This window comes from Bradyrhizobium sp. URHD0069 (assembly GCF_000701345.1).
Taxonomy (GTDB): Bacteria; Pseudomonadota; Alphaproteobacteria; order Rhizobiales; family Xanthobacteraceae; genus Bradyrhizobium.
Genome location: NZ_JNIJ01000039.1, coordinates 1 through 56685 on the forward strand (window position 1 = coordinate 1; position 56685 = coordinate 56685).

The 56685-nt window shown below is 61.7% G+C and carries 54 protein-coding genes, 1 tRNA gene and 4 pseudogenes (1 of these 59 only partly in view); 31 read left to right on the plus strand and 28 right to left on the minus strand.

Annotation, left to right across the window (positions count from 1 at the left end):
* The 3 genes and pseudogenes from N554_RS0122490 to N554_RS0122500 all read right to left on the minus strand — a co-directional run.
* Positions 1-265: pseudogene (locus N554_RS0122490) on the minus strand (IS110 family transposase); the annotation flags it as partial.
* Positions 266-447: 182 nt separating this feature from the next.
* Complete coding sequence (locus N554_RS0122495) at positions 448-1992, minus strand: cation:proton antiporter (RefSeq protein ID WP_029585539.1); 1545 nt, start codon at positions 1990-1992, stop codon at positions 448-450.
* A gap of 91 nt (positions 1993-2083) precedes the next feature.
* Positions 2084-2854 (minus strand): hypothetical protein, encoded by a 771-nt coding sequence (locus N554_RS0122500; protein ID WP_029585540.1) that lies wholly within the window; start codon positions 2852-2854, stop codon positions 2084-2086.
* 161 nt (positions 2855-3015) lie between these two features.
* Here N554_RS0122500 and N554_RS0122505 point away from each other — a divergent pair, with 161 nt between their 5' ends.
* From N554_RS0122505 to N554_RS0122525, 5 genes are all read left to right on the plus strand, one after another.
* Positions 3016-3792, plus strand: a complete 777-nt coding sequence (locus tag N554_RS0122505; RefSeq protein WP_245283678.1) for a hypothetical protein — start codon at positions 3016-3018, stop codon at positions 3790-3792.
* A gap of 225 nt (positions 3793-4017) precedes the next feature.
* Positions 4018-5928 (plus strand): propionyl-CoA synthetase, encoded by a 1911-nt coding sequence (locus N554_RS0122510; protein ID WP_029585543.1) that lies wholly within the window; start codon positions 4018-4020, stop codon positions 5926-5928.
* 125 nt (positions 5929-6053) lie between these two features.
* Positions 6054-6314, plus strand: a complete 261-nt coding sequence (locus N554_RS0122515; protein ID WP_029585544.1) for a hypothetical protein — start codon at positions 6054-6056, stop codon at positions 6312-6314.
* A gap of 15 nt (positions 6315-6329) precedes the next feature.
* Positions 6330-6536: a DUF6494 family protein gene (locus N554_RS0122520; protein ID WP_029585545.1), complete on the plus strand. Its 207-nt coding sequence runs from the start codon at positions 6330-6332 to the stop codon at positions 6534-6536.
* Between the two features lie 150 nt (positions 6537-6686).
* A complete protein-coding gene (locus tag N554_RS0122525; protein ID WP_028168250.1) occupies positions 6687-6905 on the plus strand; it encodes an alkylphosphonate utilization protein in 219 nt (72 codons plus the stop codon).
* A gap of 227 nt (positions 6906-7132) precedes the next feature.
* Here N554_RS0122525 and N554_RS0122530 read toward each other — a convergent pair whose 3' ends face one another.
* Complete coding sequence (locus tag N554_RS0122530; RefSeq protein ID WP_029585546.1) at positions 7133-7825, minus strand: DUF1013 domain-containing protein; 693 nt, start codon at positions 7823-7825, stop codon at positions 7133-7135.
* A gap of 216 nt (positions 7826-8041) precedes the next feature.
* Between N554_RS0122530 and ispH the strand changes: the two genes are divergently transcribed.
* From ispH to rnhA, 3 genes are read left to right on the plus strand one after another with little or no spacing between them, the layout of a single operon-like run.
* A complete protein-coding gene (gene ispH / locus N554_RS0122535) occupies positions 8042-9007 on the plus strand; it encodes a 4-hydroxy-3-methylbut-2-enyl diphosphate reductase (protein WP_029585547.1) in 966 nt (321 codons plus the stop codon).
* A 5-nt stretch (positions 9008-9012) separates the two neighbouring features.
* On the plus strand, positions 9013-9993 hold the full coding sequence (locus N554_RS0122540; protein ID WP_029585549.1) for a homoserine kinase: 981 nt from the start codon (positions 9013-9015) through the stop codon (positions 9991-9993).
* Positions 9990-10454: a ribonuclease HI gene (rnhA, locus tag N554_RS0122545; protein ID WP_029585550.1), complete on the plus strand. Its 465-nt coding sequence runs from the start codon at positions 9990-9992 to the stop codon at positions 10452-10454. Before N554_RS0122540 ends, rnhA begins: the two co-directional genes overlap by 4 nt.
* 177 nt (positions 10455-10631) lie before the next feature.
* On the opposite strand, the gene N554_RS0122550 is transcribed toward rnhA, so the two are convergent.
* The 5 genes from N554_RS0122550 to N554_RS0122575 form a co-directional block, all read right to left on the minus strand.
* Positions 10632-11117, minus strand: a complete 486-nt coding sequence (locus N554_RS0122550; protein WP_029585552.1) for a peroxiredoxin — start codon at positions 11115-11117, stop codon at positions 10632-10634.
* Positions 11118-11312: 195 nt separating this feature from the next.
* Complete coding sequence (locus N554_RS0122560) at positions 11313-12998, minus strand: long-chain fatty acid--CoA ligase (protein WP_029585554.1); 1686 nt, start codon at positions 12996-12998, stop codon at positions 11313-11315.
* A gap of 247 nt (positions 12999-13245) precedes the next feature.
* The gene (locus tag N554_RS0122565; protein WP_029585555.1) at positions 13246-14739 is read right to left on the minus strand and encodes a D-alanyl-D-alanine carboxypeptidase family protein; all 1494 of its coding nucleotides are present in this window, start codon (positions 14737-14739) and stop codon (positions 13246-13248) included.
* A gap of 178 nt (positions 14740-14917) precedes the next feature.
* A complete protein-coding gene (locus tag N554_RS0122570; protein ID WP_029585556.1) occupies positions 14918-16723 on the minus strand; it encodes a glucan ABC transporter ATP-binding protein/ permease in 1806 nt (601 codons plus the stop codon).
* A 90-nt stretch (positions 16724-16813) separates the two neighbouring features.
* On the minus strand, positions 16814-17872 hold the full coding sequence (locus N554_RS0122575) for an ABC transporter substrate-binding protein (RefSeq protein WP_029585557.1): 1059 nt from the start codon (positions 17870-17872) through the stop codon (positions 16814-16816).
* Positions 17873-18100: 228 nt separating this feature from the next.
* Here N554_RS0122575 and N554_RS0122580 point away from each other — a divergent pair, with 228 nt between their 5' ends.
* From N554_RS0122580 to N554_RS0122600, 5 genes are all read left to right on the plus strand, one after another.
* On the plus strand, positions 18101-18532 hold the full coding sequence (locus tag N554_RS0122580; RefSeq protein WP_029585558.1) for a hypothetical protein: 432 nt from the start codon (positions 18101-18103) through the stop codon (positions 18530-18532).
* A gap of 109 nt (positions 18533-18641) precedes the next feature.
* Positions 18642-19043, plus strand: a complete 402-nt coding sequence (gene hisE, locus N554_RS0122585; RefSeq protein ID WP_029585560.1) for a phosphoribosyl-ATP diphosphatase — start codon at positions 18642-18644, stop codon at positions 19041-19043.
* A 44-nt stretch (positions 19044-19087) separates the two neighbouring features.
* Positions 19088-19687 carry a YqaA family protein gene (locus N554_RS0122590; protein ID WP_029585561.1) on the plus strand — a complete coding sequence of 200 codons (600 nt, stop codon included), beginning with the start codon at positions 19088-19090 and terminating at the stop codon, positions 19685-19687.
* A gap of 95 nt (positions 19688-19782) precedes the next feature.
* Positions 19783-20328, plus strand: coding sequence for a hypothetical protein (locus tag N554_RS0122595; RefSeq protein WP_371259513.1), 546 nt, complete (start codon positions 19783-19785; stop codon positions 20326-20328).
* Between the two features lie 120 nt (positions 20329-20448).
* Positions 20449-21417, plus strand: a complete 969-nt coding sequence (locus N554_RS0122600) for an NAD(P)H-dependent flavin oxidoreductase (protein WP_029585563.1) — start codon at positions 20449-20451, stop codon at positions 21415-21417.
* Between the two features lie 47 nt (positions 21418-21464).
* On the opposite strand, the gene N554_RS0122605 is transcribed toward N554_RS0122600, so the two are convergent.
* Positions 21465-23009: an ABC transporter substrate-binding protein gene (locus N554_RS0122605; RefSeq protein WP_081851365.1), complete on the minus strand. Its 1545-nt coding sequence runs from the start codon at positions 23007-23009 to the stop codon at positions 21465-21467.
* An 82-nt stretch (positions 23010-23091) separates the two neighbouring features.
* Positions 23092-23691 (minus strand): hypothetical protein, encoded by a 600-nt coding sequence (locus N554_RS42170; protein WP_245283679.1) that lies wholly within the window; start codon positions 23689-23691, stop codon positions 23092-23094.
* A 599-nt stretch (positions 23692-24290) separates the two neighbouring features.
* On the opposite strand from N554_RS42170, the gene minC reads away from it, so the two are divergent.
* The 8 genes and pseudogenes from minC (at position 24291) to N554_RS0122645 (ending at position 30587) form a co-directional block, all read left to right on the plus strand.
* Complete coding sequence (gene minC, locus N554_RS0122615; RefSeq protein WP_029585567.1) at positions 24291-24992, plus strand: septum site-determining protein MinC; 702 nt, start codon at positions 24291-24293, stop codon at positions 24990-24992.
* Positions 24993-25012: 20 nt separating this feature from the next.
* A complete protein-coding gene (gene minD / locus N554_RS0122620; RefSeq protein WP_029585568.1) occupies positions 25013-25831 on the plus strand; it encodes a septum site-determining protein MinD in 819 nt (272 codons plus the stop codon).
* Positions 25831-26106, plus strand: coding sequence for a cell division topological specificity factor MinE (minE, locus tag N554_RS0122625; protein ID WP_029585569.1), 276 nt, complete (start codon positions 25831-25833; stop codon positions 26104-26106). The genes minD and minE overlap by 1 nt, the downstream gene beginning before the upstream one ends.
* A 17-nt stretch (positions 26107-26123) precedes the next feature.
* Positions 26124-26244 (plus strand): annotated as a pseudogene (locus N554_RS42175) (thioesterase family protein); the annotation flags it as partial.
* Between the two features lie 346 nt (positions 26245-26590).
* On the plus strand, positions 26591-26854 hold the full coding sequence (locus tag N554_RS0122630) for a hypothetical protein (protein WP_029585570.1): 264 nt from the start codon (positions 26591-26593) through the stop codon (positions 26852-26854).
* Between the two features lie 142 nt (positions 26855-26996).
* Positions 26997-27662 (plus strand): hypothetical protein, encoded by a 666-nt coding sequence (locus tag N554_RS0122635; RefSeq protein WP_029585571.1) that lies wholly within the window; start codon positions 26997-26999, stop codon positions 27660-27662.
* A gap of 384 nt (positions 27663-28046) precedes the next feature.
* Positions 28047-29375: a metal-dependent hydrolase family protein gene (locus N554_RS0122640; protein WP_029585572.1), complete on the plus strand. Its 1329-nt coding sequence runs from the start codon at positions 28047-28049 to the stop codon at positions 29373-29375.
* 276 nt (positions 29376-29651) lie between these two features.
* A complete protein-coding gene (locus tag N554_RS0122645) occupies positions 29652-30587 on the plus strand; it encodes an NmrA family NAD(P)-binding protein (protein ID WP_029585573.1) in 936 nt (311 codons plus the stop codon).
* Positions 30588-30795: 208 nt separating this feature from the next.
* On the opposite strand, the gene N554_RS0122650 is transcribed toward N554_RS0122645, so the two are convergent.
* Positions 30796-30880 (minus strand) — tRNA-Leu (locus tag N554_RS0122650).
* Between the two features lie 288 nt (positions 30881-31168).
* Between N554_RS0122650 and N554_RS0122655 the strand changes: the two genes are divergently transcribed.
* Positions 31169-31708: a disulfide bond formation protein B gene (locus tag N554_RS0122655; protein WP_051677639.1), complete on the plus strand. Its 540-nt coding sequence runs from the start codon at positions 31169-31171 to the stop codon at positions 31706-31708.
* Positions 31709-31752: 44 nt separating this feature from the next.
* On the opposite strand, the gene N554_RS36240 is transcribed toward N554_RS0122655, so the two are convergent.
* The gene (locus tag N554_RS36240) at positions 31753-31977 is read right to left on the minus strand and encodes a hypothetical protein (RefSeq protein ID WP_029585575.1); all 225 of its coding nucleotides are present in this window, start codon (positions 31975-31977) and stop codon (positions 31753-31755) included.
* Between the two features lie 141 nt (positions 31978-32118).
* Positions 32119-33204: an AbrB family transcriptional regulator gene (locus tag N554_RS0122665; protein WP_029585576.1), complete on the minus strand. Its 1086-nt coding sequence runs from the start codon at positions 33202-33204 to the stop codon at positions 32119-32121.
* Positions 33205-33485: 281 nt separating this feature from the next.
* On the opposite strand from N554_RS0122665, the gene N554_RS0122670 reads away from it, so the two are divergent.
* The 5 genes and pseudogenes from N554_RS0122670 (at position 33486) to N554_RS0122690 (ending at position 36762) form a co-directional block, all read left to right on the plus strand.
* Positions 33486-33965, plus strand: coding sequence for a hypothetical protein (locus tag N554_RS0122670; protein WP_029585577.1), 480 nt, complete (start codon positions 33486-33488; stop codon positions 33963-33965).
* A 185-nt stretch (positions 33966-34150) separates the two neighbouring features.
* Complete coding sequence (locus N554_RS0122675) at positions 34151-34537, plus strand: CidA/LrgA family protein (RefSeq protein ID WP_029585578.1); 387 nt, start codon at positions 34151-34153, stop codon at positions 34535-34537.
* A complete protein-coding gene (locus tag N554_RS0122680) occupies positions 34534-35256 on the plus strand; it encodes an LrgB family protein (RefSeq protein WP_029585579.1) in 723 nt (240 codons plus the stop codon). The genes N554_RS0122675 and N554_RS0122680 overlap by 4 nt, the downstream gene beginning before the upstream one ends.
* Before the next feature lie 89 nt (positions 35257-35345).
* Positions 35346-35947 (plus strand): annotated as a pseudogene (locus tag N554_RS36245) (TSUP family transporter).
* Positions 35948-36171: 224 nt separating this feature from the next.
* A complete protein-coding gene (locus N554_RS0122690) occupies positions 36172-36762 on the plus strand; it encodes a DsbA family protein (RefSeq protein ID WP_245283681.1) in 591 nt (196 codons plus the stop codon).
* 62 nt (positions 36763-36824) lie between these two features.
* Here N554_RS0122690 and N554_RS0122695 read toward each other — a convergent pair whose 3' ends face one another.
* The 7 genes from N554_RS0122695 to N554_RS0122735 all read right to left on the minus strand — a co-directional run bounded on the left by N554_RS0122695 (position 36825) and on the right by N554_RS0122735 (position 46480).
* Positions 36825-37031: a hypothetical protein gene (locus tag N554_RS0122695; protein ID WP_029585581.1), complete on the minus strand. Its 207-nt coding sequence runs from the start codon at positions 37029-37031 to the stop codon at positions 36825-36827.
* Between the two features lie 439 nt (positions 37032-37470).
* On the minus strand, positions 37471-38166 hold the full coding sequence (locus N554_RS0122700) for a hypothetical protein (RefSeq protein ID WP_029585582.1): 696 nt from the start codon (positions 38164-38166) through the stop codon (positions 37471-37473).
* A 562-nt stretch (positions 38167-38728) separates the two neighbouring features.
* Complete coding sequence (locus N554_RS0122715) at positions 38729-39028, minus strand: transposase (RefSeq protein WP_029585583.1); 300 nt, start codon at positions 39026-39028, stop codon at positions 38729-38731.
* Positions 39015-42179 (minus strand): efflux RND transporter permease subunit, encoded by a 3165-nt coding sequence (locus tag N554_RS0122720; RefSeq protein WP_029585584.1) that lies wholly within the window; start codon positions 42177-42179, stop codon positions 39015-39017. The genes N554_RS0122715 and N554_RS0122720 overlap by 14 nt, the downstream gene beginning before the upstream one ends.
* A gap of 27 nt (positions 42180-42206) precedes the next feature.
* Positions 42207-43442, minus strand: coding sequence for an efflux RND transporter periplasmic adaptor subunit (locus tag N554_RS0122725; RefSeq protein ID WP_029585586.1), 1236 nt, complete (start codon positions 43440-43442; stop codon positions 42207-42209).
* An 833-nt stretch (positions 43443-44275) separates the two neighbouring features.
* Positions 44276-45118, minus strand: a complete 843-nt coding sequence (locus tag N554_RS0122730; RefSeq protein WP_029585587.1) for a COG3904 family protein — start codon at positions 45116-45118, stop codon at positions 44276-44278.
* Positions 45119-45145: 27 nt separating this feature from the next.
* Entirely contained in the window at positions 45146-46480 is a 1335-nt protein-coding gene (locus N554_RS0122735) for a hypothetical protein (RefSeq protein ID WP_029585589.1), read from the minus strand.
* Positions 46481-46615: 135 nt separating this feature from the next.
* Between N554_RS0122735 and N554_RS43095 the strand changes: the two are divergent.
* Positions 46616-46699, plus strand: a pseudogene (locus N554_RS43095) (3-ketoacyl-ACP reductase); the annotation flags it as partial.
* Between the two features lie 70 nt (positions 46700-46769).
* On the opposite strand, the gene N554_RS0122740 reads toward N554_RS43095, so the two are convergent.
* Both N554_RS0122740 and N554_RS0122745 read right to left on the minus strand, forming a co-directional pair.
* Positions 46770-47840 carry a carboxylesterase family protein gene (locus N554_RS0122740; RefSeq protein WP_029585590.1) on the minus strand — a complete coding sequence of 357 codons (1071 nt, stop codon included), beginning with the start codon at positions 47838-47840 and terminating at the stop codon, positions 46770-46772.
* Positions 47841-47859: 19 nt separating this feature from the next.
* A complete protein-coding gene (locus N554_RS0122745) occupies positions 47860-48831 on the minus strand; it encodes a S1C family serine protease (RefSeq protein WP_029585591.1) in 972 nt (323 codons plus the stop codon).
* Between the two features lie 251 nt (positions 48832-49082).
* Between N554_RS0122745 and N554_RS0122750 the strand changes: the two genes are divergently transcribed.
* Positions 49083-49577 carry an NUDIX hydrolase gene (locus N554_RS0122750; protein ID WP_256378753.1) on the plus strand — a complete coding sequence of 165 codons (495 nt, stop codon included), beginning with the start codon at positions 49083-49085 and terminating at the stop codon, positions 49575-49577.
* Positions 49574-49996, plus strand: a complete 423-nt coding sequence (locus tag N554_RS0122755; protein WP_029585594.1) for a DUF1810 domain-containing protein — start codon at positions 49574-49576, stop codon at positions 49994-49996. Before N554_RS0122750 ends, N554_RS0122755 begins: the two co-directional genes overlap by 4 nt.
* A gap of 22 nt (positions 49997-50018) precedes the next feature.
* On the opposite strand, the gene N554_RS0122760 is transcribed toward N554_RS0122755, so the two are convergent.
* Positions 50019-50576, minus strand: a complete 558-nt coding sequence (locus tag N554_RS0122760; RefSeq protein ID WP_029585595.1) for an HNH endonuclease — start codon at positions 50574-50576, stop codon at positions 50019-50021.
* Between the two features lie 193 nt (positions 50577-50769).
* On the opposite strand from N554_RS0122760, the gene N554_RS0122765 reads away from it, so the two are divergent.
* Positions 50770-52530: a chloride channel protein gene (locus N554_RS0122765; RefSeq protein WP_029585596.1), complete on the plus strand. Its 1761-nt coding sequence runs from the start codon at positions 50770-50772 to the stop codon at positions 52528-52530.
* 36 nt (positions 52531-52566) lie between these two features.
* Here the strand turns inward: N554_RS0122765 and N554_RS0122770 are convergent, their stop codons facing one another.
* From N554_RS0122770 to N554_RS0122785, 4 genes are all read right to left on the minus strand, one after another.
* Entirely contained in the window at positions 52567-53526 is a 960-nt protein-coding gene (locus N554_RS0122770; protein ID WP_029585598.1) for a peptidyl-alpha-hydroxyglycine alpha-amidating lyase family protein, read from the minus strand.
* A gap of 144 nt (positions 53527-53670) precedes the next feature.
* Positions 53671-55479 carry a flavin-containing monooxygenase gene (locus N554_RS0122775; protein WP_036053853.1) on the minus strand — a complete coding sequence of 603 codons (1809 nt, stop codon included), beginning with the start codon at positions 55477-55479 and terminating at the stop codon, positions 53671-53673.
* Positions 55480-55582: 103 nt separating this feature from the next.
* Complete coding sequence (locus N554_RS0122780) at positions 55583-56674, minus strand: DUF2855 family protein (protein WP_029585600.1); 1092 nt, start codon at positions 56672-56674, stop codon at positions 55583-55585.
* On the minus strand, positions 56671-56685 hold the 3' end of the coding sequence (locus N554_RS0122785) for a DNA-3-methyladenine glycosylase family protein (RefSeq protein ID WP_029585602.1). The gene runs 732 nt beyond the window's last position; the window shows 15 of its 747 coding nt (coding positions 733-747); its start codon lies off the right edge, out of view; the stop codon is at positions 56671-56673. Before N554_RS0122785 ends, N554_RS0122780 begins: the two co-directional genes overlap by 4 nt.

Sequence of the window (56685 nt, forward strand, 5' to 3'; positions counted from 1 at the left end):
TCTTGTTGCGCTTGACATAGGGCTTGACGTGTTGCGGCGCCATCAGCTTCACCTCATGGCCTAGCTTGCGTAACTTCCGCGCCCAGTCATGCGCTGCGCCGCACGCCTCCATTCCAATCACCGTCGGCGGCAGCTTGGCAAAAAACACCAACACCTCGTTGCGCCGAAGCCGCTTGCGCAACCCCGGCCGCTCCGCGGCATCGACCCCATGCAGCTGAAAAATATGCTTCGACGTATCCATTCCAATGCGGATAATCTGGTCCACGGACGGCTCCCTTGTCTGAGATTTGCAACAACCTCATTCTGGCACACTGATGCCGTAGGGGGCCGTCCACCCCATCAGCCGCGGCCTCTCGTTCGAAAAAGCCAGCAGCCACTGCCGTACCCACAAACGCCGCGGCCTATGGGTCCCCGCTTTCGCGGGAACGACACCCATATTTTATGATACTACCCCTGCGCGCTCAATTCCGCCCAGTCGAATTCTTCTTCAAGCTGATGAAAGGCATCGTCGCCGATGGTTTCGGATTGGCGTAGCGTGAGGATCGCTCGCCGGGCGGCGTTGATGGCGCGCCGCCGCAACGGATCTGCCGGCAGTTCGCCGGTTGAAACGCCGCCATCGGGATTGCCTTCCGCGCGAAGCAGCAGCGCGCGGTATTCAAGCCGGAGCATTTCAGCTTCTTCGGATGGGTCGCCGTCGATTTCATCCAGCGCAGCCCGATAAGCGACGGCACGGGCGCGGGCCACCTCGGCGGCCACCGGGTTCTCGTCCTTCAGCCGCAGCGCCAGGATCAGCGGCCGCAATGTCAGACCCTGGATCACCAGCGATCCCAGCACCACGGCAAACGCCGTCAGCAGAATGAGATCGCGATACGGAAAACCTTCCGGCAGCGCATACGCCGCTGCCAGCGTGACGATGCCGCGCATGCCGCACCAGGACACGACGATGCCGCTTTCAACGGTGGGCGCGGCCGTCGAGCGTCCGGGATGAAAGATGCCTCGCGCGATCAGTAGCCGCAATGTGGTACCGTAAATGATCACCCAGGCGATGCGTGTGAAGATGACCGTTGCGAGGACGCCGGCGGCGATCGCGCAGTATTCCAGCCGTACCAGTTCGTCGAGCCGTTCCCAAATGGGACGCAACTGCATGCCGATCAGCATGAACGCCAGCACGTTGAGAACAAAAACCGCGGTGTCCCATACCGCGTAGGACGGCACGCGCAGACGCGCGGGGATTCGCGCCGGCGCGGTGCGCGCGATGGTAATCGCATAGGCGACGATGGTCAGAATGCCGGAAAGGCCGATGTGCTCGGCCACGATCCATACAGTGAAGGTGCCGGCGAATTGCACGATGATCGCGCTTGGCGCATCGGTGATCCGCTGGGTCAACTTCGTTGAAATCCTGGCAAACAGATAGCCGGCCGCCAGGCTCCCCGCTAAAGCCAGGACGATCGACGGTGCAAACTCGCTCCACCTGAAGTGCTGGACCGCGGCAGCGCCAACGGCGACGCGATAGATCAGGAGCGCGCTGGCGTCGTTGAGGAGGCTTTCACCTTCGAGAATTTTCAGGATCCGATACGGCAGGTTGACCTGCCGCAGGACGGCCGTCGCCGCGGCCGCATCAGGCGGCGCCACGATGGCCCCAAGCGCGATCGCGGCCGACCACGGCATGTCCGGCAGCAGCCAGTGGACAAGCACCGCCACCGCCGCGGTGGTGAGGCCGACCGCGACGAATACCAGCGTCGAGACCGGCAGCCAGTTATTCCTGAGGTCGCGCAGCGAAGTGTCGAAGGCGGCATCCAGCAGCACCGGCGCTACGAACAGCGCCAGCGCCAGATCAGGCTCCAGCGTCCAGGACGGGCCGGATGGCACGAAGGCCAGCAGCATGCCGCCGATGGCGAGAAAGGTCGGATAAGGCACCTTTATCCGCCGCGCCAGCGCCGACAGCAGCACTGCAGCAAGCAGCAGGCCAATAAGCCATTCGAATGTGATCAAGTCGCGGGTCCCGTCGGCCGTTTGATGTCGCCATCAGTCTAGCACCAAAACCACCGCGTCATCCGGGCGCGGCAGTGAGCCGCGCCTTTTGCTATTGAGCGAGCGCCAATATTCCACCCGCGAAGGAATGCCAGGCCGCCGTGGCGCTGATCGGCCAGTTCAGGAGCTTCACAGCTATCAGCGTGGCGCCGCCGTAGATGTACACCGGGTGCGGACGTCCGCGCGTACGCCAATCGAAAACGATCGCGACCACGAGCAGCAGGTAAGCGACGAAAGCCGGGGCGATGGTGACCTCGACCGGAGGCGGGCCGGGTGGTCCAGGCGGCGCCAGGAAGGTGAGAAACCAGCGGGCCACCGCCGCGTCCAGCAGCGATATGCCGGCCAGAAGCATCAATCGCTTGTGGGTTTCGGGCTGACGCGTGGCGGCAACGGCGAGGATGAAGACCACCGCAAAGAACAGGATGCCACTAAGCGGGACGATCACAAAAGCTATCCCCGCATCGGTTTGCCCGATCGCCGCAGAGCGCTTCATCGCGTTGACCGCGACCAGAAAGCCGAAGATCGTCATCGCGGTCGCCAGCGACACGCCGATCATTCCCATCGTGCGATGACGTGCGATCTGTCCGGAAGCGGCCAGCCAGGTCTGTAACGCAAAGTACAGGGTCCAGGCGAAAAACAGCATGCCGTGAAAATGAACCACCGGCGAAGACGAGAACGATCCCGAAGCCAGGGGTAGCCAGTAGGTCGGCGCGAAGCCGAGGAAGGCGACGGCCGTGCACGCCAGCGCCATATGAAAATAAAAATATCGCGTGTCTGACGCCGCGCTGGCGCGCACGCGATTGCCGTCGATCAAGGTTGTCATGAGTGTTGAGTCTCTGGGACCGGGTTTTGGTTCAAATAAACCATCCGGCCATATCCGTTCTGGTCAATAAACGACCATGCAATTGCTCTGCATTCCGATCCGCGGCATTACTGGCGTGTGGCGGCCTCTCCGATATCGAAGGCGATTCGCTGGGTACATCGATGAGACATAATTTCACGGCCCGGATCCGAACCGCAGCGGTCGCCTCTCTGCTGTGGACAGCGCCGCCGCAACAGGCGCTGGCCACCGGCGCCGAGCCCGCCACCGATCCGCAGGTCGACCCCGCGCCTTGCATTGCTGCGGCGGCGTCCAATGATGCCGAGAAGATCATCGCCATTTGCGGCGCGCTGGTCGACAACGAGAAGACGCTGCGGGCGGACCGCATCAAGGCGCTGATCGCGCGCGCCGGCGCCTACGACCGCAAGGAGCTGATCGACCGCGCCATCGAGGACTACGACACGGCGCTGCGGCTCGACCCGACGCTGGCCGATATCTTCAACGCCCGTGGCGAACTCTGGCGCAGGAAGGGCGATCGACCCCGCGCCCTGCAGGATTTCGGCGCCGCGATCAAGCTTAACCCGGATCATCCGGCGGCGAAGCGAAGTTACAAATCGCTCGCACGGGAGGTTGAACGCCTCGGCGCGTTTATGGCGCTCAATAACCAGCCGAACTTCAATTGTTCGACCGCCAGACGCGCAGTCGAGAAGGCAATCTGCGCCAATCCTGAACTCGCCAATCTTGACCGCGAGATCAACGCCGTGAACAGCAAAGTGGTTCGCGAAGCGGCCTCCAACAGTCTGCGGGCCGGCCGCGCCTTGCAGCGCGAACAGGACGTCTTTCTCGCCCGCCGCAACGCCGGATTCGGCCGGCCGGGCTACGACCTGCGAAGCGCAATGAGAGAGCGACTGGACCGTCTGCTGGCGATTGAATCCTATTGAACGCCGGCGCGATCCATTAGCCCAATGTTGCACTGTTTTCGCCTTGAAATGGCGGCGCTTCCCGTGACAATGCAGCCTGGCAAGCAAAGAAACTGCCGCCCGTACCGTCATGGCCGGCCTGTCCCGGCCATCCACGTCTTGCTTTCTTTGATAGGATGCAAAGAGGTGGATGCCCGGGACAAGCCCGGAACATGACGATGTGGATGGATCACGGGGAGCGACGCCATGAACATCCAGAACAACAGCCGGTATCACGAGGTCCATGCCCGCTCGCTCGCCGACCCGGAGGGCTTTTGGCGCGAGGCGGCGCGGGAGATCGACTGGATCGAGCCCGCGAAAAAGATATTCGATCCCGGCATGGGTCTGTATGGCTGCTGGTTCGCCGGCGCCGTGGTCAACACCTGCTACAACGCGCTGGACCGTCATGTCGCCGGTGGACGCGCGGATCAGGTGGCGCTGATCCACGATTCGCCGCTGGCCAATACCATCTCGAAACTGACCTACTCGGAACTGCTCAAGGAGGTGCAGACGCTCGCCGCGGTCATGCAGGATTTCGGCATCGTCAAGGGCGACCGCGTCATCCTCTATATGCCGATGGTGCCGGAAGCCGTGGTCGCGATGCTGGCCTGCGCGCGGATCGGTGCGGTGCATTCCGTGGTGTTCGGCGGCTTCGCGGCGAAAGAACTCGCGACGCGCATCGAAGACGCCAAACCAAAACTGATCTTCTCGGCAAGCTGCGGGCTCGAGCCCGGCCGCATCGTGCAGTACAAGCCGCTGCTCGACGAGGCGATCAAACTTTCAAGCGTGAAGCCGCAAGCCTGCATCATCCTGCAGCGGCCGCAGCACTCCTGCGAACTCACCGCGGGCCGCGATCACGACTGGGCGGCGTTGCGCCGCGCCGCGTACGACGCCGGCAAGACGGCTGCGTGCGTGCCGGTGCTCGCGACCGATCCGCTCTATATCCTCTATACCTCGGGCACCACAGGTAAGCCCAAAGGCGTGGTGCGCGACAATGGCGGGCATCTGGTCGCGCTGAAATGGTCGATGTTCAATCTGTACGGCGTCAAGCCCGGTGAAGTCTGGTGGTGCGGCTCCGATATCGGCTGGGTGGTCGGCCACAGCTACATCATCTACGGGCCGCTGTTTCACGGCGCGACCTCGATCATGTATGAGGGCAAGCCGATCGGCACGCCCGACGCCGGCGCGTTCTGGCGGGTGATTGCCGAGCACAAGGCTGTGGCGCTGTTCACCGCGCCGACCGCCTTCCGCGCCATTCGCAAGGAAGACCCGGACGGCAAGTTCATCCGCCGGAACGACCTTTCCAAATTCCGCACGCTGTTTCTCGCCGGCGAGCGCGCCGATCCGCCGACGGTGGAATGGGCGGAAGCTCAATTGAAGGTGCCGGTGATCGATCACTGGTGGCAGACCGAAACCGGCTGGTGCATCGCCGGCAACCCGGTGGGGTTGGGGATGCTGCCGGTGAAGCACGGCTCGCCGACGGTGCCGATGCCGGGTTATCAGGTCGACGTGGTCGATGAGGCTGCCAGGCCGCTGCCCGCGGATGTCATGGGCTCGCTCGTGATCAAGCTGCCGATGCCGCCGGGCTGCCTGCCGACACTGTGGGAGCAGGACGAGCGCTGCAAGGAAGCCTATTTCAATGAATTCCCCGGCTACTACAAAACCGCCGACGCCGGTTACAAGGACGAGGATGGCTATGTCTTTGTGATGGGCCGCACCGATGACATCATCAATGTCGCCGGTCACCGGCTCTCCACCGGCGGCATGGAAGAGATTCTCGCTTCCCATCCCGACGTCGCCGAATGCGCGGTGCTTGGCATCAAGGACGCGATCAAGGGCGAGGTGCCCTGCGGTTTCCTGGTGCTGAAGGCCGGCGTCGCGAGAAGCCATGCCGAGATCGAAACGGAGATCGTGACGCTGGTGCGCGAAAAGCTCGGCCCCGTCGCGGCGTTCAAGCTCGCCATCACCGTGGGCCGGTTGCCGAAGACGCGTTCGGGGAAAATCCTGCGCGGCACCATCAAGAAGATCGCCGACGGCGAGGCGTGGACCATGCCGGCGACCATCGAGGATCCGAAGGTGCTGGACGAAATCGGCGAGGCGCTGAAGGGACGCGTGTAAGGCTTTCTTGAATAGGCCGTATTTCTCTGGACCTCATCCTGAGGAACGGCGTAAGCCGCGTCTCGAAGGATGGTTCGAGACGCCCGCGGCGCGGGCTCCTCACCATGAGGTTCGAAAGGCAACGCATGAAATTGAAATTTGCTATCCCGCTATTGCTCGTTGTCCCGCTGCTCGCGGGCTGCCTCGAACGGGGACAGCCGACCATGGCCGATGCAAATGGCGACGACGATGCGATCTGCCGTGCCAACAATGTCGCGGTCGGCTCGCCCGAATATGTCGCCTGCCGGAAAGATCGCGATGTGGCGCGCAACAACTCCGTCGCGCGCGCCGACCGGCAGCAGCGCAATCTCGGCGAATATATGATGAATAACCCGGTCAGGCCGTAACCTCAGGAGGCGATCATGAACGAAGACGTTTTTAACAACAGCCTGCGCAAATTCCTCAAGAAGGTCGGCGTCACCTCGCAGCGCGAAATCGAGAAGGCGGTGCGCGACGCGGTGGAAGCCGGCCGTCTCAAAGGCAACGAGAAAATGGCGGCCAAGATGGTTCTTACCGTTGGCGGCGTCAGCCTCACCCACGAGATCACTGACGAGATCGAACTCGGTTAATTTCGGCCGACGGCAATCGACCTCATCCTGAGGAGCGCGCTGTTGCGCGCGTCTCGAAGGATGATGGGACGCATCCCTCATGGTTCGAGACGGGCAAAGATGCGCGCCTCTGCGATGAGGTAATCATCGCAGAGGCGCAGGAACAGAATTATGGACATCAAGGTCAGGGACTCGAACGGCGCGCTGCTCGCCGAGGGCGACAGCGTGACGCTGATCAAGGACCTGAAGCTGAAGGGCTCGTCCACCGTGCTCAAGCGCGGCACCGTGATCAAGAATATCCACCTGACCGACAACGAAGACGAGATCGAAGGCCGCACCGACAAGGTCAAGGGCCTGGTGCTGAGGACAGAGTTTTTGAAGAAGGCGTGAGGGGAACGCCGCAATTGACGGCGAACCACGCAACGTGGCCCGCCGAGCGCGCTCAGCCGGTAACCGTCATCATCCGCGAAAGCGGATGATCCCGTATTCCAGAGACGTCAGTGATTAAATCGAGAGGTCGCGGCGCACTGGATGCCCCGCCGGAGCCTGTCATCGGGCTCGCCGAAGGCGAGACCCGGTGGCGGGGCATGACGACCACAGCGGCAGCCGACCAGCTCCTACTCCTCGTCCTGCTTCTTCCCGCCGATGGTCTTCAGCTTGGCGAACACGGCGTCGACGTTGAGATCGTCGCGCTGCTTCTCGGTGGGCTCGAATTCCGGCTCCTTGCGGGTGGTCTCGGAGGCCGGCAGCAAGGTCGCGCCGCCATATGCGGCGTCGGTCGGCTTCTCCTTGGCCGCGCGCTGCACCTCGAAATCGAGCTCGATCTGCGAGCACAGACCGAGCGTCACCGGGTCCATCGGGGTCAGGGTAGAGGCATTCCAGTGGGTACGATCACGCACGCTGGCGATGGTGGTCTTGGTGGTGCCGACCAGGCGCATGATCTGCGCGTCCTTCAATTCGGGATGGTTGCGCACCAGCCACAGGATCGCGCTCGGCCGCTCATGGCGGCGCGATACCGGCGTATAGCGCGGGCCCTTCTTCTTGGCCTGCGGCGGCAGCGTCACCTTGCTCTCGCCGAGCTTGAGGCGATAGTTCGGGTCCTTTTCGCCCTTTTCGATCTCGTCGCGGGTCAATTGGCCGGTCGAAATCGGGTCCATGCCCTTGATGCCCTGGGCGGCGTCGCCATCGGCGATGGCGCGGACCTCCAGCGGGTGCATTTTGGTGAAATCGGCCACCTGGTCGAAGGTCAGCGCGGTATTGTCAACCAGCCACACGGCAGTCGCTTTTGGCATCAGCGGTGCATTGCTCATGGCAAATCTCCTTAGCGCTTCGCCCACCTCTTTTGGAGACGAAGCCGTGGTCATCAGCGATGACGGGAATTATACCCCTATATAGGCCGTCCCGGCCTTGCCGCGCAATGGTTTGCTGACCGGCCTTGACAGCGCCCAAAAGCCGTCCCAAGTCGTTATTTGAATTGACCGTTCCCCGCCCGCCGGCTGGGGGTGATTCGGTCCGAGATCGCCCCTATGTCAGCCAAACCACCCCTGAAAATCGTGCTTTGTTCGCCCCGGGGCTTCTGCGCCGGCGTGGTGCGGGCGATCGACACCGTGGAACGCGCGCTCACGATCTATGGCGCCCCGGTCTATGTCCGTCACGAGATCGTCCACAACCGCTACGTGGTCGACAGCCTCAAGACCAAAGGCGCGATTTTCGTCGAGGAACTGGCTGAAATCCCCGACAACACCAACGCACCGGTGGTGTTTTCAGCCCACGGGGTTCCGAAATCGGTGCCGGCGGATGCCCGCGCCCGTAATTTCTTTTCGTTGGATGCCACCTGTCCGCTGGTCACCAAGGTGCACCGAGAGGCGGCGATCCATTTCAAGCGCGGCCGCGAAATCCTCTTGATCGGGCATTCCCATCATCCCGAAGTGGTCGGCACGCTCGGGCAATTGCCGGCCGGCGCCGTGACGCTGATCGAGACCGCGGACGACGCCAAGACCTTCACGCCGAAGAACCCCGACAATCTCGCCTTCGTCACGCAGACCACGCTGTCGATCGACGACACCGCCGAAATCGTCGCGATGCTGAAGGAGCGGTTTCCCAACATCTCCGGCCCGCACAAGGAAGACATCTGCTACGCCACCACCAACCGCCAACTGGCGGTGAAGAAGGTGGCGCCGGTGGTCGACGCCCTGATCGTGGTCGGCGCGCCGAATTCGTCGAATTCGCAGCGGCTGCGCGAGGTCGCCGAACGCGAGGGCTGCCCGATCGCGGTGCTGGCGCAGCGCGCCGGCGATCTCGACTGGTCACGGTTTGAGGGCATCAAGAGCCTCGGCATCACCGCCGGTGCGTCGGCGCCGGAAGTGATCGTCGAGGAGATCATGGGTGCGTTCGCCGAACGCTACGAATTGCATGTGGAGACGGTCTCGGCCGCGGAAGAGAACGAATTCTTTCCGTTGCCGCGTTCGCTGCGGCCCGACGCAGCCGAGTAGCTGCGATGGCGGTTTACACCGACGTCGCCGCCGACGAGCTTGCGGAATTTTTGAGCCATTACGACATCGGCGAATTGTTGTCCTACAAGGGCATCGCCGAGGGCGTCGAGAACTCCAACTTCCTGCTGCACACAACGGCCGGTTCGTTCTTCCTCACGCTGTATGAAAAGCGCGTGGCGGTCGGCGACCTTCCGTTCTTCCTCGGGCTGATGGGACATCTCGCCGGTCACGGCATCGTCTGCCCGCAGCCGGTGAAAACGCGTGGCGGCGAAACGCTCGGCAGGCTCGCCGGCCGGCCCGCGGCGATCATCGATTTCCTCGAAGGCGTGTGGCCGCGCAAGCCCAACGCCGCGCATTGCGCCGCGGTCGGCCAGGCGCTGGCAAAACTGCATCTGGCGGGCCGCGATTTTCCGATGAAGCGCGCCAACGCGCTCTCGGTATCGGGTTGGCGTCCGCTGTTCGATCAGGCGGCGCCGCGCGCCGATACGCTTCAGCACGGCTTGCGGCAGCTAATGAGCGATGAACTCGATCATCTCGAAAAAACCTGGCCTAAGAATCTCCCTGAAGGCGTGATTCATGCCGACGCGTTTCCAGACAATGTGCTGTTTCTCGGCGAGAGGCTCTCGGGCCTGATCGATTTCTATTTCGCCTGCAACGATATCCTCGCTTACGACATTGCGATCTGCCTCAACGCCTGGTGTTTCGAGGTCGATCATTCCTTCAATGTCACCAAGGCACGCGCATTCCTCAACGCCTACGGCCGTGAGCGGAAATTGTCCGACGCCGAGCAGGACGCCCTGCCGTTGTTGGCGCGCGGCGCTGCGCTGCGAATTCTGCTGACGCGTCTAGTCGACTGGTTCAACGTTCCGCCGGGCGCAATGGTAAAACCCAAGGACCCGCTCGAATATTTCCGCAAGCTGCGCTTCCAGCAGAGCGTTGCCAGCATGCGCGACTACGGCGTCGCAGCCTCGGGGCTGGTGGCGTGAGTTCGCCTCCGTCGGTTATCATTCACACCGATGGCGCGTGCTCGGGCAATCCCGGGCCGGGCGGCTGGGGCGCCATCCTGAAATTCGGCGACTTCGAAAAGGAATTGAAGGGCGGCGAGGCACGTACCACCAACAACCGCATGGAACTGATGGCGGCGATCTCCGCCCTGGAAGCTCTGAAGAAACCCTGCACGGTCGATCTCTACACCGACAGCCAGTACGTCCGTCAGGGCATCACCGGCTGGATCCATGGCTGGAAGAAGAACGGCTGGCGTACCTCGGACAAGAAGCCGGTCAAGAACGTCGATCTGTGGCAGCGCCTCGATGCCGCCCTGAAGACGCACGATGTACGCTGGCACTGGGTCAAGGGCCATGCCGGCCACGACGTCAACGAACGCGCCGATCAGCTGGCGCGCGATGGCGTTGCCATGGCGCGGTTGAAGACTAGGCTGAGAGATTAGTCGCCGCTTTGCCCTCTCCCCTTGTGGGGGAGGGTGGCGCCTCACGGAGTGAGGCGACGGGTGAGGTGTTCTCACCGCGGATAAAGACCCCTCATCCGGCGCGGATTTCGTCCGCGCCACCTTCTCCCACAAGGGGAGAAGGGAAGCAAAAGCCGGCCGACGACGAAGAAGCGGCGCTTACAGTTGCGCCAGCAGCGTCTCGCCGCCGGAAACCTCGACCTTGCCGGGCGCCGGCTCGAGATTGAGCTGCTTGACCACGCCGTCATCCACCAGCATCGAATAGCGCTTGGAGCGGATGCCAAGGCCGTTGCCGGAAGCGTCGAGCTCCATGCCGATCGCCTTGGTGAATTCGGCGTTGCCGTCGGCGAGGAATACGGCTTCGTCGCGCTGGTCGGTGTCGCGCTTCCAGGCGTTCATGACAAAGGCGTCGTTGACGGAGATGATCGCGATCGTGTTCACGCCCTTGTCCTTGATGGCGTAGGCGTTGAGAAAAATGCTCGGCAGATGCATCTTGTGGCAGGTGCCGGTGTAGGCGCCGGGCACCGCGAACAGCGCGACCTTCTTGCCCTTGAAGATGTCGTCGGTGGTCCTGACCTGCAGACCTTCTGCCGTCAACACGCGAAGCTTGGCATCGGGCAGCTTGTCGCCAACTTTGATGGTCATCGTCAATTCTCCCTGGATGTGCGGGGATGTCTTAAAGCATTTTCCGGGGGGATGGAAAGCGGTTCACAGCGGTTTGCTGGAGGCAAGGCCGGGACCTTTCAACGTCATTGCGAGGAGCGAAGCGACGAAGCAATCCAGCTTGCTGATGTAAAGCTGGATTGCTTCGCTTCGCTCGCAATGACGGTGGAGTCGATCCTATGCCGCCGCGGCCTTCTTTTCGTCGCGCAATTCGCGGCGCAGGATCTTCCCGACATTGGTCTTCGGCAGGGAGGTCCTGAACTCGATCAGCTTCGGGACCTTGTAGTTGGTCAGTTGGGTGCCGCAGAATTTGATGATGTCTTCGGCGGTGACGAGGGGATCCTTCTTCACCACAAACGCCTTGACCGCTTCGCCCGAACGCGCGTCCTCGACGCCGATCACGGCGCATTCCAGCACGCCGGGGTGGCTGGCGATCACTTCCTCGACCTCGTTGGGATAGACGTTAAAGCCCGACACCAAGATCATATCCTTCTTGCGGTCGACGATCTTGGTGTAGCCGTCCGGCGTCATCACGCCGATATCGCCGGTGCGGAAGTAGCCATCCGCGGTCATCACATTTGCGGTCTCTTCAGGCCGGTTCCAGTAACCGGCCATCACCTGCGGGCCTTTGGCGCAGATTTCGCCGGGCTGGCCGAGCGGCACTTCGTTGCCGTTGTCGTCGCGGATCGAGATATAGGTCGACGGCACGGGAATGCCGATCGAGCCGGAGAACTTGTCGGTATCCGCGGGGTTGCAGGTCAGCGTCGGCGAGGTTTCCGACAGGCCATAACCCTCGGACAGCGCACAGCCGGTCGTCTTTAGCCAGGCCTCCGCGACGGATTTCTGCGTGGCCATGCCGCCGCCGTTGGAGATTTTCAGCTTGGAGAAATCGACCTTGTCGAAGCCGGGCGTGTTCAACAGGCCATTGTAGAGCGTGTTGACCGCCGGAAAAAAGTTGACCTGGTATTTCATCAGCTCCTTGACGAAGCCGGCCATGTCGCGCGGGTTGGGAATCAACAGATTGGTGCTGCCGGCGCGCACCCCCAGCAGAAAGCAGGCCGTCAGCGCGAAGATGTGATAGAGCGGCAGCGCGCAAACGATGATCATCGGGTCGACATGCGGCGGCCTTTTCAGCGCCGGCTGCACCCAGGCGTCGTTCTGCAGCACGTTGGCGAGAATGTTGCGATGGAGCAGCGTCGCTCCCTTGGAGAGGCCGGTGGTGCCGCCGGTATATTGCAGGAAGGCGACATCGTCGGGCGCGATCTTCGGCTTGTTGAACTGCATGCTACGGCCGGCCGCCAGCGCCTCGTTGAAGCTCACGGCGCCCGGAATTGAATAGGCCGGCACCATCTTCTTCACCCGCCGCACCACCAGATTGACGATCACGCCTTTCAATCCAAGCAGATCGCCCATGCTGCCGATGATGACGTGCTTGATCGCGGTCCGGGCGATCACCTGCTGTACGGTGGTCGCAAAGTTTTCGAGAACGATGATCGCCTCGGCGCCGGAGTCCTTGAGTTGATGTTCAAGCTCGCGCGGCGTGTAGAGCGGATTGACGTTCACCACCGCGTAGCCGGCGCGCAGCACGGCGGAGGTCGATACCGGATATTGCAACACATTTGGCATCATCAGCGCGACGCGTGCGCCTTTTTGCAGGCCCTTGCTCTGCAAATAGGCTGCGAGTGCCACCGACATCTCGTCGAGATCACGATAGGTTATCGACTTGTCCATGCAGATGAAGGCTTTGCGGTCGCTGAATTTCGCAAAGCTTTCTTCCAGCAGTTCCACAAGTGATGTGTACTGGGCCACATCGATATCGGCGGGCACGCCGGCCGGGTATTGCTTGAGCCAGATGCGCTCCATGGTATTTCCCCTCTCGGTTTAGAGCCTGATCGGTTCTGATCAGAACCGCGGCTCTAACTTTTGTTTTGACGCGTTTTCTTCACGCGAACCGGTACCCACTTCGCTCAAAAACGCTATGGTCCCCGTTTCTTGGGACGGGACGCCTTGTTTTGGACAGTATTGAGCAATGCGGCGGCTTATGGCAAGCGGCAGCGCGAAATGACGCATCGTCGGCTAATTAAGGGCCGTCGGTCCGGCCGGCCGAGGCTTAAGGGCGTGGAGCGGCGACGGTCTTTTGATCCGCCGGCTTGGTCTCGGTCGTGCTCTTGGGTTTGGGCGAAGGCTTTGCCGCAGCCGGCTTGGCGGCAGGCTTGTCGCCCGCGGCCACCGGCTTTTCGCCAGCTTTTGGCTTTGTATCCGGCTTCGCATCCGGTTTGGCATTCGCGTGTCTGACGGCGGCCGGTTTGGCAACCGATTTCGGCTCGGACTTGGCATCCTTGCCGGTATCCTTCCCAGTATCCTTGGCTTCGGTCTTCGGCTCAGTCGCGGCATCAGGCTTTTTCCCGGCAACCCGCGACTTCTTTTTTTCACGACGTTGGATCGTCTGCTTTTCGGCGTCCGCAGCCACCACGGCAATCAACGCGGGGCCGGTCTTGGACGGACCGGTATAGACGGGGATCGGCTCCGAGGGCGTGGCCGCCGCCGCCAGCAATTCCGACGGCTTCGCCATCGGCGGCTGGAGCCCGGCGGTGAAAAACGTCATCACGGCGGCTTCGCCGCTGCTGGAGCCGCTGGCGCCGGCGTTGCTTGCGACGGTGTCCTCATCCTCGTCGGTTGCAGGCCGTTTGCGTTTTTTGCCGCACATCTCGTCGCGCAGGTTCGGTGGCGAGGCATCGATCGGCACCAGATTGTCGACGGTACCCAGCGAAGGGCGCAACCACGTCAGCGTATTGTTGGCAAAGCCGCGCTCAAGCAATTGCGCGGCCCGCACCGCGCGCATCTGGCCCGATGAAGCGCCGAGCACCACCGCGATCAGCCGTTTGCCATTGCGTGTGGCCGACGCCACCAGATTGTAACCGGACGCGCAGATGAAGCCGGTCTTGAAGCCATCGGCGCCCGGGTAGCGTCCGATCAGCTTGTTGAAATTCTGCGTGACCTTGCGGCCGTAACGGATCGAGGGAATGTGCACGAAGTATTCGTATTCCGACAGATCGCGGATGATGGCGCGGGCAAGGATCGCGAGATCGCGCGCCGACGTGATCTGGCCTTCCGCGGGCAGGCCGTTCGGGTTGACGTAGCTCGTCTGCGTCATGCCGAGCCGCTGCGCTGCCTGGTTCATTTGAGCCGAAAAACCATCGATCGAACCGCCGACGCCCTCGGCCAGCACCACGGCCATGTCGTTGGCCGACTTCACCATCATCATCTTGAGCGCGTTATCGACGGTGACTTGAGTCCCCGGCCGGAAACCCATCTTCGATGGCGACTGCGCGGCCGCGGTCGGCGATACCGTCAACAACGTATCGAGCGAGAGGCGCCCATCCTTGACGGTCTTGAGCGTGAGATAGGCCGTCATCAGCTTGGTCACCGATGCCGGATACCACGGGTAGGTCGCGTTCTCCGCCTGCAGCACCTTTCCGGTATCGGCCTCGACGACCAGCAGCGCTTCCGCATGCACAACGCGCGGCACAAGAACGCTGAGCGCTGCGACAAGAACAATCCAGCTCAACGATGGCTTGCGAAGCAACGGGCGAAGAAAATGCACTATGCGATTCCGGTGTTTGAGACCGCCTCTGATAGAGGAGGTCCGGCATGTGACGTTCGGGTTTCAATCGTCTCCGGCGCCGCGGCTACGGCGCCTGCAAACCTATACCGGCTTGCCGGTTTGGAACAGAGGCCGGCTGATCAAATCCTCGACCAAATAGGCGCAATTTCGGCGAGACTTAAACCCCAATAGCGCCGCTGCTTGTTTTCTGCGCATGAACGCCGGCCCGCGCACTCTCCTGAACCATGAATTGAGCCCTTGCAAGTTCCGCAAAACGGCCGCCTTTCGCCACCAGTTCATCGAAAGTTCCGCTTTCGATCACGCGTCCGCCGTCGAACACCAGGATGCGCGTGGCGTTGCGGATGGTGGAGAGCCGGTGAGCGATCACGAACGTCGTGCGTCCCTTCATCACTTCGTCCAGCGCTGCGTTGACCCTGGCTTCGGTGACGGCATCGAGCGCGCTGGTCGCCTCGTCGAGGATCAGGATTGGCGGATCCTTCAAGAGCGCCCGCGCGATCGACAGTCGCTGCCGCTCGCCGCCCGATAGCATGCGCCCGCGCTCGCCGGCATTGGTTTCGAATCCCTGCTCGCTGCGTTCGATGAATTCCAGCGCCTGCGCGCGAGCCGCCGCGGTCCGCATCTCCTCATCGGTGGCGTCCGGCTTGCCGACGCGCAGATTGTCGGCGATCGAACGATTGAACAGCAGGGCCTCCTGAAACACCACGCCGATATTCCGCCGCAGCGCCGTCAACGTCAGGCCGCGAACGTCCATGCCGTCGATCTTGATGATGCCCGACTGCGGATCGAACGCGCGATGCAGCAAGGCGATCGCGGTCGATTTGCCGGCGCCGGTCGGGCCGACCAGAGCAATGGTCTGGCCGGGCAGCGCGGTGAAGGACAGGTCTTCGACCGCCGGGCGCTTGCCGTCATAAGAAAACGAGACGTCGTTGAATTCGACCAGGCCGGAGAGCCGCCCGGTATCGATCGCATCGGGCCGGTCGCGCACCGCGGGCACGGCGTCCAGCACGTTGAAGAATTCCTGCAGCCGCGGCGCCTCCATGAATACGCTATTGATGAAGCTGACGACCTGTTCGAGTTTCTGGATCAGCATGGTGGCGAAGCTCACGAACATCACGATTTCGCCGATGGTGGTGAGTCCCCGTTCGTGCAGCGCGATGCCGACGGCAAAGATCGCCAGCACCGTGATGGTGGTCGACGCGCGGGTGATGACCGTGACCAGCGCCCACCACGACAGTACCGGCATCTGCACCGCCAATAGCCTATCGGCGACGAAGCGCAGTCCCTGCACTTCGGCCTGGATACGCACAAAACTTTGCACCAGCGCCACATTGCCGAGCGCGTCGGAGGCGCGCGCGGAGAGGTCGCTGTAATGCGCCTCGACCTCGTTCTGCATGCCGTAGGTCTTGCGCACCACCAGCGTGGTCAGCACCGTGAACACCACGCACAGGACGAACAGCAGGATCGCGAGCCGCCAGTTCAAGTAAAACGCCAGCGGCAGCAACACCACCAGCGACATGATCGCTGCGAAATGCTCGCGGAAAAATCCGAGCCACAGCCGCCACAACGAATCGGTGCCGTTCAGCATCACCTTCATCAGGCGGCCGGAATGGGTGCCGGTATGAAAGGTCAGCGGCAATTGCATGATGTGCTCGAAATAATTCGTCAGCACCGCCTGGCGCTGGCGATGCGCCAGCCGATCGGCGTGCAGCGCGACCGCGGCGCTACACCCGATGGTGAACAGGCCGAACGCCGCCCAGGCCGCCAGCAGCGGCCAGGCCGGCGACCATCCATGCGGATCGGTGGACGGCTTATTGGAGAGCACATCGACGATGCGGCCGAACAGCACCGGTTCGGCGAATTGCGCGCCGGCCAGCAGCAGATTGGCGGCGGCGAGTATCCAGCCGAGTCGCGCCTCTTTGCCGAGTAGCTCAAGGACGCGCGCATAAAGCCGAAGCAGGGACATGCTGTTACGGACTCAAAACAGGGGAGGAAGATTCGACCTGTATTCTAATCAGGGATCGTTGGGGAGATACAGCGTCCGCTGACGTTTTGCTCAATTGATCAGGCGGCCGTCCCGTGGAGGCAGGAACGAATCGTCGAAAATATCGGCCGCGAACGGCCGTTTCTGAAACTTGAAATCCTCAGCGATTTGATCGATCGAGCGGTCGAAGCGAGCGGGATCGATGCCGCCAAGGCCGTTGCGCTGCACTTCGCCGGTGACGATGTTGTCGCGAATCAAGGTGCGCAGGCGCTCCAGCTCGAGGTCGCGCGATCCGTCGTCCATCCGCTTGACGACCTCATCCACGGCTCGCCCGGGGTCCTTGATCGCTAGATGCGTGCCGGCGATCACCGCGCGCAGGAAGCCTTTCACCGCCTCGGGCTTGGTGGCCGCGAAGGACGGATTGACGATCACCGCGAATCCGTAGGCCTCGCAGCCATAATCCGCGTATCGAAGCACCGCGAGGTCATTTGCCGGAATGCCGCGATCTCTCAAGTTGACCGCCGATAGATATGAAAATCCGGTCACGGCATCAACCTGACCGGCCGACAGGATCGGTTCGCGCACAGCGGCGCTGATGGTGTTCTGCTTCACGCTCGCGATCTTGATACCATTTTGCCGCGCCAGCGCCGGCCATAACCGAATCGAAAGGTCGCCCTCGGCGACGCCGAGAGTTTTGCCTTGAATATCGGAGAGCGCGTGGATGCCCCGGCTTTTGCGGGCAACGATCGCATAGGGTGATTGGTTGAATAGCACGAACACCGCTTTGACGGGCGGCACGCCTGACTTGTCGCGAAAACGGATCAGCTCGTTGATATCGACCAGCGCGAAATCGCTGTCACCGGCGGCGATGCGCGCGATCGCGTCCTTTGATCCGCTGGCGACATTGCTCGTAACCGCGAGACCCTCGGCGCTAAAGAAACCGGCGACCGAGGCCAGCACGAAGGGGGCCACGCTCGCATCGATCGGGCGATCGGAGGAAAATTGGACCGCGATCGGTTGCCGAATCTCGCCCGCGGCCCGGACCTCTCCCGCGCCAAGGCAGGCAAATCCGAGCAGGCTTATCAGCGAAGCCAAAATGCAGCGGAGACCAATTGTCAGACTTGCGTGCATTGGGTTACGCCGGGACCGGACCGCAGTTGCCGCGCCGGGTATGTCTGTTTGATGACAGCCGAAGCGGCGGTGACGCGCATTCTGTCGGATGAATTCTGAACGGTCGATGAGCGCCATGGTTTCGCCACCTATCGTTCAGCCTGCATTCGGATTCGGGAACCTAAGATGCACCCGGTGGTTAGCTACAGGAGGGGCCTGCGAGGCCAGGCTGCCACGGAGGACATCGAGATGTTCACGCGAAGAAGTGTGTTTTCGGCCCATGGCCGCGTCGCGGTAATGGCGACGATTGCGGCGGTGGCGCTGACGGCGGTCGAGCCATCGCCGGCTAGGGCCGAATCCGCCCCGTCAGGCAAAGGCCTGTCGGCGGCGGCAACCAGCGATGCCACGGACTTCAGCGCCCGCCGCAGGTACTACCGGGGCGGCGGCGGCGGTGCCGCTGCAGCCGCCGCTTTTGCCGGCATTGTCGGCACGGGCCTTGCGATCGCTGCGACCCAGAACCGCCGGGCCTATTATGACGACTATTATGGTTATTACGGCGGCGGACCGGCTTACTACGGCGGAGGTCCGTATTATTATGGCGGCGGACCGGCTTATTACGGCGGATATGGCTATCGGTCGGGCGTGCCTCGTTTCCACGGCCATCCGATCGCCGGCTGGTGACCGCAACCTTCCGGACCGAATTAATTCGTCGGTCACCGTGGCCGACGAATTTCTTCCTGGCGAGCCGGCCGTTAACACGCTGGCCACGGGTTTCGACTAGTTTCAGGCGATGAGTGATTCGCTCGACCGGCTTTACCAGGCGGTACTCGCGGCCAAGGATCTCGATCCGGCAATTTCGCGAACCGCACGGCTATTTCAGCGCGGGCCGGCCAAAATGGCCAAGAAACTGGCCGAGGAAGCCATCGAGGTCGTGATCGACGCGGTCAATGGCAATTCCGACGCCGTGATCCGCGAAAGCGCCGATCTGCTCTATAATCTGACCGTTTTGTGGGCGTCTGCAGGGGTGCGGCCGGAGGACGTGTGGCGGGAAATGGAGCGGCGCGAGGATCTGCTCGGAATCGCCGAGAAGCTGCCGAAATCCACCATCAAAATGTCCAGGGTTTCGCCGCCTCGGATCGCGCGGCGACCAATTGTCGCGCTCGAAGGCCGCAGCCTGCGCAAGCGGCACTAGCGGCTCCTTAATTCCTCAATCGTTGGCATAGACAAATCCTCCGCATGGTGGTTCATCGCGCCATGCTCAGACGGATTTATGATTGGTGTATTGACGCCGCGCACAAGCCATACGCGCTGTGGATCATGGGAGTGGTGTCGTTCGCGGAAAGCTCGTTCTTTCCGGTGCCACCGGATGTGATGCTGGTGCCGATGGCGCTGGCGCGTCCGGAGCGGGCGTGGCTGTACGCCTCGGTCTGCACGGCGACGTCAGTGCTGGGCGGCATTGTAGGCTACGCCATCGGCGCGCTGCTCTACGATTCCGTCGGACATTGGCTGATCGAATTGTATGGCTACGGCGACAAGGTCGAAGCCTTCCGCGCCGGCTACGCGGAATATGGCGCGTGGATCATTCTGCTGAAGGGGTTGACGCCGATCCCCTACAAGCTCGTCACCATCACCTCGGGATTCGCCAATTACAATATCTGGCTGTTCATAGTCCTGTCGGTGATTGCGCGTGGCGGGCGCTTCTTCGTGGTCGCGATACTGCTCAACCGTTACGGCGACTGGATCCGGGTGAGGATCGAGAAACATCTGGGGCTATGGGTGGCGCTGGGAGCCGGCGTGCTTGTGCTGGGTTTTGTCGTCGCATTTCGAATGTTCTGAAAGCTGAAGCCGTGAAGCGCTTTGCCCCTTCGCGGCTTCAGGTTACCCTCGACATCATGCTTGATCGGCCCGGCGACCTCATCGCGCAGTCCAGCATGCACTTCGCGACCGCGACCGCGACGATGTTGATGTTGATGATGGCCGCAGGCGCCGCGTGGCCGCAAGCGGCGCCGCCGCCATCCTCTCTCGGCGCTCAAACGCCGGCCGGGCAAGCAACACCTCAACAAGGCGAACCTGCATCGTCATCCCCGCCGGCGCGCGAAGAGAATCCCGGCCTGCTCAACGAAATGGGAAAGTTGTTCGAGAAATCTTTGTCGATCCTTCCGAGCCTGAAAAGCCCAAGTGAGGCCGTCGACGATTTCAACGCTCGCGCGAAAGCTGCGGGCGATGCCGTGTCGCGCCTGGCCAAGCCATCCTCCATGGTGGCAGGGCGCACGATATGTCCCGTCTCAACCAACGGCGCGCCGGACTGCAAGGTCGGCGCCGATAAGCTTTGCCAGGCCAAAGGCTTCAAAGAGGGAAAAAGCCTGAACACGGATTCCACGGAAACCTGTTCGGCGAAAGTGTTGATCCCCGGCCGAGCCCGAAAGCCGGACGATTGCCGGACTGACAATTACGTCACGAGTGCGCTGTGCCAGTAGCGCCCACCCGGCCGATGCACGGATAGCGTGTCGTTAACGCGATTGCTTTCTTGGTATGATGTCTGGCATCTTTAAATCAGTGCATCGCGCTTCTCCCAATAAACAAAGAGGATTTGCCGAATGTCCATGCCTGCCTTGTTCAAGGGCCGTTTGTCGATTCCCGCGATCGGTGCGCCGCTGTTCATCATTTCCGTGCCTGAGCTCGTGATCGCCCAGTGCAAGGCCGGTATCGTCGGATCGTTCCCGGCGCTGAACGCGCGCCCTCCCGCGCTGCTCGACGAGTGGCTGGTGCGGATCAAGGAGGAGCTCGCGGCGCACGACAGGGCGCATCCCGACCGGCCGTCGGCGCCGTTCGCGGTCAATCAGATTGTGCATCGATCGAACAACCGGCTCGAACAGGACCTCGCGGTTTGCGAGAAGCACAAAGTGCCTGTCATCATCACCTCGCTCGGCGCGCGCGAAGAACTCAATCAGGCCGCGCACAGCTGGGGCGGCATTGTTTTTCACGACGTGATCAACCAGAAATTTGCGCACAAGGCGATCGAGAAGGGCGCGGACGGCTTGATATTGGTATCCGCCGGTGCGGGCGGCCATGCCGGCGAGATATCGCCCTTCGCATTCGTGGCGGAGACCCGGCAATGGTTCGATGGGCCGATCGCGCTGTCGGGTGCGATCGCCAACGGCCGCGCGATCCGCGCGGTGCGGATGCTCGGCGCCGACTTCGCCTATATCGGCTCCGCGTTCATCGCCACCACGGAAGCCAATGCGGTGGAGGGCTATAAGCAGATGATCACCAGTTCGACCGCCGAAGATATCGTCTATTCGAATCTATTTACCGGCGTGCACGGCAATTACCTCAAGCCTTCGATCGTGGCTGCGGGCATGGATCCCGACAATCTACCGGAGTCCGATGTGTCGAAGATGAGCTTCGGTACCGATGCGTCGGGCGAGCGCGCCAAGCCGAAAGCCTGGAAAGAAATCTGGGGTAGCGGTCAGGGCGTCGGCAGCGTCGGCAAAATTTTGCCCGCCGCCGAGTTGATTGCGCGGTTCAAAAAAGAATACGACCAAGCTGTCGATCCGCCGCTGTGATGCGGAGCATCAAGCGAACGCCTGCGCGCAGGCGATGACCTCGATGCTTATTCAAGTTCGATTGGCTGGAACCGCCCGTTTTCATCCAGTGCCGTTCCCCATATTTTGTGCGAAGCCTGATGTTCGGCGCGGCCAAAACTGAGAGGGGTTCCAAGCCCCAGGTCGAGATTGCGCATGCTCTCCAGGTTGTCGATGAGCTTTTCGGTCTCGAGTTGCGGTCCAGCACGTTTAAGAGCCTGGATCAGGACGTTCGCCGAAACGTAGCCTTCAAGCGACACGTAATCAGGCGCCTCTCCGGGAAAATATTTGGCAAGGGCATTCTTGTATTCGAGAACCACACTCGAATAGCCGGAAACCGCCGGGACCACTTGCGTGACGATTACGCCGGTGGCATAGCGCGCTCCCAATAGCATCAACTCATCGGCAAGGGCGGTGCTGCCCACGAACGACACGTTGGTGTAAATCATCCCAGGATAGAGGTCGCGGGTCTTCTCGATGAACTTCGCGGCGGCCCGATAAGTCGACACCATGACCACCGCCTTGATCGGCGCCTTCTGTGCTTTCAATTGATTGACCGCTTCCTCCACATTCACGGTGTTTCGCTTGTAGTTGAGACGCAGAATCGCGCTGTCACTGGCGCCGAGCGCACGAAATGCCTTCGCGACACCGGCGAATCCCGAATCGCCGTATGCATCCTGCTGGGCGAAAACGGCGATCTGCCTGGGTTGCAGCCGCCGCATTTTTACCAGGTAGCGCACCGCGGCGTCGGTTTCCTCCGCGTAGCTCGCACGATAGTTGAATACATAGCGATCGGGAGGGTCATGGCGGAGCACGTTTGCGCCCGTGAAGGCGCCGAAGAACAACAGCTTTCGCTCGAGTGCGTATGGCAACGCAACGACCGCGGTGGGGGTTCCTACATTTCCAATGATGCCGAATACCTGGTCTTTCTCGTACAGCTGTTTCATGGCCTCGGCGGTTCGCGTCGGTTCATAACCGTCATCAGCCGCGATGAGCCGGAGCATCCGGCCATCGACGCCCCCAGCGTCGTTGACCCGGTTGAAAGCGGTATCGATCCCGAGCTTCATCTGGCGCCCCAGCTCCCTTGCAGCGCCGGAAAAGGGTGCCGCGATTCCGAACCGGATTTCTCGATCGCTTACGCCGCGGGTCGAGGTGCTGACGGCTGGTGCTGTGGGGGCGGTGGCAGCGGCGGCGGAAGACGGTGCAATTGCAGCGGCCAAACTTGGCGCGGCGATCGACCGTTCGAGATCAGCGAGCTGGCGGTCTGCTAGTCTGCAATCAATCCTTCCTGTTGTCACAGCGCCACGGCCCTCCGCGACACTGCGATCGAGCAGCTGTGTAAGGTCGTCACGTTCGGCCTCGTTGGACGAGGCTTCCTTGATTACAGCCGCGAATTTGTCGACGATAACCCGAATGCGAGGCCGCGCGATGTCCCCGCAGGCCAACGCTGAACCAACGATCGGTCCGACGCGGCCTGCAAGGTCGCGTACAACATCCGTCCTGTTACCAGGCGCAGCGCCTGCAGCGCTTGCAAGCAAGACACTAAATAGAAACGTCATCCAACGAGGAGTCATCGCAGACTCCGCACCAAGGACGTGTTGGACTCATGACTAGGCAGCGTCGTCGCTTCACCGCGCGTTTGATTGATCGGTTCCACTATTGAGGTGCTCCGGTTGAGCCAGGTTTTTGGCGCCATTGCATAAATTGTTGAAGCAGCGTTTCTGACTGCTCGTGCGTAATGGCCGGCGGGCTGCTCCGGGTTGACGCCAGGATTGTCTGAAACTCGGAAAGAGCGGGTTTCGAGTCGTCGTCTCTCCGAGATGGCTGATAGAGAGCGGTTCTTATCGATTGTAATATCCCGGAGAAGGATGAAGCACCGCCCTCCGGTTGCCGGGCATAATCTCGCGCAGCAGGGACCATGATGACGAAGAACAGCGCCACCAGGGCTGAAACGCCGACGGCTGCTGCGAAGCGACCACCGACGTTAATTAACGCCGTTCGCCGATCCAGTTCACGCACAAACCCCGGAGGTTCGTAAATGACCTCAGGGTCGAGCGGGCGCCGCAGAGCCTCGGGAACCGCTTCCTCACGCAAACCGTCGAAGGGAGATGAAGAGGAAACGGGCCCTCTGGGGCGCTCGGAATTTGTTTCGCTCGAAGGGGATAATCGAAACGCCGCCCTTTCCCGCAACCAGCGCGGCGCATAATACATAGGATCGTTGGGATTGAGATCGCCCTGCTCATTGTAGGTACTCATACACAAATCCTCATAATAATTGGCTGTTGGCGACCGGTCGCACGGAAAAATCCGTCAACCGATCCGAACGAATGCAAATTTGGTCGGAAAAATTTGAATCACATCGCCGGATGCCAAAGGCGCACCGTGCGTCGCAATTCGCGTCAGCCAGCGAGATACAATCTCGAAACCGCACCACCCCCTGCCTGGTCTTCTTGGAAATTGTCCGCCGTGGCAGCGGAAACAACTCCAGCTCTCGGCCGCGAGATCACCGGGATGTGATGGAACCCGGCCAAGACATTATTAAGTCCGAACCTCGACCAAATCAGGGCTAGTTTTTGTCGATCAACATCGTCGGTGCGATGTTTGATGCCTAGCCCCATCGCTGTGCACCGGGCTATGACGGGCTATTTCCGCAACGCAGTGCCGGCCACTAACTCGACAAAATAATCTCAGGGTTTCGAATTGCCGTATCGCAATGTCGAAGCCTGAGCGCACAAAATCTTCATTCAAGGAGATCCAACCGGCCGTTGCGCAGCCAAATAGCGTCTTGCGTTAATCAACCGTTAACCCAGACCGCCGATCTTTAACTATTCAATAAGAAAGGTGAGTCGACCACAATGGACGCATCTGCGGCGCCAACACGTCAGCTGGTTCGAATGCGGGGCCGCTCTTACGTTGCGTTTGTATTTAGCCCCGTCGTTCCGATCGCAGGCTGGCTTGAAGAAATAGACGAAATGCTCTCCCGGTCGCCCGGCTTTTTTGTCGGCAAGCCGGTGGTGCTGGATCTGTCTGCGGTGGACCTGAGCCAATCCGGTATCGGACACCTCGTCGCAAGCCTTGAACAACGAGATATTCGCGTCCTTGGCATCGAGGGTGTGGACGCCGCTCACCTCACCACGAGCATGCCGCCTTTGCTGACGGGCGGACGCCCTTGTGTGCTCGCGCAGGTTGAGCCGCAAAAGAAGGCTGAAGCCAAATCAACACCAAAACCAGCGTCTCTGCTGCTCGACAGCCCGGTGCGCTCCGGTCAATCGGTCTTTTTTGCTGAAGGCGATGTGACCGTGCTGGGTTCGGTCGGTTCCGGTGCCGAGATTGTCGCCGGGGGGTCTATCCACGTCTACGGAACGCTCCGCGGCCGTGCGATGGCGGGCGTCAACGGCAATGCAGCCGCGCGGATTTTTTGTCAGAAAATCGAGGCCGAGCTCCTGGCAATCGACGGCTACTACCAGACTGCTGAAGACATCAGCGACGGCCTACGCAATCGGCCCGCTCAGGCGTGGCTCGACGGCAATATCATGAAAATTACACCACTGAATTAATCGGCAAAGGAGGTAAGGAAATGGCCAAAGTCTTGGTGGTGACGTCCGGAAAAGGGGGCGTTGGAAAGACCACTTCCACAGCCGCGCTCGGCGCGGCGCTCGCGCAGATGGGCGAAAAAGTGGTTGTCATCGACTTCGACGTCGGCCTGCGCAACCTCGATCTGGTCATGGGGGCGGAACGACGGGTTGTGTTCGACCTCATCAACGTGGTGCAGGGCGTTGCAAAGCTCTCGCAAGCTCTCATTCGCGACAAGCGGTTGGAGAATTTGTGGCTGCTTCCCGCATCCCAGACCAGGGACAAGGATGCCCTGACGGACGAGGGTGTCGGAAAAATTATCGCCGATCTGCGGACCAATTTTGACTGGATCCTTTGCGACAGCCCGGCGGGCATCGAGCGGGGCGCGACCCTTGCGATGCGCTATGCGGACGAGGCTGTCATCGTCACTAATCCCGAAGTCTCCTCGGTGCGCGACTCCGACCGCATCATTGGAATGCTCGACTCAAAGACCGTGAGGGCGGAGAGGGGCGAGCGGGTAGAGAAGCATGTGCTGATCACCCGATATGACTCGGCGCGCGCAGCACGGGGGGAAATGCTCAGCATCGAGGATATCCTTGAAATCCTTGCGACGCCGCTGCTCGGCATCATTCCTGAGAGCCAGGACGTTCTGCGGGCGTCGAACGTCGGATCACCGGTCACTCTGAACAACGCCGACAGCGCCCCGGCCCGCGCCTACATGGACGCGGTGCGTCGTCTGATGGGTGAAACTGTCACCATGATGGTGCCGCCGGTCGAACGCAAAAGCTTCATGAACCGGTTACTACGACGGAGGGCTGCATGATGAATCTGCTGCGGCTGATAGGTGGCCGTGCTGCTTCCGCGCCTGTTGCACGGGAACGGTTGCAGATACTTTTGGCGCATGAACGCGGCTTGCGCGGCCAGCCTGAATTGTTGGGACTGCTGCGGGCAGAGATTCTTGCCGTGGTCTCAAAGCATGTCGTGCTTGATCCGGAAAAAGTCATCGTCAGGATGGAGCGGGGCAAACATGTATCGACGCTTGAAGTCGATATTGAAGTGCCCAACGGCTTTGAAAGATCGCTCGCGGCTGCGGTTTGATGGACGTCATCTAACGGATGGACGGCAATCGCGTCGTCACGAGTCCCGATGCCGCCGGACCATGGGATGCCCCTATGCAGCACGGCTCGGGCGCGTCCGATCAGAATTGCGCGCGTAACGATCGACCGGATGCGTCCGGGTGCGTCGCGAAGAGGCGCGCGAGAAAAACGCCCCGCGCGCTGGCGCGATATCTGGAGCGCGGGGCATTCACCTCTGGTGTGACCGAGGTGCTTTCGGTCGATCAGCTCGTGGCGCACGCGTTGCGGAGTACCGCGCCGCCGACGTCCGCATCCGATGGCTCGGTCCGGTTCGCGGCCACACTTGGTTGGGTCGGATCTCGCCAGAGGCGACGGCGCGCAATCGCGGCCGGCGGTTCCTGCCTTAACGCGCCATTAACCAATCCCGCCCCAAAAATCATCCTCAAAGGCCGTTCACCGCTGCCGGGGCGGTCGCGCCAGAAACTGCCGCTCGAAGGGGATGCGAGATGGATTTCGAGACACTCCATGCAAAAACGCCAGATGCAAAAACGCCAGCAACCCTCGATGAGATCAGGGTGCGGGTCGCCTATGCGCTCGAGCGGCATCCGCTGTGCCGGAACGTGGAATTCGACATCGTCAGCACGCCGCGCAGCAGAAAGGGCGGCAACTGGACCATCAGCCTGCGGTCGGTCGCGCCGGATGCGCTCTGGGAAGCGTCCGATATCGTTGCCGATATCCAGGAGGCCTACGATCTCTCCGTGGCCGCCTGATTTTCGTATCCCTAGTCTAGACTAGCGGCCGGTCCTGCTTTCAAATTCGCCGATGCCGCAAGGGCGGCACGGTTAGGCCACAATTACCGCCCAGTTGTTGGCAAACTGATCGTGGGCCGTCGACGGGAACGGGGAGAGCTGCTTGACGCGAACCACTACCATCATCGCGCTGCTGTGTTTGCTGGTCGTCGGCGCGGCCGCCACCAGCATTCTCAGCCGTGACAGCGTGCCGGCGGCACCGCTGGAGGAGGCTTCCCCGGTCGACAAGCCCCCTGTCGCAAACCGGGAAAGCAAGAAAGACAGGCTGGCGTTCGCTACCGCTGCGCTGGCCTCGTTCGAACCGCCGCAAACCGCTGCTCCGGCCGCGCCGATGTGGCAGGCCTTCGCATCCACCGCCCCGGCCGACATCGAGGGGCCGAAGCTGACAGCCCCGACGGCGATGCCGGCAGCACCGTTGGCGCCGCAGAAGCCCAGGCTTGCCAGTAAGCCGCAGCCGCAAAAATCCTACGCGCTGCTCAGCGACGCGCAGATCGCCGGCATCAAGGAGCGCCTCAAGCTTTCTTCCGCGCAGGAATCCTACTGGCCGGCGGTGGAAAACGCGCTGCGCGCGGTGGCCCGCAAGATTCACGCTACCCGCAATGCCGATCCGAACGCCACTGGCGTCCCAATCGATCCCGAAGCCGAGGAAGTCCAGCAGCTGAAATCGGCCGCGATGCCGCTGTTGTTCCAATTGCGCGAAGATCAAAAGCAGGAAGTCCGCAAGCTTGCCCGCATTATCGGGTTGGAGAAGGTGGCGTCGCTGATTTGAGCGAGGCCGCAAGGGCGCTCAAGTCGGACATCGCGCGAGGTCCGAAAAGTGCCGATAGTGCTGCAAAACCCCAAACGCCGTCCGACTGATTTTCCGCAACTAGCCGAATTCGCCTGTGAGTTCGTCGTAGGATGACGTGGTCCCCCACATGATCATTCGATCGCCGCGCCTACAGGCCGGAAAACGTGTGTTCAGTGACGCAAAAAGACTTTTGCAACACTGTCGGCCCGTTTGAGACATGCCGAACTGTATTAAGCGATGTCCGCTTCGAGGGTAACTCGGAAGACATTTGCTCACACTGAGTTCTTCTCAGTGTTGCGCTCCCCCTTCCAACGGTCTGGCTTAGGCCGCTATAATGCAAGCTTTCTTGCGCGGAGAGCTTCCATGTTGCTTCCCGTCGGCGGAGGATGGCTCGCGGCAGTTCTCGCGCTGGGATTTTGTACCGCCGCGAGCGCCGACGATGTGCTTTTCGAAAATGTCCGAATCTTCGACGGAAAGAGCGCAGCCCTTTCCGCTCCGTCGAATGTGCTGGTCAAGGGCAACGTCATCGAGCGTATTTCTACGGCTCAGATCGCGGTAGCAGGCGCTCTGCGCGTCGCCGGAAACGGGCGCACGCTGATGCCCGGCCTGATCGACAATCATTGGCACGCGATGCTGGCGCGCACGACCCCGGCACAGGCGTTCGGTGACGTCGGTTTCAACAATCTCGTGGCTGGCGACGAAGCGACGGACACTCTGATGCGCGGCTTCACCACCGTTCGCGACGTGGGCGGGCCGGTGTTCGGTCTCAAGCGCGCCATTGATGAGGGCATCGTCAAAGGCCCGCGTATCTATCCGTCCGGCGCCATGATCACTGTCACGAGCGGGCACGGGGATTTCCGCCAGTTAACCGATCTGCCGCGGACGATCGGCGGCATGCTCACCCGCATGGAGCAGCTCGGTGGCGCCATGGTTGCGGACAGCCCTGACGAGGTGCGCGTGCGCGCGCGCGAACAGCTCATGCAGGGCGCCTCCCAAGTCAAGTTGACAGCGGGCGGCGGAGTGTCATCACCCTTCAGTCCGATCGACGTGACCACCTTCACCGAGGCCGAACTGCGCGCCGCGGTTGAAGCAGCCGAGAATTGGGGCACGTACGTCGTCGCGCACGCCTTTACGCCGGCTGCGATCCGGGGGGCTATCGCCGCCGGCGTGAAGTGTATCGAACACGGCTTCCTGATGGACGAACCAACCGCCAAACTGATCGCCGAGAAGGGCGTTTGGCTGAGCATGCAGCCGCTCCCCGAGGACCTCAGGCTGGGCTTTCCCGTGGGTTCCGTCCAGCGAGCCAAGGCGGATGAGGTCTGGCCCGGCATAGCCAGGTCCTACGAGTTGGCGAAGAAGTACAAGATCAAGACGGCGTGGGGCACCGATGTGCTGTTCTCCCGCGCGCTGGCGCAGCAACAAGGGGCAATTCTGGCCTCGCTCGCCCGTTGGTACACCCCCGCCGAAGCGCTGGTCATGGCGACATCGACAAACGCCGAACTGCTGGCGCTGTCCGGCAAGCGCAATCCCTATCCCGGCAAGCTCGGCGTCGTGGAACAGGGCGCACTCGCGGATTTGCTGCTTGTCGACGGAAATCCGCTGGACAACATCAACCTGATTGCCGATCCCGCCAATAGCTTCAAAATCATCATGAAGGACGGCGTCATCTACAAGAACGCTTTGACCAAGTGACCAACCGCACACGCTTTCGGATTGCTATCTCGCGTCCTCGGATCTTTCGCAACGTGCCTACGTCAAGCCAGACGGTGCCATCGCAGGATCGACGTCCGTCATTGGCAGATAGTGTTGCAAAACTCCCAAAATGCCGAGCGGTCAATTTCCCGCAATAGGTGAAACGTTTTCACCCTTGAGTATCCGACCACCCTAACCACCTAAAATGCAGCCGCCTCGAGGTCCTGTAACCCCGGCGATCGTCCCGCAATCTGAACTTATCCAGAGGCAATTGAAATGACCGCGCAATCGTCCCATGCTAGTCCGATCTTGGTGACCGGCGCGGCTGGCGCCGTCGGTCCCATTGGCCGTAATCTCACCGAAATGCTGCTCGCCAAAGGGCACAAGGTGCGAGCCTTGGTGCGCCGGGAAGATGAACGCGCCGAGAACCTGCGCAAGCGCGGCGCCGAGGTCATGCAAGGCGACCTGACCGACCTCACCGCGATGCACCGCGCGATCGAAGGTTGCGCGAGTGTCTATTTCGGCATGTCGGTTTCTGCCGATTACCTGACGGCCACGGTCAACACCGCCGCCGTGGCGCGTCATCACGGCGTTGAAGCTTTCGTGAACATGTCTCAGATGACCGTTACGCAGATGAGCATCACCGAGAGCACCGACAGTCCGCAGCACAAGCTGAACTGGCTGGCGGAACAGGCTTTGTCCTGGTCGGGCCTCCCGGTCGTCACCGTGCGGCCCACGGTCTTCCTCGATGGGTTCTTCCGGCTTTTCGCTGCCCCGGGCGTGCGGGATGCCGACGAACTGGCGCTGCCAATGGGCGGCGGCAAAACCTCGCCGATCTCGGCTGTGGACGTGGCGCGCGCCGTATCCGTGATCCTCGACGATCCCGCGCCGCACATCGGCCAGATCTACAATCTGACCGGCTTTGAATCTGCCGATCTGGAGCACTACGCGCGCGTGTTCTCCGAGGCGCTCGGTCGGACGATCCGCTATCGCGACGTGCCACTCTCCGGCTGGAGCGAAAAGCTTCTGGGGGCGGGCGTGCCGGCGCACGTCGTCAAGCACCTCTCCGTGATGACGGAGCTGAACAAGCAGGGCCGCTACGACCGTATGACCGACGACCTGTTCAAGCTCACAGGCCAGAAGCCGATCAGCATGTACGACTTCGTCAAGCTGCATGCCGCTGAATTCACGCGGGATGGAACCGCGGCTTGAGCGGGCCATTCGACGGGGCCTTTTACTTTACGAGGCGTTTGTGTCAGGCCGTGACACTGCCGCGAACGAGCGTCAGCATTCGGGAAGTCCGAGTTGGGTCACAAGCCGAAGTCCTGGAAATTTCCCAAACCCACCTTTTTACAAGGTTACGGTGGGCAAGCGACGCCGCTTCATGGCCTGCCAACCGAAACTGCGAAGCAGCGTAGGTTGGTGCCCCTGGCCGGAATCGAACCAGCACTCCTTGCGGAACTCGATTTTGAGTCGAGCGCGTCTACCAATTCCGCCACAGGGGCTTTTCGGACGCTCGCCGGTCAAGCGAGGGTCGCGAAGCCGGCGGAATATAGCGGGCGCGGCCTGCCGGTCAACCCACGCGTGTCCGCTTTGACCCAAAGCCCCAGATGCCGGCTTCAAACGCCTTCGCCGGAGCTATACAGGGGACAGCAGGGCCGGATGCAACGCACGCGGGGGACCAATCGTTTCCGCCGCGTCGTGAAGGCCAACAAAACACCCCGGTGTGATGAGGCGTCGCCTCGACAGCGCCGGGCGCGCAGGATAGGAGGCTCTCACTCGAGGAGATCAACGTGAAGCTCGACACCACGGCGAACCGGTCGCATGCGCGTGCCGACGTCAGCCCCGCGCTCACGGCGGCGTTGGCGATCACCATCATTGCGGCGGCGACGCTGGCGGGTGCGTGGTTCTTTCAGCTGGTGCTGGATATCCGTCCTTGTCCGCTCTGCCTCGAACAGCGCTACGCCTATTATCTGGCGATCCCGCTCGGTGCGTTGATGGCGCTGGCCGCGGCGAAGGATGCGCCCCGCGCGCTGCTTTATGCGGGCCTCGCCATTCTCGCAGCTGCCGCGCTCGGCAATGCCGGGATTGGGGCTTATCACGCCGGCGTCGAATGGGGTCTTTGGCAGGGGCCGACCGATTGCACCGGCCCGATCGGAAACCTCGGCAGCGCCGCCAACCTGCTGGAGCGGCTCGATACCGTGAGGGTGATCCGCTGCGACAAGGTGCAGTGGCGCTTTCTCGGCCTGTCGCTGGCGGGCTACAACGTGCTGATCTCGCTTTTGATGGCAGCGGTCGCGGTGTGGGGTATCCGGCGTTCCGCCCGGAAGTGATATGAGCTCTCCACGTCAGCGAGAGCCCATATCGACATCAAGCGTCAATCGTTGGTTTTCGGTCCGCCATGATAACGGTGTTCATCGGGCTCGAGCGTCTGCATCGCCGGATCATCGAAAGCGTTGAAGGCATGTACCACTTGCCGGTCCGAGGGGTCGGTCGCTTCGGACCAATACTGCGCGTTCGGTGCGGCCGTGCGCGCAAGCGCCTGTCCTGAGATCGCGACCAGCATCATGATCGATGCGGTTAAAGCGAGTTTCTTCATCATGGTTGTGCTTCCTTGCTGTGTCAGAATCCCCGATGGCGGGGAGATGCGCATCGCGGCATAGGGATGCGAGCCTGATTCACGCACCCGTTTACAAACGTGATAAAGAAAAATTTAGGCGTCGTGCCGGTGGGCCGGCGGGACTCAATCGTCCACATCTTCCTGCGGGCGTCCGAACAGATGGACGATGCCCGGCGTCGCAATGCTCACGAACACGAAGCGCGACAAATGATGTGCGCCGACGAAGATCGGGTCGATATGCAGCGTCAGCGCCAGCGCCAGCATCGCGTCCATCGCGCCTGGCGCGAACGCCACGATGATGTCGGCGAACCGCACCTGGGTGGTCATCGCGATCACCGCGACGAATACCGCGGAAATGATGATGGCGACGGCGAACGACCCCAGCGCCGCATTGATATGGCTGAGCAGGGTTTTGATCGTCATCCGCGCAAACCGCGAGCCGATCAGCGTGCCGATGCCAACCAGCGCCACCCCTCGCACCCAGGGCGGCAGGCCGCCCTCGATCAGTCCGGTGCCGTGCAGCACGCTTGAGCCGATCATCGCGCCGAACATCCAGCTTGCCGGAAATTTTATCAGCCGCAGCAGCAGCGCCACCGCTATCGACGCCGCGATCAGCTCGGTCAATTCGAGCGGAGAGGCGACCGCCGCCGCCGCAGGGGGCGGCGCCGACGCGGCAATTCCGGTCAGCGCCAGCAGCAGCGGCAGGGCGGCGGTGAGAATGATCACGCGCATCGTCTGCACCACCGCGATCGCCGACACATCGGCGCCTTTCTCGATGGCGAGCATCGTGATCTGCGACAGCGCGCCGGGGCTTCCGGCCAGAAATGCCGAGGTCCGGTCCCAGCCGTGGAAGCGCTGCAGGTAGAGGCTGCTGCCGAATGTCGAGCAGAAGGTGGCGATCGCCAGGAGCGCAATGGTCAGCGGATAGGCGCCCATGTGCTGCAAAAGCTGCTGCGACACCAGCGAGCCCAGCGAAATCCCGAGCAGCAACAGCACCGTCTGGGTCAGGATCGGCGGCATGGTAAGCGGCCGCCCCCCGATGGCGGCAATGCCGACCGCAATCATGGCGCCGGAAATCAACCCCCCCGGAAGATTTGCCCAAAGAAACAGCGCGCCGCCGGTGGCGCCGATTACCAGCGTTTCGAGCACGTTGAGGGTTTTGGCGCGGCTGGGAACGGCAAACGCCAACGATGCAGGGATTTGGCTCACGGCGCGTTATGGCAAATCCCGGCACAACGGACAAATGCGCAGCGCACATGCAGCATTGCGCGACGGGGCACGCCGCTCCGCTGATCTGCCGTCATGCCTCGCTGATGGGGTTCAGAGGAACGAAACGTTGCGCGGCGACGGCTGAACCGCGGGTGAATAAATCCGCTGCCGGGAGGTTTCGCGATCACGATATTTTCACGCAAAGGTTGTTTGCGCCGTTGTCACCCGCCGTCGCCGCGCTAGGATGGGGCTTCAAGATCAACTCCCCAAGGAGACCAAGGATGACCATTCAAGCCAAAATATTGTACGCGGTTGCGGCGTCGGGCTTTGCGGCGCTCGCGGCGACATCGTCGGCGCAAGCCCTGACCACGCAGGAATGCAGCGCGAAATATCAGGCCGCGAAAGCCGCCGGGACGCTCGGTGGGCAAAAGTGGAATGATTTCCGCAAAGCCCAATGCGGCGCGGACGCCGCAGCGGCACCTGCTGCGGCGCCGGCTGCAGCTGCTGCCGCGTCGAAAGAGGCGCAGGCCAAGCCGAAGAAGGAAGCCGCCCCTGCCGCGGCGCCGGCGCCTGCCGGGCCTGCAGTGTTCCCATCCGCCGTGGATCCGAAATATTCCAAGGAAACCGCGGGCAAGGCCCGGATGCACACCTGCGTCGATCAATACAACGCCAACAAGGCTAGTAATGCCAATGGCGGATTGAAATGGATCCAGAAGGGCGGCGGCTATTACAGCGAGTGCACCAAGAAACTGAAAGGCTGAGCCATTCGAGACGGCGCGCGGCCGGAGGAGGCTTCCACTGGCCGCGCGCTTATTCGTCGAGCAATTCTCGGCCGACTTTGCGATCAGCTGCGCGCTTGCGCGGCACGCGTTCGAAACAAAAGGCTGTCATTGACAAGCGTGCGGCGGGATCGCCTGATACGGAAGTTTTCCGCGCGGATCGACGAATGATAGCCAGCCTGAGCCTTATTCTGCTGTGTCAACTGATTGGCGAAGTCTTCGTGCGCGGGCTCGGCCTGCCGATGCCGGGACCGGTGGTCGGCCTTTTGCTTTTACTGCTGTTGCTGTCGGCGCGCGATCGTTTCGGCGTTCTCGCGCGCGGGCCGTTGCACCACGATGGGGTGGAGAACGCCAGCCGGGGCCTGCTCGCGCATCTGTCGCTGCTGTTTGTACCGGCCGGGGTCGGCGTCGTGCAGAAGCTCGATCTGATCGCGGCGCATGGCATCGCCATCACAGCCGTGCTCGCGATCTCCGTGGTGGTGACCTTACTGGTGACGGTGACGACATTTCTGGTCGCGAGCCGCTTGTTGGCGCGCGGACGTAACGCGCCATGAGCGAAAATCCGTTCTCGCTGTGGGTCTACCTTTCGCAATCGCCGCTGCTCTGGTTGACGGTGACGTTACTCATTTATGCGGTTGCCGACGCGGTATCGCTGGCCACGCAGCGTCATCCGCTCGCCAATCCCGTGCTTCATTCCATGTGGATCATCGGCGCGTTCCTGCTACTCACGGGCACATCGTACACGACCTATTTCGGCGGCGCCCAGTTCGTGCACTTCCTGCTCGGGCCGGCGACCGTGGCGCTGGCGGTGCCGCTCTACGAAAACCGCAAGGTCGTGGCGGCGGCGATCCTGCCGATGCTGGCCGCCCTGGTGATGGGCTCCGTGACCGCGATCGTTTCGGTCGTCTTGCTGGCAGAGGCCGCGGGCCTACCGCGCGCGGTGGTTTTGTCGCTGGCGCCGAAATCGGTCACCGCCGGCGTTGCCATGGGCATCAGCGAATCGCTGCTCGCCGATCCCTCGCTGACGGCGGTCGCGGTCGTCCTCACCGGCATCATGGGCGCGATCATCGTCACACCCCTGATGAACCGGGCGGGCATTACGGATTTCCGCGCCCGCGGATTCGCGGTCGGCATCGCGGCGCACGGCATCGGCACCGCACGCGCGTTTCAGGTCGACGCGATCGCCGGCGTGTTCGCTGGCGTCGCCATGAGCCTCAACGCGCTCGTGACCTCGCTGCTGGTGCCGCTGGCGGTGACGCTGATGATGCGCTGATCCTCATCGCAGTTTTTTATGCTGTCGCCATGGAGATTTGCAGAAAATCCTTCTAGGGTCCCGCCCGTGCAAGCGAGGCGACTATATTGATGATCTCGACGATGCAGGGCGTGCTGGGACTGGCATCGGGAGCGTTGGTCGGATTTTCCCTTGGCCTGGTCGGCGGCGGCGGATCGATCCTCGCGGTACCGCTGATGGTCTATGTGGTCGGCGTGTCCGACGCCCATGTGGCGATCGGCACCAGCGCCATCGCGGTGGCGGCCAACGCAGCGGTCAATCTGTCGAATCATGCGCGCGGCGGCACCGTGCGCTGGGCCTGCGCGCTAACCTTCGCTGCTGCGGGAATCATGGCGCGTTCGCTGGATCGGTTTTGGGCAAGATGCTCGACGACCAGAAACTGCTGGCGCTGTTCGCGCTGTTCATGTTGGTGATCGCGTTACTGATGCTGAAGGCGCGATCGCGGATCGGCTTGCCCGACGTGAAGATGAACTGGACCAATATGCCCGCCATTGTCGGCCTCGGGCTCGCGACCGGGACGCTGTCCGGCTTCTTCGGCATGGGTGGCGGATTGATCGACACCCGCTTCGCCCGGCTGCTGTCGGCGCGGCGCGGCGCCCTCAACACCGTGTTCGCCGCTGTCATTATTGTGGTGGCGCTCTATATGTTGGCGCGCTATCTGGGCGTATCTTGAGCGTCAATGGCGCGCGTGTTCCGCAAAAGTTGGATACAGGTTTTGCGGATGGAATACGCAAAATATGGGTTCGGAGCATTTTCCTGTGGCTAATCGGATTCCACTTAGCCGGAAAATGCTCGTTGGCCGGGAGACCAGATATGAACGAAGCGATCGGATTGGCCCGGCTGTATCAGCGGCACAGCCGGCGCGAAACGTTTCGCCTGCTCGGCGCGGGCGCTGCGATGCTTGGCCTCGCGCCGCGATCGGCGCTGGCACAAAGCGACGAAACGGTGCTGACGGAAGCGCTGGTGCTGCGCGATCCGGATATTCCGGTGGCCGGCAATCCCGATGGCGACATCACGATCGTCGAATATTTCGACTACCAGTGTCCCTATTGCCATAAGATCGCGCCGGAGCTGCGCCAGGTCGTGCAGGACGACGGCAAGGTCCGCCTGGTGTTGAAGGACTGGCCGGTTCTCGGTGAGGTCTCGGTGATCGCGGCGCGGATGGCGCTGGCGAGCAAATACCAGAACAAATTCATTCAGGCTCATGACGCGCTGATCAGCGCCAGCTCAAAGCTGACCGAGCCGCGCATCCGCGAGCTGCTCGCCGGCGCGGGCATCGATGTCGATCGCCTCAACCGCGACCTCGCAACCAATGCCAAGGCGATCGACGCCATCATCGCGCGCAATCGCGATCAAGCGACCGCATTCGGATTCAGAGGCACGCCGTCCTTTATCGTCGGCAAGTTTCGGGTGCCGGGTATGCTGACCATGGCGCAGTTCAATCAGGCGATTGCCGACGCACGGAAAGCTGCGGCAGACAAGCAGTAGCGCAAATCGCAACAGCGCCCGCGTCAAGGACGAAGGCGCGCTTTGCAGGCTAATATCCGCGATTACTTTGATGAAAGCTTGATCCAGTCGTCGCGCGCACGGCGCTTCAGCACGTCCCAATCGGCCGCCACGCGGTCCCAGTTCACGATGGTGCGATTGGCCTGCGCGGTCTGGCCGCTGGCAACCGTCGAGGTCGACATCGAGTCATAGATGTAGACGCCGGCAACCAGCAGCAACGCGCCCAAGATCATTCCGAGAAAAACGCGCATGACAGAACCTCCGATCAAGGTAACGCAAGGGAGTTGGGATGGTTCCCGTTGGCAGCGTGCGCACCATACGTTCCGTCGTTATCCCGAGGAGCGCGCCCTCGCGTATCCTGAGAGTATGACCGGAAATGCATGCAACAAAATGAGGGATTTTGCAACAAAATGAGGGATTTTGAGACCGTCATTGCGAGCCACCGGGTCGCGCGAATGCGCGCCCGATGACAGGCTCCGCGAAGCAATCCAGAGGATTTAGTATGGCTGTTATTGGATTGCTTCGTCGCTTCGCTCCTCGCAATGACGAGAAGTGGTCTGTTCTACTAGCCGCTTTTTGAGTCAGGCTCTGAGTAGGCGACTATATACTCGACAACGGAAGGTCCGATGTGCGAGTTGCGGGAGGGACAGGGCGGCAAGGTAAATCGCGTAAGCGCGGAGATCGTTCCATTTAGTCGGGACGATCTTTCGCAGCCTGTTGCTGCTCCCTGTAAGCCTTCTTGTTCACCCGACCGTCGGCTTGAGGTTGCGACGAAGGTGCTTTTGGATTCGGGACGGTTTTGGAATTCGCCTCAGTGGGCAGTTCGCTTAGTAGCTGAAGAGCTTTTGCGGGCCATTGATGGTCTGGATTCCCGACACCGGGAGTAGGGTGAGTGTCGATCAGGAGGTTTTGCAGCATGTAAAAGTTTCTGTGTGCTGTTTCAAAATCTTCCATCGAAATGTCGGTTGCTCTATCCCGCGTTTTCCCTTGTACGATGGACCACGAAACCTTCCGGGGCTGGCCCTTCAAATCCAGAATGTTCATCATGGGTTCGCCGTGCGCCATTCTGTTGCGAAAGCTGCTGTAACCCCACGCTCTCCCAAGGGCTTTTTGAATGAACTCTAGCCGCTCTGGCGCAAGATGGCCGCCCTGATCGATGGCCGCTTGCAGCATTTCGGCGCGTGCGTTGAAGCTTCGCGCCGAGTAGAAAACAGCGCGGGCTACCTTTTCCTTCATTTGCGTGACGTGTACAAACCATAGGTACAGGCTTCGCTCTACGCCCGCCCACTGGGACATGGCAACGCCGTAGGCGTGGTGGAATTCGGCGTGAACCTGGTTGAGGTCTTCTGCTTGTTCCTTGGTAAATTCGAATTTGACGGTCGTCATGGCGAAAAAACCTGATCTGGATGAAGCAACAATTGAGATCGCGCGGCGGATGCTCTCAACGCCTCCCAAGGCGCACGGCGACATGAAGCTTGGGAAGCCGACTAATCCGACCCACGCGAAACGAAAAAACGCAAAGTGAAGAAAGCGAAGCCCAGCCGTTAGGCCGGACCTCGCCATCTCACGGTTGCTGGAGGGCAACCCAAGCTACCGTTAGCAATGGCCGGTTTTGCGGACCGACCTAGAAGCCGAAGCTGAGTTGGTTAGGCCAAGAACGCCAATGAGCACAGACATGCTCAAAGCGGCCGAACCTTCTCCGGACGTATGCATTCACATGCACACTCTTCGGCCCCGATGTGGGGTGAGCCATATCGGGTCTCCTATGATTTGGCGGGTGTAAGCCCGCTGCTCCGAACTGCACTTATGCAGTTCTCGCGGCGTGGAGCCCGGCAATGCCGGTCATGGGAGAAGCCGCTGACGGTAGCTTGGGACCTATTTTAGGTGATTCGGGTTCCGCTTCCGCCATGCACGGAAACGTTTTACGGCCTGTTTTTTGGTTTTGATCTTAGTTAGTCGGCCGGTGCGTGAGACGCTTGCCCTCAATACCCTTGGCAATCAGCGCCGCACGTTCCCCGTCCTTGACCTTGCGGGTATTCCATTTGAAATCCCACTCCGCGAGGTAGCGCGGCAGATGGGCTTCGCTAATCGAATGATGAGCGCCAACGACTGCGCGCTTCATGAGGCTGAAACAACATTCCGACGTGTTGGTGTGAGCATCGCCGCGCACGTATTCGTCCGCGCCATGGTTTACGGTTTCATGCCGGTCAAACTCTTTGCCGACGTGAAACGCTTCACTTTGGCGCATGGACGACGTCCGCGGGTTGGCTTGCTTTCCGACCAAACCTGCGAACCACGGTATAGAACGCCGGGGTAAACAGGAGACCGAACCCTGTCACGCCAAGCATGCCCGAGAAAACGGCGGTCCCTAGCGACTGCCGCATCTCGGCGCCCGCGCCGGTGGCGACGACGAGCGGGGCGACGCCGAGAATAAATGCGAGCGACGTCATAAGAATAGGCCGGAGCCTGGTCCGCGCTGCGCTGACCGCCGCGTCGCCTGGGGTGGCACCGTGCTCTTCGGCCTGTCGTGCAAATTCTACGATCAGAATCGCGTTCTTGGCCGCCAGGCCCACCAAAACAACGAAACCGATCTGTGCCAGGACGTCGATGGGTAAGCCACGTGTTACCAGGCCCGTAACCGATGCGAGCAGGCACATTGGCACAATCATGACCACTGCGAGCGGCAATTTCCAGTTCTCATACTGAGCCGCGAGCACCAGAAAGACAAACAGGGCTGCCGCGCCGAAGATGAGCAGGGACGACGTTCCAGGTTGCTGTTGCTGGAAGGCCAGTTCGGTCCATTCGAAGCCGATGCCGGGCGGCAGAACCTCACGGGCGAGTTCTTCCATCCTCTGCAGCGCCGTGCCTGTCGCCACGCCCGGTCCGGCCACTCCCATGATTTCAGCCGCGGGGAAAAGATTGTATCGCGGTACTCGGTACGGAACGTTCTCGTATTTGAACCTGGCCACGGTCCCAATGGGTACCATTTCGCCCGACGTGTTCCGCGCCTTGAGCCGTGAGATATCCTGCGGGTCTCGTCTAAAGCTTCCGTCGGCCTGCGCGATCACCTCATATGTTCTGCCGAGATAATTGAAGTCGTTGACGTACTGAGAACCGAGATAAACTTGCAGCGTCGAAAACACGTCCGTCGGGGTCAGGCCGACCTTCTGGGCTCTCTCGCGATCGATATCGGCGTAGATTGACGGGGCGCCGGTGCCGAACAGGGTAAAGACCCCTGCGAAACTTGGGTCCTTGTTGGCCGCTCCGACGAGCGTCTGCGCCGCGTGGGCGAGCGCGGCAGAGCCAAGCCCGGCGCGGTCCTGGAGCATCATCTTGAAACCGCCGGCGGTGCCGAGGCCCTGCACCGGTGGCGGCGGGATGGTCAATACATAGGCGCCCTCTATCACAGAGAGGCGTTTGCGCAGGTCCTCCAGCACGGTCGTCGCAGTGACGCCGTCGATATGATGGCTATACAGCGACGGCAATCCCGAAAAAATCGTTCCGGCGTTGGAGGCGACGGTGAAAGTCGTCGCGTCCAGGCCGGCGAAAGGCGCGACATGTTCGACGCCTGGCGTTGTCAGGATGATGTCGATCGCCTTCTTGAGGACAGCTTCCGTGCGATCCAGCGTCGCGCCGGGGGGCAGTTGCACGACGGAGATGAGATAGCCCTGGTCCTGCTCCGGAATGAACCCGGTCGGCGCCCGGGCAAACTGGAAGCCGGTGACACCGATCAGCACCGCATAAGCCAATAGCACCGCGCCGGTAGCCTGGACGAAGCGCCGCGTCAGGCGGCCATAACTCGTCGACAGCCACTCGAATCCAAAGTTGAACTTGTCGAATCCTGCCTGCACCAGGCGGCGAATGCCGGAGGGGCGGCTCTTGTGGCCCGGTTCGTGCGCCTTGAACAGAACCGCGCAGAGTGCCGGGCTCAAGGTCAGTGACACGAAACAGGAGATCAACGTCGATGCGGCGATCGTCACCGCAAACTGGCGGAAGAACAGACCGGAAATTCCCGACAGGAACGCTGACGGCACGAACACGGCGCAAAGCGTCAGCGCGATTGAAATCAGAGCTCCGCCGACCTCGTCCATGGTGACGTGGGCTGCCTTTGCAGGCGTCATCCCGCGTTCCAGATTTCGCTCGACGTTTTCGACCACGACGATGGCGTCGTCGACCACGATGCCGACCGCAAGCACCAGCCCGAACAGCGAAAGATTGTTGAGGGAGATCCCGACCGCGTACAGAACCGTGAAAGTGCCGACCAGAGACACCGGGATCGCAATCACCGGAATGATTGCGGCCCGCCAGCTCTGGAGAAACAGGAAGACCACGCCCACAACCAGAAGGATCGCAACGAAGATGGTTGTGATGACCTCGTCGACGGATTTGCCGACGAATATGGTTGGATCGTAGATGACTTTATGGGCGACGCCGGGCGGGAAATCCTTTGACAGCGTCTCCATGGTCGTCAGAACTTCGTGCTCCACGGTCAACGAATTGGCGCCGGGTTGGGCGAAGATCAGCAGCGGCAGGCCCGGCCCGCGGTCGAGGAAGGCGGTCGAGCCATAGTCGGCAGCACCAACTTCAACGCGGCCGACGTCGCGGATGCGGGTAACGCGCCCCTGAGAATCGGATTTGAGCACGATGGCGCCGAATTGCTCCGGCGTGGCGAGCCGCCCCAGCGTCTGCACGTTGAGCTGATACGCCTGCTCCGAGGCGACCGGGGGCTGGTTGAGAATGCCGGCCGAGACCTGAACATTTTGCGCTCGCAGCGCCGCTAGCACTTCGCCGGCGCTCAAATTGTGAGTCGCAACCTTGTCCGGATCGAGCCAGATACGCATCGCGTATTCGCGCGCGCCCTGAAATTGCACATCGCCGACGCCGGGCAGCCGCGCCAGCACGTCCTTTACGTGCAGCGTCGCATAGTTCGACAAGTACAGGGTGTCACGCGAACTGTCCGGCGAATAGAGGTGGACCGCCAAAAGAATGTTGGGCGTTGCCTTTCTCACCTGCACCCCAAGGCGCTGGACGTCGTCCGGCAACCGGGGGAGGGCGTCCTGAACGCGATTTTGCGTCAGCATCTGCGCGACGTTGAGGTCGGTCCCGATCCGGAACGTCACGGTTACCGTCAGCTTGCCATCACCGGTCGATTGGCTGGTCAAGTACAGCATGTTCTCGACGCCGTTGATTTGCTGTTCAAGCGGCGTTGCAACGGTCTTCGAGACCGTCTCGGCGGAAGCACCGGGGTAGGTGGTCGTGACCTGAACCGTGGGAGGCACGATTTCCGGATATTGAGCGACCGGCAGAACGACGAGCGCGCCAAGCCCGATCAAAGTGACGAAGACGCTCAGTACGGTAGCAAATATAGGCCTATCGATGAAAACGTGTGCGAAGCGCATGAAATGGTTCCTGTCTCGGCCTTAGCTTCAGCCTTGGCCGTCGGAGGTTGCGTCGTAGTGGATCGGACCATGCTGGGGCACGACTTTCGCGCCCGGAATAGCGCGCACCAGTCCGTCGATGACGACGCGGTCGTTCGGTTCAAGGCCCGATCGGATCACCCGCAGGCCGCCTCTGAGATCGCCGGTTTGTACGATCTTCGGCACCACGGTGGCGTCCGGAGAAACCGTCATGACGAGATGTTGGGACTGATCGAGCACCAGCGCCGAATCCGGCAACAGGAGAGCCGGCGTGGGTGCCGCGACGGCCACACGAAGCCGCGCGAATTGACCGGGGGCGAGAAACAGATCCGGATTTGGCACGGTAGCGCGTGCGTGGATCGTTCCGCTTGAGCGATCGAGAGCGTTATCGACGAAATCGAGCGTGCCTTGCCGTTTGAAGCTGGTCTCGTCACTCAGGCCGAATCCGATGGTGTCTGCGAGTGGGCCTCCAACGCGCGCACGTTCGCGTGAAAATGTCAGGTAGTCGGATTCACTCATGTCAAAGTCGAGATAGAGCGGATCGAGCGAAACCAGCGTTGCGAGCAGGCTGGTCGGGCTGACGGCCGCTCGGCTGCCGGCGATCAGGTCGCCGATCGAGACCTGGCGGGCGCCGATGCGTCCGGTAAAAGGCGCCGTGACGCGGCAATATTCGAGGTCAAGCTGGGCATCCCGGATGCGGGCCTTGGCGTCTTCCACCGCCGCCTCGGAGGCATGCTGCTCATTGGTGCGCTGGTCGACCGTTTCCTGGGTGGCAAATTCATCGCGCCGGAGCGATTGCGAGCGCGTGAGCTGGTTGTTCGCCAGCGCGACGCGGGCCACTGCGGTATGGAGCTGAGCGTTCGCCTGCGCAAGCTTGATTTCGTACGGACGCGGGTCGATCACGAAAAGCAGGTCGCCCTTGTGAACGATTTGCCCATCTTTGAAATGAATTTCGGTGAGGACGCCTCCGACCTGGGCGCGTAACTCCACGCGGTCGATCGCAGAGAACTGTCCAAGAAATCCGAGCCGCGAATCGACGTCGCGCCGCAAAGGTTCGCTTACCGTTACCGGTAGTGCTGCCAGTTGCGGCGGTGTTCCGTGATCACCTTTGTAGTGAGAGAATGCGAAGTAACCGAGCGCCAGAGCTGCAAGTGCCGCGCCTGTGCTCCAGAACTTCCACCGTCGTTGCGTGGTCGAGGAGCCGAGTGCCTTTTCGATCTCCGAGCGATTGCTGATTTGATCCATGGGCCGCCTATACCTCTCTGCATGAAATTTTCGCGTTCGGAGAACTCTTTCAGCCGGTTCTGATTCAACGGCCCTGGACCATTTATGGTCGATTTCGGAACACCTCAAGTTCTCCAACGCGCGTCGCTCATTTCCCAATCACGCAAAGTGGCGAATACGATCGACATTGCAGATGTAACTCGCCGAAGCCGTGGATCTTGCGAGCCATGAACGAACTGTTTCCATAACAGAAACGTACTGGTTTAATTGGCGGCGACAATTCGATGACTTGCGTCAATGGATTTCGATGACTTGCGTCAAAGGATTCTAGAAACGATATCTCGGTGATTGAAGGTAAAGTACATTTTACAGGCCCGTGATCGAGAAGCGTACCAAGCTCGCCTCCGGCGTTTTGCATGACCGCCACGATCTGGTCGAGCAGGAGCGGGGGCCGGAAACATCTCAACGCCGCGCAGCGATGCCCAGGCGCTATCAAGGAAGAGATGTGCCCCATCAGATCGTTTGACAGTACCAAGATTGGTAATTCTGATTGCACCATGCCTTGCTGCGGCGGCGGCGGTCGGGTATCCGGATCCGCGTGCGCCCACATTGCCATCGCCGTCGGCGTAACGTCAGGCGCATCACCGAGGCTGACTGTGAGTTCACTACAGGATGAAGTAGTCCCTCACATCATTGCTCGCTCGCAGCACCTACGGCTCGGAAAATTTGGGTCCAGTGGTGCAAAAAAATTTTGCAACACAGTCGGCACTTCTCGGACATGGCGCGATGTCCGAGTTGAGTCCGTAATACACTCCAAAGCAGACAACGGCGAAGCCGTTACGCAGGGATGACCATCATATTCGTGGCCTTGCTGGTGCTAGCGGCGTCGTTGCCATCGGCACCGCTCCCGCCGTCACCATATTGAGCGACTTCAGCTCTTCCGGCTTGAACACGAACAACTTGTCGTGCGGTGTCTCCATGGCGTGCACCCAGACCTGCAGGCTGACGCCCATGTCGCCGAGGTAGCGCTGACAGCGCGCCGAGATATTTTGCGCAACGCTCATCTCGTCACGCGCAGGGCCGTTGGCGGCCGAACTGATCGCCGCCACCTGGTGCACGCCGATCATGGCCTTGTCGTCGGCGCGCCGCTCGAGCCCGCCGGCGAACACCAGCGGACAGGACGACGTGCAGTATTTTCCCGCCTCGACCTCTGTTGCGAATTTCTTTTCGCGAATCAGCCGGCCCATCGCCAGCGCATCGGTGACCGAGCCGCCCGGCGAATTCAGCACCACGGTCTTGATGTAATCACCGCGCTTGCCGACCTCGGCGGCGAAGCTTTGCGAAATTCCCGGCGTGATAGTGCCGGTCGCCATCAATTTGCCGCCGCCCACCAGGTCGAACGTCATCGGCGCGGCCATCGCGCCGCCCGGCTGCGGCAACGGCACCAGCCGCTTGTCGCTACCCGGCAACAAGGGCGCAAGGATCGACGGCACCATGTTGGGAAGATTCAGGGCGGGAAAATCCTGCTTGATTTCGGCCGGTGCAGCAGAGGCATCAGGACTGACGATCCACCCATTCCTGCCGGCGAGGTCGGCAGCGAGCGCTGCGATGGTGGCTATGAGGACAATGCGGAAAATCCACCGCAAAATAGCTTCGTCGGCCCTGTCCACCAGCCAGGCGTGAAAACGTTGCTGCATGGTGAAGGATTGCGACACGGCGATCTGCTATTTGGTGTGTCGCGCCGACGACAGCGAGGTGAAGACCTTTTCGTTTGTCGCTGCCGCGGGCTCGGGTAGCGGTTCTCCGTCAACCTTCGCCTCGGCCGGCACAAAGCGCTGCGCTTCTCCGACCTCGCGCGCCATCTGCAACGCCGCGACCAGTTCGCCCGCGGACATATCGGACACGCTGAAAGCGGGAAGGCCCTCGCGCCTGATCGTAGCGTGAACCACACACAGGATCAGCACCAGCACAGCCGGCATCAGATCGATTGAAATCGCGCCCGCCCAACTCGGGATGAAATCGCCGGCATAACGTAAAACCGCTTCCGCGGGCGACAAGGTCTGGAACCTGATTGGTTCGACCCGCGGCATCGCCAGAATTTTATCCGCGGCGTCAGAGAGCGAAGTCGCCTGTGCGCCGATCGAGCTCTCCACCTTGCCGACAACGGCGGTCTGGCGATCCGCAAGGTCGGAGCTGCGGCCGCCTGCAGCCGGCGCTATGAAGCTCGACGACAGCGATGTCGCGGCGCGCTTCACCGCCGGCGCAACCGAAGTCTGCTGTAGATTGGCGATCACGCCCATCAGCCCCAGCGACTCGGCTGCAAAGGCATCGCTGCGCGTCGAAATCGGTCCGCGGTCGGAAACCAATTCGCGCATCCTGGCGAGATTTTTGCTGCCCTGCTCGTACAATGCCGAGACGCGCTTGCTCGAAGCCTGGACTTCCTGGCCGAGACCGTCGAGCTGCCCGGACATCTGCGTCAGAAGTTGAACGACGGTGCCGGACCCGGCGGTGCCGGTGAGCGAACCGGCACGCTCGGCGTCGGCAAGCTTTGCAAAGCGCGATGACGCCAGCTGGATATCGGGCAGCAGCCCCTGGGCTGCGATGGCATTGGTGTTGGCGGTGTCGAGATCGCGGGTATAATTCTGCACAGTGATGGCGAGATGCTGCTGGATCGCAGCCGCCCCGGCCAGCGCCGATGCGTTCAGCCATGACGACATCGCCACGATCATCAGCGAACCCAGCAGCATGCAGCCGAACATCAGGCCCCGGCCGCCGCGATAAATCATGTGCGGCATGAAATACATCAGGAACACCCAGAACGTATAGATGCCGACCGACACGGCGACCGAATAGATCACCGCGGCAAACAACACCATGCCCGGGCTGCCGTTCAAGAGCTCGCGGACGCCGAGATAAGTATAGACGCCGGCCGCGAGCGCGAGGATCGCGGTCGTGAGTTTCAACGTGCCTTCGAGGCGTGTGACGCCTTTCGACAGCAGCAGCGAGGCGGACGAGCGGGAAGGCAGGGCCTGCGATGCGAAAGCAGTGTTCGGGGGCATCAGAGAGTTCCGTAGGGTTGAAGACCAACTGAACAGCAGCCCCGCTGCTCGCTAACTGTGTGGAGATAAATTCGGAGGAGACCATGTACAACCGCCAGGCATTGGACTTCACGAAGCCTTGAAAGAATTGTCAGCAGCGCAGCCGTGGCCTTTCTTGTCGGTCCCGACGGCGGCTGGATCAACGGCTGGGTGCTGCGCGCCAATGGCGGCATGATTTAGCGCATGATCCGTCAAAGTGTGCGCGGCTTGGCGAGTAGATCGTGCGGGCTCGCCGATCGCGATTCAGGCTTCATCCTTCGCGCAGCCAATTGAGGATCGCGGCGTTCATCTCGCGCGGATAGCAATGGCTGAGATCGTCAAGCTCGCGGTAGATCACGTCGGCGCCCACAGCCGACAACACCTGGTGCGTCTGCCGCGCTACCTGCACCGGGAACATCCAGTCGAGCCGGCCGTGCACGAGATAGACGGGCAGGCCCCGCAACCTTTCCGCATCGGCCATTTCCGCCATCAGCCGATGAAAGGTGGCGGCAACCGGCGCTAGATGGGTAAAGGGCGAGGCGCTTTCGAGTCCCGTGACGTAGCAGAACGTGCCGCCGTCGCTCATCCCGGTCAGCAGCAGTTTCGAGGGATCGATGTTCCAGCGTCCCCTTACCAGATCGAGAATGCGGGTGAGGTTTGGCGTGTCGGTATCCTCGCCCATCAGTGCCCAGGTGCCGCCGGTCGCCGTCGGCGCGACCAGGACCGCGCCATATGTGCGGGCGTCGCGCAGCCAGCTCCATAGGAAGCCGCGGCCATTGCCGCTGCCGCCATGCAGCGCCATCACCAGCGGCCAGTCGCGGTCGGGCGTGTAATATTCCGGCACGTAAAGCGAGAAGCCACCGCGGCTGCCGGGTTCGTTGTGATCGTGAACGATGCCGGTATTCTCGCGTGCCGGCTCGGCAAGCCGCGCCAGCAGGTTGGCGTCTTCGCGCAAGGGAGGATCGACAAAGAAGCTGCTCACCGGCGGCAATTTTGCGGCGAGCGGGTACAGCGCCTCCTGCGCGCGGCTGGCGTGACGCAACGCGCGAAACACGGCAACCAGGTCGCCGTTGCCATGCTCTACGGCGCGCAGTCCCGCAAATGCCGCAAGCGCTGCGTCCGCAGCGGCTTCGAGCGGCCTCTGTATGCCCGCGAATGGCTCAGGCCAATCAGCCAGCCGCGCACGCACCGCCTGCAACGCCTGGTCCGGGGTGCCGGCGGATTCCATGACGGAATCGAAATCCGGCGGATTGAGTTGGCGCGCGATGAAGGCGAGTGCTTCGAGTGACTGCAGCAAAGGTGGGAGCACGGCCACGATGTTGGCCACCACGGCCTCGCTCATCGCGCACTCCTTGGATCGTCTAATGCAGCCGCGGACCCTTGAGTAGCTTGGCGCGATCCGTCGAGGTCAAGACCACGTCGAAGGTAACGCCTTCATGGTAGACGGTGAGCGGCACGTCAACGCCGGCGGGCCCGAGCGCCCAGAGCTTTCGGTAGAAGGCGCTTTGACTCGAGATTTTTTCGCCGTTCACCGCCAGGATGACGTCGCCGGCCTTGAGTTCGGCGCGCGCCGCCGGCCCCTTCGCGGAGATGCCGATCACCACGACCCTGTTGTCAATCTCGGTCGAATACATCCCGAGCCAGGGCCGCGCCGGCTTGTTGACCCGGCCGAATTTTCTGAGATCGTCGAGCACCGGGTTGAGCAGATCGATCGGGACGATCATGTTGACGTGTTCGGCCTTGCCCTCGCGCTCGCGTTCGAGCTGGAGCGAGCCGATGCCGATCAGCTCGCCGCGGTTCGAGATCAGTCCGGTGCCGCCCCAATTGGGGTGTGCCGGGTAGGTGAAGAACGCCTCGTCCAGCAGATATTCCCAGTACCCGGCGAACTCCTGCTTGGCGGCAATGTGGCTCGCCACCGACCGGGTGCGCCCGCCGGCGCCGCCCACCACCACGCGGTCGCCGATTTGAGTGGCAGCCGACGAACCAAGCGGCAGCGGATCGAGATCGAGATGGCCCAGCGCCTGCACCAGGCCGAAGCCGCTCACGAAATCCAGGCCGAGTGCGTGACCTTCCACCACGCGGCCGTCGCCAAGATGCAGCCAGACCGTCTCCGCCTCGGTGATCAGGTAGCCGATGGTCAGCACCAGTCCATCGTCGATCAACACGCCATTACCGGCGCGCTCGGTACCGAGCATATCGGCGCTGAAGGCGTCGGCGGGGATGATCGAATGCAGTCCGACCACCGAAGCCAGTACGCGATCGAGATCGAAACCGTAGTCGCCTGGGCGGGGCTGATAGGCCGGGGGCACCTTCCATTCAGTCAATGAGGGCATGAAGAATCTCCTGGCCAAACGGCGTGCGGGTGCTCCGCAATTTTCGGAAAACAGGCGCGCATCAACGCATGACGATCTTATGTCGCAAACGGTCGCCTTGAAAGTCTCTCGTAACGTGATTGTCTCGCGAAGCGTCGGTGGATGTCGCCTGAAGAAGTATGCCCGGATTTCATCCCGACAATGGCAAGGAACAATTGTCGCAGGATTCCGTTCCTTTGCGACGTGAAGAGAAATTGAATATGGAAAGCCCATTGAATTCAGCTGGGCGATCGGCCGCGAGCGCGGGGGTCCTGATGTATCGGCGCGTCGGTTCGAAGCTGGAAGTTCTTCTGGTGCATCCCGGCGGACCTTATTGGCGCCGCAAGGACCATGGCTCATGGTCAATCCCGAAAGGCGAAATGAATGCCGACGAGGATGCCGGGGTCGCGGCCCTCAGGGAGTTCATGGAGGAGACGGGCGTTGTCCTCACCGGGCCGCTCGAATCGCTTGGCGAGATCCGTCAGCGTGGCGGCAAGCGCGTCCTTGCCTTCGCTGTCGAAGGCGACCTCGACGTTCGGACCACACGAAGCAACACCTTCGAACTCGAGTGGCCGCCTCACAGCGGAAAGATGCAGACCTTTCCGGAGGTCGATCGCACCGAATGGTTTGATCTTCCTGTCGCTCATGCGAAGATTCTCGAAGGCCAGCGGCCGCTGCTCGATCGGCTCGCCCAGCGTTTGGGCCAACCCGGGGTGAGCCCGGCATGACCGACCCGTTCGAGCTCCAGCGCTTTGTTGATGCGCAAGCGCCGGTCTACCCGCGCGTTGTTGCCGAACTGCGTCGGGGTCTGAAACAAAGTCACTGGATGTGGTTCATTTTTCCCCAGCTTGCCGGGCTCGGCCATAGCCCGATGGCCCGGCGATTTGCCGTTGCCTCTCGCGAAGAGGCGGCCGCCTATCTCGGCCATGGCGTGTTGGGACCTCGGCTTCGCCAATGCACGGCTCTGGTCAACGCCGTCGAGCGCCGCACCGTTCGGGAAATTCTGGGCAGCCCTGACGACCTAAAATTCTGTTCGTCGATGACCTTGTTCGGCGCGGTGTCTTCCGATCCGGAATTCGCCGAGGCTATCGCGAAATTCTATGGCGGCACACCCGACGGAAGGACGCTGGACCTGCTTGCCCGTTGACCCCGAGCGCTGCCTTTGTTTTTTACGGATCGAGCTCGGTATCCCAGTACAAATAGTCGAGCCAGCTGTCGTGCAGATAGTTCGGCGGGAACAGCCGGCCGTTGCGGTGCAGCTGGTGTACCGTCGGCGCGAACGGAGGTTGCCTCGGAAACATCCGCGCCTGCTGCGACGTCAGGTTTCCCTTGCGCAAATTGCATGGCGAGCACGCGGCGACCACGTTCTCCCACGTGGTCTGGCCGCCCTTGCTGCGCGGAATGATGTGATCGAAGGTGAGATCGTCGTCGGCCGAGCAATACTGGCAAACGAAGCGATCGCGCAGGAACACGTTGAACCGGGTGAAGGCGGGATGCGTGGTCGGCTTGACGAAGGATTTCAGCGAAACCACGCTCGGCAGCTGAATTTCGAATGAGGGGCTGCGCACCGCGCGGTCGTAGTGTTCGACGATGTTGACGCGATCGAGGAACACTGCCTTGATCGCGTCCTGCCACGACCAGAGAGACAGCGGGTAATAACTGAGCGGCCGGAAATCCGCATTCAGCACCAGTACCGGCCAACCGCCTTGCGAGACATGTGCGTTCAAGTAACGCTCCTGGCCCCCACATTAAGCTGCGACGCAGCGTGAGTTGACATACTACAGGCAGCGTGACGGGATTGTGAAGAGCGTTCCGGGGCTTATCTGCCGGCGCGCCTGATCGTACGCCGGTTGCAGGGGCGGCCCTGGGGCCGCTAAACGAGGCGCGCGGCACCCTTTGGGCGCGTACGGACGCTATAAAATGGTCATCACGTCCCGTTATCTGGAAGCACCGCGCCGGCTGCGGGCGTTTGTCCGCGCCCATGAAACGAGCCTGGTCGTCCTTGCGGCGCTCATTGGAACCATCGGCGGATTGGTGGTGGCCGCGATGGGCGCGGCGGTCGAGGGGCTTCACGCGCTGCTGTTCAACCTTGAAATTGGGAACCGTCTTTCCAGCCAGCTGAAAATCGAGCCGTGGCGCGCCCTGTTGGTCCCCAGCATTGGCGGGTTGCTATTGGGCCTGGCGTTCCTGCTGCTGTTGCGATGGCGGCCGGCGCGCGAGATCGATCCGATCGAGGCCAATGCCCTGCACGGCGGGCGGATGTCGTTTCGCGGCAGTGTGATCGTTGCATCGCAGACGGTCTGGTCCAGCGGTGTCGGCGCTTCGGTCGGACTCGAAGCAGGTTATACCCAGCTTGCCAGCGGTCTCGGCGCCTCGCTGGGGCGCTCCTTTCATCTGCGCCGCTCCGATCAGCGCATCATGGTCGGTTGCGGCGCCGCAGCCGCGATTGCCGGCGCGTTCGGCGCGCCGCTTGCCGGGGCCTTCTATGCCTTTGAGCTGGTGATAGGGGAATATACGCCGGCCAGTCTGACGCCGGTCGGCGTCGCCGCGGTAGCAGGCTATTTTGTCGCCCATGCATTTACGGTGCTGTCGCTTGGCGTCGGCGTCGGCCCGGTCGGCGATGTCCTCGGACATGATGTTGCCATGGCCGCGCTGCTTGGGTTGCTGGCAGCGCGGTTCGGCATCGCGATCATGCGCGGCGTGACGCTTTGCGAGACGCTATTGTCGAAAACCGGCCTCTGGCTGCCGCTGCGTCCGGCGCTGGGCGGGCTTGCCGTCGGTTTGCTCGCATTGCTGACGCCGGAGGTGATGTCGTCGGGGCATGGCGCGCTGCATTTTGCCGGGATTGTCTCGATGCCGCTGGCGGCTATTGCAACCCTGTTCGTTCTGAAATCGATTGCATCGATCGTATCGCTCGGCAGCGGCTTTCGCGGCGGATTGTTTTTCGCCACGCTTTTTCTAGGCGCGCTCGGTGGCCACCTGTTCGCCGCCGGCGTTAACATGATCTGGCCGGGTCTCAATCTCGATCCGAACGTCTATGCCATCGTCGGCATGAGCGCGCTCTCGGCCTCCGTGATCGGCGGTCCGCTCACGATGTCGTTCATCGCGCTGGAATCCACCGGCAACCTCTGGCTCACGACGGCCGTGCTGGTCGCGGTCATCGTCTCGGCCCAGGTCACCCGCGAACTGTTCGGCTATTCGTTCGCGACGTGGCGGTTGCATCTGCGCGGTGAAACGATCCGCAGCGCCGCGGACGTCGGCTGGATCCGCGACCTCACCGTGCGGCGTCTGATGCGGACGGACGTGGCCACCGTGAACGCCAACATGCCGATCGAAGAATTTCGCCGCAAATTTCCGCTCGGCTCCAAGAATCAGGTGGTCGCGGTCGACGCCGCGGGCCGCTATGTCGGGCTGGCGCTGGTGGCGGACGCGCACACGCCGGAGATCGATGCGAAGAATGGTCTTTTAGACATCCTTCATCATCGCGATGTCGTGCTGCATCCCGACATGAACATCCAGGAAGCCATCGCCGTCTTTGACGCCGCGGAAGCGGAATCGCTGGCCGTGGTCGAAGCCGACGGCGAACACCGTCCGGTCGGAATTCTCACCGAAGCCCACGCGATGCGGCGCTACGCGGAGGAATCCGAACAACGGCGCCGCGAGGCCGTCGGCGATATCTGATCGGCGGCCGCGATCGGCGAGCAAACATCGTCCGCATCAGACTTTTTCCAGCTTCTGCAGGCAGCGAACCACCGCCGGCATCGGTGTATCGGGAAAGCTGGTCTTCCAGTCGGTGACGCCGACTTCCCCGACATAGATATCGCCCTTGGAATCCATGGCAATGCCGTGCGGCGCGAGGAATTTGCCGGTCTCAAGGCCCGGACCATGCTCGCCGCCAAGCCGCGCGAGGCGCTTTCCTTTTGCGTCGACGATGGTCAGGCGCGGGCCGAGATTCGGCACCTTGCGATTTACCGGCATGCCGGGGCCGAGTTCGCCGATAATGAAATTCGGCGCCTTCCCGCCGCAGCAATGCAGCGCGCAGGGCCGGTGCAGATTATTCCACTGCGCCTCGTATTTGCCGTTGCCGTCGAACACCTGCACGCGGTGGTTCTCACGATCCGCCACATAGACAAAACCGTCTGCGTCGGTAGCGATATTGTGGACGATGTTGAACTGGCCGGGATCGCTGCCGGGCTCGCCCCAGCTTTTGATCAGTTTGCCGTCGGGCGTGAATTTGTGGACGCGGGCGTTGCCGTAGCCATCCGAGACATAAATCTCGCCCTTCGGCGACAGCGCGGTATGCGTGCAGCGGTGGAACGGCTCGCCGCTCATGAACGGCGCCGGCTTGTTTGGGATGCCGATCCTCAGCAGCACCTTGCCGTCGGTCGAGCACTTGCGCACCGTGTGGTCGCCGTCGTCGGTGCAGTAGAGATTGTCCTCAGCGTCGATATGCAGCCCGTGCGCACGGTTGAACAGGCCTTCGCCCCAGCTTCTGAGGAAATTGCCCTTACGATCGAGCACGACCATCGGATGGGCGCCGCGGTTGAAGACGTAGATGCGGTCCTTGCTGTCGACCGCAACAGAAGCGACGTCGGTGAGATTCCATCCCTCCGGCAGCTTCACCCAATTCTCCACCACGCGGTAGCGATGCTCGTCCGAGCCGAGTATGGTCGGCATGAGATTCCCTCCCTGTAATTGCTAGATCGAATAGCAACGGTCCGTCATTTCGGGATGGTCCGTTACGACCAAACCCGGAAATCTCGAGATCCTGGGTTCGCATCTGCGATGCGCCCGGAATGACGCAGGCGAGGTCATGCAGGTTCACGCAACGGCCGCGTCAGGCGTTGCTTCGCGCGCACCACGCGGCAGCAGGCCCTCCTCGATGGCTTTGATCTGCAACGCCAGATATTTCGAGTTGATGCGGCACTGCGCCAGGCTGCCGGCGATGAACCAGAGGCCCGGCTGCGCGGTGCGCGTGTACATGTTGCGCAGTTCCTGACCCTCGCCGAAACCCCAGATCGGGCCGACGCGGCCGGCGACCTCGTCGCCGAATAATTTGCGCACCAGATGTTCCTGGCCCTTGTAGCCGGTCGCCAGCACGATCAGGTCGGCGGCAAGCGTCTCGCCGTCCTTCATCCGCGCGCCATCCGCGACAAAGGCCTCGATATCCGAAAACTGCCGCAGTCCGATCTCGCCGCGCACGACCAGATCGGAGCAGCCGACATTGAAATAATAGCCGCCGCCGCGGGTGAGGTACTTGAATTGCCAGCCGGTGCCGCCATCGCCGAAGTCGAGCTTGAAGCCGACGCGTGCGAGGCCATCGAGCAGTTCCCGGTCCAGCTGCTTCGATCGTTCGGTCATCATGACGTGGCTTCGCCTCGCAAGCGGAAGCGGCATCGACGCCGTAATCAGGTCATTATCCTCCAGCGTGCCTTCGTTGTACAACGCATAGGCCAGCTGCGCCGATGGTTCGATATTGGTGATCAACGTGGAGCTGCGCTGAACCAGCGTCACCTTTGCCCCGCTCGAGTGCAGGTCCTGCGCGATATCGTGACCGCTGTTGCCGGTGCCGATCACCAGCGCCTTCTTGCCCTCCCAGGTTTCGCCATCGCCATATTGGCTGGAATGCAAAATTGTGCCGGCGAAGTTTTTCAGGCTGGGAATGTCGGGCAGGTTCGGAATGCCGCTGACGCCGGTGGCCATCACGACGTGGCGTGGATGCAACTCGCGTTTAGCGCCGGTCTGCTGCAGCACCACCGACCAACGCCCTTCCGCTTCGTCGTAAGTGCCGCTCTCGAACTCGGTGCCGGTCCAGAAGTTGAGTTCCATGCTATCGACATAGGCCTCGAACCAGTTGGCGAGCTTGTCTTTGGGAATGTAGGTGGGCCAGTTCGGCGGAAAGGGCATGTAGGGCAGGTGGTTGACCTGCACTTGATTGTGGAGCGTCAGCGCATGGTAGCGATTGCGCCAGTTGTCGCCGATGCGTGACTCGCGATCGACGATCAGCGTATCGATTTGCAGTTGTTTGAGGCGGGCCGCGATCGAAAGTCCGGCCTGTCCGCCGCCGACCACCAGCACATCGGGATCGCGATCGACATATTTGGCCTCTGCTTTCCGCAGGTCGAGCCAGTTGGGTCCGCGAAAATCGCGCGAATAGGATTGGCCGTGGGGCCGCGAGCTTCCAAGCGGCTCTTCAAACCCCTTTAGTTCGTCGAGCGCCGTGAGCAGCGTCCAGGCTTTCAGCCGGTTGCCGTCGCCGGCATCCGGGATCAGTCGCAGAATTCCGCTGCCGCGTGCTACAGCGGTTTCGAATTTGAAGATCGCTTCAATCGTGTTGGTGCCGGCGCGGGTCACCCGGCGCGGCGCGGCGCGATCGGGATCGATCCTGAACCCGCTCGGGGCGGCGCGGCCGGCGCGGGCGTTCAGCTCTCTTAGGATGGCTTCGGCGCCATTGATGGTCTGCAGGTTCCAGCTCAGCGCCAGCACGTCGCGCCAATAACTGTCGGGATGAAACAGGGCTTTGAGGAAGACATCGCCGGACTTTGCGAGCGCCCTTTCGACGAGCGCCCTTTCGAATTGCGCCAGCCAATTTTCCGCGGCGATCGAAATATCGTCGGTTCTGTCCAGCATTCGCGGTTGCTCATTCCGGCCGTCTTCGCGGCATTTCCCTGATCTGGAAACGTATACCGTTTGGGACCGCGCAGAAAGGGCGGGATGAGCACGGTAGCGTTGCTTACTTCGCAAGCGACAGGATGTGTCCCTGATCCGGCGGGACGCGGCCATTTAATGTATCGAGATAGACCTGCTTCACGCCATCCGGCCCGCGACCTTCGACGACCTTGAGCCATCGGTCCAGCATCGGCGCGAAGCCCGACCATGCCACGCCGAACCGGGCGTCGACGCCGCCCGGCCCCCATTCCTTGGCACGTTTGCGAATCTGGTCGGGCGCGAAGAACCATGTCGGCTTGGCGCCCGGCAACTCCGGCTCGTCCGGCGATGAGCTGCGATGCGTGAGCCCGATCAGTCCGGAGTATTTCATCCGATCGCCGAAATGCCGATGCAGTTTCGCGCGCAACTCGCTGTTGCCCGCCATGTCCACCAACGCAACCGATTGATCCGATGGCAGCGACGTGACGCGGTCATAGGTCACCACGTCGTCGTAGCAACCGAGCGATCTGACGAAATCGCTGTTGGCAGCGGAGGTAAGCCCGATCACGCGGATATCTTTGCGCAGCGTATGCAGGAGATGCGCCAGCCCAAACGCGGTCTTGCTGGAGGCGCTGGAGAGCAACACGCTATGCGCCCCAAAAAATTCGTTCACGCTAAGAAAATCGTCGACCAGAAATGACAGCATGAACAGCGGCCGCAACAGCGCCTGATAGTCGCCCTGCCGTCCGGCGAAGGCGGGATCGCCGCTGACGCGGGCATAGGCATTGTAGACCGGCGACACGCCCTGGCGATGCGCGGCGGCGTCGCGCAACCAGCGCTTGCTGACGTCGGCGGCCTCGATCACCAGATGGGTCGCCATCGGAAAATAGCCGAAGAGGCGCTCGCCGGTTGCGATGCCCGGGTGGCGCGACGCGATTACCTCGCCAAATCCCCACACCGGAATGCTGCCGAAATTTTCCGGCGCCGGAAACAGCTGCCAGTATTTCAGCTGATCGCCGAGAACAGCGTAAGTGATATTGTTGGCCGTGAATGCGAAGCGATCGATTTTGATCAGCAGCGCGTCGTCAGGTAGCACCGCGGCGTCGGGTAGCTGCGTCTCGGCGATTTTGCATTGCTGCAAATCATTGCGCGCAACGATGAAGTCGGTGGATTTCATTTTGTCGATCC

Coding starts and splice junctions, on each gene's coding strand:
- N554_RS36240 (WP_029585575.1), bottom strand. CDS start 31,977: ATGATGAAGAAACTCGCTTTAACCGCATCGATCATGATGCTGGTCGCG.
- ispH (WP_029585547.1), top strand. CDS start 8,042: ATGTCAGCCAAACCACCCCTGAAAATCGTGCTTTGTTCGCCCCGGGGC.
- N554_RS0122740 (WP_029585590.1), bottom strand. CDS start 47,840: ATGAGCGAGGCCGTGGTGGCCAACATCGTGGCCGTGCTCCCACCTTTG.
- N554_RS0122575 (WP_029585557.1), bottom strand. CDS start 17,872: ATGCACGCAAGTCTGACAATTGGTCTCCGCTGCATTTTGGCTTCGCTG.
- N554_RS0122605 (WP_081851365.1), bottom strand. CDS start 23,009: ATGACTCCTCGTTGGATGACGTTTCTATTTAGTGTCTTGCTTGCAAGC.
- N554_RS0122640 (WP_029585572.1), top strand. CDS start 28,047: ATGTTGCTTCCCGTCGGCGGAGGATGGCTCGCGGCAGTTCTCGCGCTG.
- N554_RS0122560 (WP_029585554.1), bottom strand. CDS start 12,998: ATGGAGCGCATCTGGCTCAAGCAATACCCGGCCGGCGTGCCCGCCGAT.
- N554_RS0122550 (WP_029585552.1), bottom strand. CDS start 11,117: ATGACCATCAAAGTTGGCGACAAGCTGCCCGATGCCAAGCTTCGCGTG.
- N554_RS42170 (WP_245283679.1), bottom strand. CDS start 23,691: ATGAGTACCTACAATGAGCAGGGCGATCTCAATCCCAACGATCCTATG.
- N554_RS0122500 (WP_029585540.1), bottom strand. CDS start 2,854: ATGACAACCTTGATCGACGGCAATCGCGTGCGCGCCAGCGCGGCGTCA.
- minC (WP_029585567.1), top strand. CDS start 24,291: ATGGACGCATCTGCGGCGCCAACACGTCAGCTGGTTCGAATGCGGGGC.
- N554_RS0122675 (WP_029585578.1), top strand. CDS start 34,151: ATGATAGCCAGCCTGAGCCTTATTCTGCTGTGTCAACTGATTGGCGAA.
- N554_RS0122770 (WP_029585598.1), bottom strand. CDS start 53,526: ATGCCGACCATACTCGGCTCGGACGAGCATCGCTACCGCGTGGTGGAG.
- N554_RS0122720 (WP_029585584.1), bottom strand. CDS start 42,179: ATGCGCTTCGCACACGTTTTCATCGATAGGCCTATATTTGCTACCGTA.
- N554_RS0122630 (WP_029585570.1), top strand. CDS start 26,591: ATGGATTTCGAGACACTCCATGCAAAAACGCCAGATGCAAAAACGCCA.
- N554_RS0122570 (WP_029585556.1), bottom strand. CDS start 16,723: ATGTCCCTGCTTCGGCTTTATGCGCGCGTCCTTGAGCTACTCGGCAAA.
- N554_RS0122520 (WP_029585545.1), top strand. CDS start 6,330: ATGAACGAAGACGTTTTTAACAACAGCCTGCGCAAATTCCTCAAGAAG.
- N554_RS0122670 (WP_029585577.1), top strand. CDS start 33,486: ATGACCATTCAAGCCAAAATATTGTACGCGGTTGCGGCGTCGGGCTTT.
- N554_RS0122765 (WP_029585596.1), top strand. CDS start 50,770: ATGGTCATCACGTCCCGTTATCTGGAAGCACCGCGCCGGCTGCGGGCG.
- N554_RS0122515 (WP_029585544.1), top strand. CDS start 6,054: ATGAAATTGAAATTTGCTATCCCGCTATTGCTCGTTGTCCCGCTGCTC.
- N554_RS0122715 (WP_029585583.1), bottom strand. CDS start 39,028: ATGCGCCAAAGTGAAGCGTTTCACGTCGGCAAAGAGTTTGACCGGCAT.
- N554_RS0122580 (WP_029585558.1), top strand. CDS start 18,101: ATGTTCACGCGAAGAAGTGTGTTTTCGGCCCATGGCCGCGTCGCGGTA.
- N554_RS0122695 (WP_029585581.1), bottom strand. CDS start 37,031: ATGCGCGTTTTTCTCGGAATGATCTTGGGCGCGTTGCTGCTGGTTGCC.
- N554_RS0122590 (WP_029585561.1), top strand. CDS start 19,088: ATGGTGGTTCATCGCGCCATGCTCAGACGGATTTATGATTGGTGTATT.
- N554_RS0122645 (WP_029585573.1), top strand. CDS start 29,652: ATGACCGCGCAATCGTCCCATGCTAGTCCGATCTTGGTGACCGGCGCG.
- N554_RS0122600 (WP_029585563.1), top strand. CDS start 20,449: ATGTCCATGCCTGCCTTGTTCAAGGGCCGTTTGTCGATTCCCGCGATC.
- N554_RS0122680 (WP_029585579.1), top strand. CDS start 34,534: ATGAGCGAAAATCCGTTCTCGCTGTGGGTCTACCTTTCGCAATCGCCG.
- N554_RS0122530 (WP_029585546.1), bottom strand. CDS start 7,825: ATGAGCAATGCACCGCTGATGCCAAAAGCGACTGCCGTGTGGCTGGTT.
- N554_RS0122735 (WP_029585589.1), bottom strand. CDS start 46,480: ATGCCCCCGAACACTGCTTTCGCATCGCAGGCCCTGCCTTCCCGCTCG.
- N554_RS0122755 (WP_029585594.1), top strand. CDS start 49,574: ATGACCGACCCGTTCGAGCTCCAGCGCTTTGTTGATGCGCAAGCGCCG.
- N554_RS0122745 (WP_029585591.1), bottom strand. CDS start 48,831: ATGCCCTCATTGACTGAATGGAAGGTGCCCCCGGCCTATCAGCCCCGC.
- N554_RS0122510 (WP_029585543.1), top strand. CDS start 4,018: ATGAACATCCAGAACAACAGCCGGTATCACGAGGTCCATGCCCGCTCG.
- minD (WP_029585568.1), top strand. CDS start 25,013: ATGGCCAAAGTCTTGGTGGTGACGTCCGGAAAAGGGGGCGTTGGAAAG.
- N554_RS0122525 (WP_028168250.1), top strand. CDS start 6,687: ATGGACATCAAGGTCAGGGACTCGAACGGCGCGCTGCTCGCCGAGGGC.
- minE (WP_029585569.1), top strand. CDS start 25,831: ATGAATCTGCTGCGGCTGATAGGTGGCCGTGCTGCTTCCGCGCCTGTT.
- N554_RS0122690 (WP_245283681.1), top strand. CDS start 36,172: ATGCTTGGCCTCGCGCCGCGATCGGCGCTGGCACAAAGCGACGAAACG.
- N554_RS0122780 (WP_029585600.1), bottom strand. CDS start 56,674: ATGAAATCCACCGACTTCATCGTTGCGCGCAATGATTTGCAGCAATGC.
- N554_RS0122540 (WP_029585549.1), top strand. CDS start 9,013: ATGGCGGTTTACACCGACGTCGCCGCCGACGAGCTTGCGGAATTTTTG.
- N554_RS0122725 (WP_029585586.1), bottom strand. CDS start 43,442: ATGGATCAAATCAGCAATCGCTCGGAGATCGAAAAGGCACTCGGCTCC.
- N554_RS0122700 (WP_029585582.1), bottom strand. CDS start 38,166: ATGACGACCGTCAAATTCGAATTTACCAAGGAACAAGCAGAAGACCTC.
- N554_RS0122730 (WP_029585587.1), bottom strand. CDS start 45,118: ATGCAGCAACGTTTTCACGCCTGGCTGGTGGACAGGGCCGACGAAGCT.
- N554_RS0122505 (WP_245283678.1), top strand. CDS start 3,016: ATGAGACATAATTTCACGGCCCGGATCCGAACCGCAGCGGTCGCCTCT.
- hisE (WP_029585560.1), top strand. CDS start 18,642: ATGAGTGATTCGCTCGACCGGCTTTACCAGGCGGTACTCGCGGCCAAG.
- N554_RS0122775 (WP_036053853.1), bottom strand. CDS start 55,479: ATGCTGGACAGAACCGACGATATTTCGATCGCCGCGGAAAATTGGCTG.
- N554_RS0122595 (WP_371259513.1), top strand. CDS start 19,783: ATGCACTTCGCGACCGCGACCGCGACGATGTTGATGTTGATGATGGCC.